We start from the raw sequence: 56,898 nt of genomic DNA, 5'->3' as shown, positions 1-56,898 counted from the left end.
TGCACGAGCACGACCGGCGCGGCCTACGCCGTGACCGCCGCCGAGGGATCCTCCACCATCACCGTCGCGGGCGGCGACCTGGCGGCCGGCGCCGCCTCCTGCACGGTCACCGTCGCCGTGCTGTCGAACAGCGGCGGCACCTACACCAACGGCCCGTCGAACGTGACGACGGTGCTGAACGCCCCCGACGCGACGACGCTGACCGTCGAGCCGCCGACCACCGTCACCATCCGCAAGAACGTGGTCAGCCGCGCGCAGGCCGCCGACCAGTTCCGCCTCGCCCTCGTCTCGGGCGCCTCCGAGGTCGCGAGCGCCACGACGAGCGGCTCGGCGCTGGGGCTGCAGACGCAGCAGGTCGGCCCCGTCAACGTCACCCGCGGCGCGACCTACACGGTGGGCGAGACGGTGGTGACCTCGGCCCAGCTGCGCACGTACACCTCGAGCTACGAGTGCGCGCGCGGAACGACCGTGATCGCTCGCGGCACCTCGGTCTCCGGCTCGCTCACCATACCCGACGAGGCCGGCGTCAGCATCGTCTGCACCTTCACGAACACCGCGCAGGCGACCGCGAGCCTGTACTGCGACGGCAGCTACCTCTACAGCGTGCGGTCCGACGGAGCGCTGACCCAGACCAACGCCCTCAGCTCGTCCACCTCCCAGACCGCCGCCGTCATCGCCGCGGGCCCGGCGGGCACCGCCAACGCGAACTCCCTGGCCATCGACGTCGAGGGTCAGACGGCGTACGCCATCACGAGGAGCACGGCTACCAACGCGAACACCGCGACCGGCGTCATCACGTACTCCGTGTCGCCGTCGGGAACGCTGACGGCGACCCGCACCGCCTTCGCCACGCCGCAGACCCTGAGCACCACGGCCTCGATCACCATGGGGGCGTTCGACCCCGTCGGCCGCGCGTTCGTCGTCGGCACCACGAGCGTGGTCAACAACGTCGGCCGCATCAACCTGTGGCGCTTCAACGGAGCGACCGCGAACCCGCTCTTCACCCTGCTCGGCTACGTCAGCACCGGGGCCAACTCCGCCGGCAACGGCGACATGGCCTTCGACGCCAAGGGCAACCTGCACATCCTCCGCAGCGAGGGCACCCAGGCGCAGTTCTTCAGCGTGGCCGGCCCGGCGCTCTCCGCGTCCACCGGCGGCGAGATCACCGCCACGGCGACGACCCAGCGCACGGTCGCCGGCATCGGCGCGGGCCCGCTGAACGGCCTGGCGTTCTCGCCGCGGGGCACCGCGTACGTCGGCACCGGCACGAACGCCTACCAGTTCGACCCGCTGACCTGGACCGCCGTTCCGAACACCCCCACCATCGTGCTCGGAACCGACGCCGTACCGAGCACCGACCTCGCCACCTGCGCCTCGCCGTCGACCTTCTCGGTGAGCAAGAGTGTGCTCAGCCGGGTCACGGGCCAGGCGCACGACTTCCGCCTGGCGGTGGCGACCGGGGGATCGGAGGTCGCGTTCGCCAACACCGGCACGACCGGCACCTCGGCCTCCATCGGCCCGATCACGGCACCGGTGAACACCGTGATGACGATCTCCGAGCTGCTGCAGACGACTGCGGTGACCACGGCGGCGGTGCCGGCGACCTACACCGTCATCTACGAGTGCTGGGCCGACGGCGTGCGCATCGCGTCGGCGCGGATGGACGCGACCCGCACGGCATCGGTGACCATCCCGAACCAGGTCAGCGTCGGCGTCGCCTGCACGATCTACAACACGGCCCAGCCGGTCGCGGAGATCAAGGTCAGGAAGAGCACCGTCGACGGGCTGGGCGCCAACCCGCGACCGGCCGCAGGATGGACGGTCGGCACCTCGATCGCCTCGGCCGGAAGCGGCACCGTCGTGCTGCCCGCCGACCCCGCCAGCACCGGCGCGGCCGCAGGACGGTCGGAGGTCACCACCGACGCCAACGGCCTGGCCTCGTTCTTCGTGCTCTACGGCTCGGCCACCGGCAGCGCCACCGTCTCGGTGCTCGAACGTCAGCAGACCGGCTTCCGGCTCGACTCCCTCGTCTGCGCGGTGACCCGCGGCACGGCGACGACCTCGACCACCGACACGAACTCCGCCACGGATGCCTCCGGCTACGCGGTGCGGACCGTCGCCGGCACCATCGCCCCCGGCAACACGGTCGACTGCACCTTCACGAACCGCCCGATCGCGACCCTCACCCTGGTGAAGCGGGTCTCCTTCGGCAGCACCGCCCCGTCGGCGTGGCTGCTCGACGCGGCGCGCAGCGTGCCGGCGGCCCTGGCGGGGCCCCGGGGCGCGGGCGGCAGCGGCACGATCAACGCGGTGCCCGTCTCGGCCGACACCCCGTACCGGCTCTCCGAGAGCGGCGGCCCGGCCACCTACGTGCAGGTGGGCGACTGGTCCTGCGTGACCGCGACGGGGGCCACGGTGCCCGTCACCGCCGCCGGGGACATCACGCTCTCGCGCGGGTCGACGGTGACCTGCACGGTGACCAACGCCACCGCATCCCTCACCCTGCTGAAGAACGTGCAGAACCCGTCGACCGGCTTCGTGCCCTCGACCTGGAACCTGACGGCCACCCCGGCGACGCTGACGGGCCTGACCGCCAGAACCGTCGCGGGCGCCGACTTCCAGTCGGCGGGGAACCCGGCCAGCACCTTCGACGTGCGGCCCGGCCACTCCTACACGCTGACGGAGGCGCTGGCCCAGTCGGGCACGCGGCTCGCCTACCGGCAGCTGCGGCTGGAGCTCCGGCAGCCGAACGGCAGCTGGACCCCGGTGACCTCGGCGACGATCACCGCGCCCGCGGCGGGCCAGGCGGCGGTCTACCGCTTCGTCAACGCCCCCGTCGCGCCCACGACTCTGCCCCTCACGGGCGGACAGAGCACCGACGCCTACCTGTTCTCCGGGTTCGCCGTGCTCGCCCTCGCACTCGCCCTGGCCGTCTGGCACGGGCGTCGTCGGAGACGAAGGAGCACCGCCTGAGACGCCGCCCCTCCGCCCCCGAGGCTCCACCCCGAATCCACCCCTCATCTGCACCACCCGACCTCTTCATCGAACGGAGAAATCTCATGTCCTCATCCGCACTCAGGCGGGCGACCGCCGCGATCGGCGCCGTCGTCCTGGCCGCCGGCGTGGCAATCGTGGCCGTCGCCCCGGCGCAGGCCGTCATCCTGCCCGGCAACATCGACTCGACACAGCAGCGCACGCTGACCGTGCACAAGTACGCGCTCGGCCCGAACAACGGCCAGATCGCCGGCACCGGCCAGCAGCTGCCCTCCTCGACGAACCTCGGCACCCCGCTGCCCGGCGCGGTCTTCACGGCCACGCAGGTCGCCGGTGTCGACCTCACCACGCCTGAGGGCTGGACCATCGCGTCGAACCTCACCCCGCAGTCGGCGTCGACCCGACTCGCCACCCTGTCCTTCACCTCGACTCCGTCGGCGGCGAACGGCACGGCGAACTTCACGGTCGACCCGGCCCTGTACCCGACGGGGATGCCCATCGGCCTGTACTACGTGCAGGAGACCGTGCTGCCGGCCGACGCCACCAACCCGACCGCGCCGTTCCTCGTGTCGCTGCCGCTGCCCACCGGCCCCGTCGGTGCTCCGGCGAACCAGTGGATCTACGACGTGCACGTGTACCCGAAGAACGCGGTGACCGAACTCACGAAGACCCGCGTCCCGGCGCCGGCGAACTCCGTCGAGGCGCGCAACCCCGACCTCATCCGGTGGGCGATCGCGTCGAGCATCCCGACCCTGGCAGCCGGTGACTCGATCGCGGGCTTCTCGCTCGCCGACCAGATCCCGGCCGACCTGCAGTTCGTGACCACACCCCCGACCGGCGTCTCGCCGACCACGGTCACCGTCACGAGCGCGGCGGGCATCGCGCAGAACTTCGCCAGCCCCGCCGACTACAACATCGTCACCGCGGCCGGCACCTCGACGCTCACCTTCACCGCGTCCGGTCTCACCCGGCTGACCGCGCTGCAGGGCGGCCTCGTGTCGTTCAACGTGCTCACCCGGGCCGTGTCGATCCCGGCCAACGGCCTGATCGTCAACAGCGCGACCGCCACCATCAACGGCGCCACCGAGACCGTCACGGGCACCACCCCGATCGGTCAGCTCACGGTGTTCGCCTACGAGAGCAACAACGGCAGCCCACGCGTGCCGCTGGCTGGTGCCGTCTACCAGGTCTACCTGAACCAGAACGACGCCAACCTGCAGCAGAACCCGATCTCGATCGGTGGCATCACCAACTGGACGACGGGTGCCAACGGCCTGGTCGAGATCCCGATCGTGACGCCCGGCAACTACTACGTGCGCGAGATCACGCCGCCGACAGGGTTCAACCTGCCGACGTCGAACCCCGTGCAGACCGTCGTGGTCGCCGGCCCGACCTCGACCACCGCTCCGGTGCAGAACTACGTCGAGTTCAACCACACCCAGGTGTCGGTGGCGAACTTCCTGCTGCCGCTCACGGGTGGTGACGCCGGGCTGTGGTTCGGCGTCGGTGGCGGCGCGCTGCTCGTGCTCGCCCTGGGCGCGGCGATCGTCGTGGCACGTCGTCGGTCCGCCGTGGCGGCCGAGCCGGCCGTGACCCACACGGTTGCGTAGGCTGAAGCGATGACGGCGCAGGTGGGGTCCCCTTCGGGGGCCCCACCTTCGTCGTCTCCGGGCCCGGTGACGAGGCGCGACCTCCGCCGCGCCCGGCGCTGGCGGCTGCCGAAGGTGCCGCTCGCGATCGCGATCGTCAGCGTGATCGGGGCCGGCCTGCTGCTGTTCCCCACGGTCGTCTCCTGGTTCAGCCAGTACGAGCAGTCCCAGCGCATCACCGAGTTGACCGACGACGTGGCCGACCTGAGCGCCGACGCGCTGGCGGCGCGACTGCAGGAGGCCCGTCGGTACAACTCCGAGCTGGTCGACGGCGGAGCCAGCATCGCCGCCAACGAGCGTCTGCCGCTCGCGGAGCAGCCCGAGCAGGAGGGCGACTACGCGGCCGTGCTGCGGGCGGACGAGGACGGCCTGATGGCCCGGCTCAAGATCCCCGCCATCGCGGTCGACCTGCCGATCTACCACGGCACGAGCGCCGACGTGCTCGACCACGGCGTCGGCCACCTCGAGGGCACCGCGGTGCCGGTCGGCGGGGTGAGCACCCATTCGGTGCTCACCGCCCACCGCGGGCTCGCCACCTCCGAGCTCTTCACCCACCTCGACCGTGTCGAGCTCGACGACACCTTCACCATCGAGGTGCTCGGCGAGGTGCTCACCTACCGGGTGGTCGACACCCGGGTGGTGGAACCGTCCGAGACCCAGAGCCTCCTGCCGGTCGACGGCCGTGACCTCGTCACCCTCGTCACCTGCACCCCGCTCGGTGTGAACAGCCACCGCATCCTCGTCACCGGCGAACGCGTCATCCCCACGCCGCAGGTCGATCTCGACTCCGCCGGCGAGCGGCCCGAGATCCCCACCTTCCCGTGGTGGACCGTGATCGCGGCCGGCGTGCTGGCGGCGGCGACCGCCTACGTCTGGTGGTCGGGGCGGCCCGCCCGTGTCCCGGCGCCCAAGCCCCGCGCCGACGTCAGCTGAGCAGGAGGTCGCCGGTCGCGACCGCGTCGAAGCGGAAGCCGGCGCCCCTCGTCGAGCCGAAGGCGGTCGCGACGAGTCGATCGCCGGCGAGCGTCCAGGTGAACGACGGATGCTCGCTGGTCGACCCGTCGGTGCAGCCCGCCGCCGAGACGAGCACCGCCGACTCGATCGTCGCCGCGCCTCCCGGGGCCGGGGCCTTCGACACGAGCAGCAGGTAGGTGGCCGCGGGGGAGCCGTCGGCCGCGTGCCGCCTCGCGGTGACCACGACGAGGCCGCCGTAGGCGGTGGTGCCTCGGGCGGTGCTCTGGCAGGAGAAGGTCGCCGTCGTGGCGCCCGAGCTGAAGTCGGCGGTGGTGCTCGCGGCTGCGGTGGCGCCCAGCGCACCCAGCACGGTGAACGACGTCAGCCCCGTTCCGGTGATCGACGGCAGTCGGTCGCTCTCGCCCGGCCTGATCGACGCGCCCGACGCGATCGTGGGCAGCACCGAGACGGAGTCGTCGACGAAGTAGCGGTGGTGGTCGTCGTCGCTCCCGAGGTCGACGGTGCCGAAGTAGGTGGGCGGATCCGCCAGGAAGAACACCGTGTCGGGCCCGAGGCCCACGGCCTGAGCGGGCCCGGTGACCGAGACGGCGTGCCGGGTGTGGAACGTGATCTGGTTCGACGCCACGACGAGCTTCAAGGTCTCGCCGGCCCGGTTCCCGGTGACGGCGATCCCGTCGGCGGGCGTGACCTGCCCGGGCCAGGCGATGTTGTTGCCGGTGACGTTCGCGGTGCGCGCATCCTCGAGCCGGATGGCGTCGGCCCCCGCTTCGAAGCAGTTGTTGTCGTGCACGTGCACCCAGTTCGACTCGCCGATGAAGACGTTGTGCAGCTTGTCCCGGATGCGCGACGGACCGGAGGCCTTGCTCTCCTCGTGGCCGGGGAAGAAGAAGACGTTGCCGGTGACCGTCACGCCGTCGATGGAGTCGCAGTGCACGTGGGTGACGTAGGCGTGGTTCACGATGTTGTCGGAGAACACGCTGTCGCTGTTGACGCCCCATTTCGACTTCTGGTGGCGGCTCGCCTTCCAGGCGTAGTCCACCTCGCTGAAGTGGTTGCCGGAGATGACGATCATCGAGTTGGCGTGGTTCGGCAGGGCCGGTGCCGCGGGCTGCGAGATCGCCACCTCGGCGCCGTGGAACGCGCATCCGCTGATCGTGAGGTCACGGCAGCCCTCGAGCTGCAGGAACACCGAGTCCTTCGGGATCGACAGCCCGTCGCTCGAGGCCAGGCTGCGGGTGAAGCGGATGCCCCGCACACTCGACGCGTAGCTGGTCGAGTCGTGGCCCGAACCGTAGATCCACTTCGCGCCGTCGCCGAAGGTGATGATGCCGCCGCCGCGGGCGCTGACGTTCGGGGGCATGTGCAGGGCGCCGTCGAAGGCGAGGGGCAGGTCGGAGAAGTCGACGGTTCCGCCGCCCTGCTCGGCGACCGCCGCGACCGCGTCGGCGAAGGCGGTGGCGTTCTGGGCGCCGGTCCTGTCGGGGCCGGCGCCGTGCTCAAGCACGGAGGTGACGGGGCCGGAGGGGGCCGCCTGAGCTTGGGTCGATGCGGCGGCCGCTTTCGCCTGGGTCGACGCAGTGGCCGCCTGCGCCGGGGCCGAAGAGGGCGACCAGACGAGGCCGGCGGCGACGACCGGGGTGGCGAGCAGACCGGCCCGCAGCAGATCGCGCCGGTTGAGAGCGGGAGCCGACCCGGGCGCGGTCGGCGGTGAGGGGTGGGTGCGCATGAGGCCCTCCGTTGTGTCGGGTCGAGAGTAGGCCCCTCCCAGCGGGTGATCGCTGCGGATCGGGGCGGTGTACAGCGAACGTCGATCCCGCGTCCAGATTTCCGGGGTGCCCGCCGTCGTCCGGGGGAGGGTGTACCGTCGAAGGATCGGCACGGGAGCCGGCGTGCGAGCACACGGGTCCCGCACAGACCGGGGACGAAGGTGGCGACGCAGATGGTGAAGGTCGGGCTGTTCGACGCCGATGCCGACGCACTCGCCGCCAAGATCGAGCGGGTGGCCGAGGTCGACGGCCTCGAGGTCACGGTATCGGCCAGCTCCTTCGGGAAGCTGCTGACCTCGCCGAGCTTCCCGCCCGACGTGGTGGTCGTCGAGCAGCGCCCGGGCGAGCGCGTGAGCGTCAACTACAAGATCCGGGTGTGCCGGCTGGCGGATGCCCGGGTGATCGTCGTGTCCGACCCCGACGGCGAACGTGACGACGGGGGCCGGTTCGAGCCCGATGTCGGAGCGATGATGACCCCCGTGGGCAGTTTCGAGGAGGCTCTGGCGCGCATCCGGAACTGACATCGGCAGACGCTGCCGACCGGGCCCGCGCTTTAGACTGACGACGGGCCGTCGATGCCGTCGCGGCCCGCACTCGAGCGAGGAGCAGCGCATGACCATCCCCTTCCGCTTCGGCTACAAGGCCTCGGCCGAGCAGTTCGGCCCCGCCGAGCTGCTGGAGTACGGGGTGCTCGCCGAGCAGGCCGGCTTCGACTCGATCTTCGTCTCCGACCACTTCCAGCCCTGGAACCACGAGGGTGGCCACGCTCCCGCCGCGATGCCGTGGCTCGGGGCGCTCGGGGCGCGCACCGAGAAGATCATCATGGGCACGAGCGTGCTGACGCCCTCCTTCCGCTACCACCCGGGTGTCGTCGCGCAGGCCTTCGGCACGTTGGGGGCGCTGTTCCCGGGGCGCGTGATCCTGGGGGTCGGCAGCGGCGAGGCGCTGAACGAGGTCGTGCTCGGGCTGCCCTGGCCCGAGATGAAGGAGCGTTTCGCGCGCCTCAAGGAGGCGATCACGATCATCGAGACCCTCTGGACCGAGGACCGGGTGACCTACGAGGGGCAGTTCTTCCGCACGCAGGACGCGACGATCTACGACAAGCCGACCACCCCGGTGCCGATCTACATCGGCGCCTCGGGCCCGGCCGCGACCCGGTTGGCCGGCCGGATGGCGGACGGCTTCATCACCACCTCGGGCAAGAAGCGCGAGCTCTACACCGACACGCTGCTGCCGGCGCTCGCCGAGGGCATCGAGAAGGGCGGCCGCACCGCCGACGACGTCGACACCCTGATGGAGATGAAGGTCTCGTTCGACCACGACCGCGAGCGCGCCCTGCAGGACACCCGCTACTGGGCGCCGCTCGCCCTGACCCCCGAGGAGAAGATGGGGGTGGAGGACCCGATCGAGATGCAGCGGCTCGCCGACGCCCTGCCGATCGAGCGCGCCGCCTCGCGCTGGATCGTCTCGACCGACCCCGACGAGCACGTCGCGCGGATCAACGAGTACATCGACCTCGGGTTCAAGCACCTCGTGTTCCACGGGCCGGGTGCCGACCAGCGGCGCTTCATCGAACTCTACGGCGCGGAGGTGCTCCCGCGCCTGCGCGCGCAGCACGGGGGCTGATCGCGCGCGCTGCGCCCCGCCGGGTCGCGCAAAAGCTGCTGTGATCGCCCGGGAGCGCGCTTTCGCGCGACCCGGATCGCTACGAGATCTTCGAGTGGTCCGTGAGGCGGTGCCAGGTGCGGTTGTGGTACACCAGCGGCTCGGCCGTGGCCGCGTCGGCCGCGGGGTCGTCGGCGGGCGGGGCGTAGGTCTCGAGGGCCTGCACGGCGACGACGGTCGAGCCCCCGGCCTCCATGGTGTTGACCACGCGGCCGCGGATCCAGGCGTGCGCCGCCGGGAAGTACGGCTCGCCCGTCGGCAGGCGCCGCCAGATCGAGGTGTCGGCGAAGCGGTCGATGCCGCTGGTGGCGCCGAGCTTCGCGATGTCGAGCTGGGCGGCGCCGAGCAGGTGCACCACGACGGTCTCGCTGCGGCGGATCGTGGGCGTCGACGACGACAGCTCGGAGATCGAGAAGACGAGCAGCGGCGGTTCGACGCTCACCGAGAAGACCGAGGTGGCGGTGAGGGCCACCGGGCCGTCGCCGGCGTCGGCGGTGATGACGGCGACACCCGCGGGGTGGTTGCGAAAGGCCGCCTTGAACTCGTCGGGGGTGACGGTGGGGGCACTCGGATGCGCGACCAGACGGTGATCGCGCGGGGTGTCCTGACCGGGCGCGGCGGCGGTGAGGCGGCCGGCGTGGTCGGTGTCGGCGCGGTCGTCGGAGGGGGTCGGCTGGGTGTTCGTCACCCGTCCAGCCTAAGTCGGGGTGCGGGAGAGCGGTGCCGGGGCGTAACAATCCGCTATCTCGACGATCCGCAGTCTCGCGGGCCGTCGAACGGGGTTCAGGGCTGGTGGCCGTCGTCGAGGTCGGCGGTCGCGATGAAGCGCGTCCAGATCCATACCGCGAGGCACACCGCCGCGAAGCCCGCGGCGAGCACGGGAAGCAGCACGGTCGTTCCCGGATCGGCCGCCGCCTGTTCCGCGAACCACGGCGTCCACAGCATCGCGAGCACCGCGAACGCCGGCACCGTGAGCGCGACCCAGGTCGCGGGCGACCAGTCGAGGACCCGCCGCCCGAGCGACCGCCCCAGCGGCACCAGCAGCACCGCCGCCGAGCCGAACGACGCCAGCGCCACCACGTGCATGAACTCCGCCGCGGCGGCGAGCACCGGGTCGCCCGGCAGCACGGCGGGCGCGTCGAGCTCGGCCCCGGGCTGCAGGATGCCCGACACGAGCCAGGCGGCTCCGCCCAGCACGAGCAGCGCCCCGAGCTGCGCGGCGGCCAGCGCCCCACGTTCGGCCCGACGGGCGCCGTCGGCGACGACGAGTCCCGCGACGAGGCCGAACACCAGCGCGGGCTGCAGGTCGAGCATCCGCGTGACGAGGGCGAGCAGGGCCGACACCAGCAGGTACGACGGATGCACGTGCACCCGGCTCGCGACACCGAACGCCGCCCGTGCCACCGCCGCCGGCAGCACCGTGGCCACCGCGCCGACGAGGGCGAGCGCGGCGGCCGCCGCGAGGAACAGCCGGAGGTAGGCGGGCTCGCCCGAGACCGGCGACGAGAGCGTCACGATCGCGGCGGACGTGAGCAGCACCAGCACGCCGCGCGCGGCCGGCGCGAGCGCGACCTGGGGCGGCACGTCGTACTCGGCGCCGGACCGGTTGCGTCCGAGCACGCGGCGGCGCGCCCGGGGGCGCAGGGGTTCGGGCGCGGCGTGCGCGGGTGCGGCGGTGGTGCCTGGACTATCAGGGCCCGGTGCGGCGTGCCTGGGAGTGGCGCCCGTGGGTGCGTCGGCGGTGATCCGACGCGTGGAGGCGGGCGCAGGTGCGGGGGCGGGGTGCGGAGGCGCACCGGGGGTGAGCGGACGGGTGGGGGCGTGCGCGGCGGAGGTGAGCGGACGGGAGGGGGCGGCGTGCGCGGGGGTGCGGTGGGGCGGTGCCGGCGGGTGGCGGAGCGCGGCGGCGGGAGCCGGCAGAGCGCGGAGGGTGCCCAGGGCCGCCGCGAGGAGTCGGGTGGGGAGAGCGATAAGGAGCAGCGCCAGCACCCCGGCCAGCAGCGCCACCCACCACAGCGTCGCCGTGCTCGGCCCGAGGGCGGGCTGCAGGGCGGAGGTGAAGCGGGTGGCGTCCGACCAGGTGCCGGGCGCGGGTGCGCTGGGTGCCTGTCCGGTGCCGGGCGCCGCGGGAGTGCCGGGCGCGGCCGGGGCGGCGTCGCCCGGGGTCGGCTCGGCGGGCGATCCCGGCGCGGCCGGGGTGCCGTCGGGCACCGAGGAGTTCGCCCCCGGTGCGCCGGCCGCGGGACCCGCGGGGGAGGTCGGCGCGCCCGCGGCGCCGCTCGGGGCCGGGACGGTGGCGGGCGCATCCTGGAACCGGATCGCCCGGGCGGCGGACTGCACGCTGACGTTGCCGGCGGCATCCTGCTGCAGCACCGCGATCCGGTGCTGCCCCGCGGCAACCGGCGATGCCGAGCACGACCAGCTCCCGTCGGGGCCGACGGCCGTCTCGCAGAGCACCTGCGCGCCCGCGAACACCGAGACGGTCGCATCGGGCTCGCCCCGACCCGCGAACACCTGACCGGACGGTGCCACGGTCGTGCCGTCCGCCGGCGATCCGAGGGTGGGCGCCGGCGGAACGGTGGTGTCGACCGTGACGGCGACGGGGTCGCTCGACGGAGAGGCGCCGCCGCTCCACGCGGTGGACTGGGCGGCGGTGATCGTGTGGTCGCCGTCGGTGATCCCGTCGAGCGGGCAGGCCCAGGCGCCCGAGCCGTCGGCGGTCGCAGTGCAGGCGACGGGCTCGGTCGACGCCGTGACGGATGCTCCCGGAAACGCCGTGCCGGCGACGACGCCGTTCGACAGCGCACCTCGCAGACCACCCGTCACGACGGGGGCGTTGAGCACGGCGACGTCGATCGAGGTCTCCGCCGAGTCGGCTCCGGCGACGAGCGCGACGGCGCGCAGCGTGGTCGACGGCGAGCTCTCGAGCGGCGCGGGGCAGCTCCAGACGCCGTCGGCGTCGGCCGTGGCGAAGCAGAGCGGCTCGGTCGAGCCTCCGGCGAGCAGCTGCACGGCCGCGCCGGGGGTCGCGGTGCCCTGCACGACGACCCCGCTCGCCACGAGCGCCCCGGCGACCGGGCTCAGGATGCGCGGCCGCTCGTTCTCGACCGGCGCCGGCGCGGGCGGCGGCGTCGATGACGCGGCCCCACCCGGATCGGGTGCGGCGCTCGGACTCGGCTCGGGCTCGGGGGCCGGCGACCGAGACGGAGACGGCACGCTCGTCGCACTCCGTTCGGCGACCTCAGCGGATGCCGCCTGGCCCGATCCCGCCGTCGCCGCCTGGCCCGATCCCGCCGTCGCCGCCAACACGGGCGCCGCCCGGCCCGATCCCGCTGCCGCCGACACGGGCGCCGCCGAGGCGGAACCGGCGCCCGACAGTCCGCCCAGCACCATCACCCCTGCGACGACGAGCCCAACGACCACGGTGAGCGCGCCACGCCCGAACCCGCGGACCGCGGCCCAGGCGCCCGTATCCTCGACGCCCAAATCCCCGGTGCCCATGCCCCAGGCGCCCGTATCCCCGGTGCCCTTGTCCCCGGCGCGCACGCCTCCCGCGCCGTCGCGGCGCGGCGACGGCGTTCGTTCCCACCCGCTTCGCGATCCCGACACCGCGTACCATTCAGCCAGACGCCCCCGCGCGGGCTGAACACCCTCGCCGCCTTTCGGATGGAATTCACACGACGCCATAGACGCGGCAGCGATCGTTCGGCCATACTGACGCAACTGGGTCATCTGACCCACTCACCGCATCCGGAACCGCCGACCGCGAGGAGCGCGCATGGCCCGCCTGCCCGTCGCCGAGCGCCGCCGCCGGCTGCTCGCCGCGGCCTTCACGGTGATCTCGCGGGCGGGGGTCGCCGGCGCCACCACCCGCGCCGTCGTCGACGAGGCCGGGATGAAGCTGGCGAGCTTCCACTACGCCTTCGCCTCCCGCGAGGAGCTGCTCGCCGAGCTCGTCGGCGACGTCATCGAGCGCACCGAGGTGGTGCTCGCGGTGCCGCCGGCCCCCGGCGAGACCCTCGAACAGCTGCTCGAGCGGGGGCTGCTGCGCTACCTCGACACCGTCCGCGAGGCCCCCGAGCGCGAGCGGGCGATGTTCGAGCTCACCCAGTACGCCATGCGCACGCCCGGGCTCGAGGGCCTCGCCGCCCGCCAGTACGAGGGCTACCGGGCGCTCGCCGCGGTGTCGCTCGCCGAGGCCGCCGAGAGAACCGGATGCGCGTGGCAGCGCCCCCTCGACGAGGTCGCCGCGCACCTGGTCGCCCTCACCGACGGCCTCGCCCTGGCCTGGCTCGCCGACGCCGACGACACCCGCGCCCACCGCACCGCCTCCTTCGCGGCCCGCGCCCTCTCGGCGGAGTCCCGCCCGGCGGAATCCCGCCCGGCGGAATCCCGCCCGGCATCCGCCCGCCCTGCGCCCACGCGCCCGGCACCGCCCGCCCACACGGCACCGCCCACCCGACCAGAACCGCCCACCCGCCCTGCACCGCCCACCCGACCAGGGGAGCCCGCATGACCACGGACCAGCCCGCCTCATCCCCGACCCCCACCGGTGCCGGTGTCCCGCCACCCCCCGCCCTCGCCGAGCCCACGCGCCGCGTCGGCGGCCGCTGGGTCGCCCTCTTCGGCGCCGCCTGGCTCGGCATCTGGATGGCCCAGCTCACCCCCGTGCAACTCCTCCTCCCGCTGCAGATCGACCAGCGACTCGCCGCACACGCAGCCGCGAGCGCGGGCGCCACCGCCGGCGCCACCCCCGCCTGGACCGACAGCGTCCTCGCCTTCGGCGTCATCTCCGCGATCGCCGGCGTCTTCGCCCTGATCGCCTTCCCCCTCACCGGCGCCCTCTCCGACCGCACGACCTCCCGCTTCGGGCGCCGCCGCCCCTGGATCGCCGCCGGCACCCTCCTCTTCGCCGCCTCCCTCCTCCTGCTCGGCCTGCAGACCGACCTGCTCGGCATCGGCGTCTTCTGGACGCTCGCCATCATCGGCTTCTGCGTCCTCTCCTCGGCCCTCACCGCCGCCATCAGCGACCAGGTGCCGGTCGACCAGCGCGGCCTCGTCTCGGCGTTCATCTCCGCGCCCCAGGCGGTCGGCCTCATCCTCGGCGTGCTGCTCGCGACCCTGCTCTTCACCGGCCAGCTGCTCGGCTACGCCGCCATGGCCGCGCTGCTGGTGCTGCTCGTGGCTCCGTTCTGCCTGCTGGTTCCGGATGCCCGGCTGCACCCCGGGCAACGACAGCCCCTCACGGTGCGCGCCCTGGTGGAGAGCATGTGGGTGAGTCCGCGCGAGCATCCGGACTTCGGCTTCACCCTGCTCAGCCGCATTCTCGTGAACATCGGCAACGCGCTCGGCACGACGCTGCTGCTGTACTTCTTGATGTTCGGCCTGCGCGACCCGAACGCCGAGGACGACCTGCTCGTGCTGATCGTGATCTACACGATCTTCGTGGTGCTCGCGTCGGTGGTGGCGGGCGCGCTGAGTGACCGGCTGCGGCGGCGGCGCGTGTTCGTGCTGGCCGCGGCCGTGCTGCAGGCGCTGGCCGCGCTGCTGCTCGCCTTCGTGCCCGAGCTCACGGCGACGATGCTCGGGGCGGCCCTGCTCGGTCTCGGCTACGGTTGCTTCCTCTCGGTCGACCAGGCGCTCGCCACGCAGGTGCTGCCCGACCCGGCGTCCCGCGGCAAGGATCTCGGCATCATGAACATCGCCACCGCCGTTCCCCAGGCCATCGCTCCGCTCGCGGGGGCGGCGATCGTGACGCTGCTCGGCGGCTTCCCGATGCTCTTCCTCGTCTCGGCGCTGTTCGGCTTCGCCGGCGCCCTCGCGGTCAGCCGCGTGCGGAGCGTGCGATGACCGGGCGCTGCGGCACCCGGCCGGCGCGGCTCCGATCGGGGCCCGGCCGGAGCATGCGATGACCCCCGACCTCCCTCCCGTCAGGAGCCCCCGATGACGCTCGACCTCAGCTCCCACCCCGCCGACGGGCAGCCCTGGCGCGACGTGCAGCGCTACTGGCGCGGCCTCACCGCCGCCACCGCCGACCGGCAGCCGCCCGTCGCCGTGATCGGCCTCGCCGCCCTGCGCCACAACGCCCAGTCGATGCTCCAGCGGGCGGGCGGCACGCCCATCCGGGTGGCGAGCAAGTCCATCCGTGTGCGGGCGGTCCAGGATGCGGTGCTCGCCCTGCCCGGATACGCGGGCATCCTCGCCTACACGCTCCCCGAGGCGCTCTGGCTGGCCGCGCGCCGCCCCGACGAGGTGCCCGACATCGTGGTGGGCTACCCGACCGCCGACCCCGACGCGATCCGGGCCCTCGCGGCCGACGAACGTGCGGCCGCCGGCATCACCCTGATGGTCGACTCGACCGCCCACCTCGACCTGATCGACGCGGCGATCGCCCCGGATGCGCGGCCGAGCATCCGCGTGGCCATCGAGCTCGACGCCGCCTTCACCGCCCCGGGGCTCGGCCGCCTCGGCGTGTGGCGCTCGCCGATCGCCACCGCCGACGAGGCGCGGGCGCTGGCCGAGGAGATCGCGCGCCGGCCCGGCTTCGCGCTGGTGGGGATGATGGCGTACGAGTCGCAGATCGCGGGCGTCGGCAACCGGCCCCGCGGCGGGCTGCCGGGGCGGCTCGTCACGGGCCGGGTGATCGACTGGATGCAGCGGCACTCGGCCACCGAGCTCGCCGAGCGGCGCGGGGCCGCAGTGGCGGCGGTGCGGGCGGTGGCACCGCTCGAGTTCGTCAACGGCGGCGGCACCGGATCGCTCGAGTCGACGAGCGCCGACCCCTCGGTGACGGAGATCGCAGCCGGGTCCGGCCTGTTCGGCGGCCACCTGTTCGACACCTACTCGCACTTCACCCCCGCCCCGGCCGCCGCCTTCGCGCTGCCGGTGGTGCGGAAGCCGCGGCGGGACATGGCGACCCTGCTCGGCGGCGGCTGGGTGGCCTCGGGGCCGCCCGCGCCCGACCGGCTGCCCGAGGTCGTCTGGCCCCGCGGCACCCGGATGCAGGCCCGCGAGATGGCGGGAGAAGTGCAGACGCCGCTCTCGGGACGCACGGCGGCGGCGCTGGCCGTGGGCGACCGGGTGTGGCTGCGGCACACGAAGTCGGGGGAGCTCGCCGAGCACGTGAACGGGTTCGTCGTGATCGACGACGGCGAGATGGTCGACGAGGTGCCGAGCTACCGGGGCGAGGGGCAGGCGTTCCTGTGACGCGGGGGAGTGCCGATCTGACCGGGCGCGGCGTGAACCGGGCGTCGATGTCGGCGGCAGCAGGGAGGATGGGGTCATGACGGCGGCGAACGGAACCTGGCGCAACTGGGCGCGCACCGAGGCGGTGAAGCCGCAGCGCGTGGAGCGCCCGGCGAGCATCGGTGCGGTGCAGCGCGCCGTGCGGGCGGCGGCCCGCGGTGGTCAGCGCATCAAGGCGGTCGGTGCGGGCCACAGCTTCACGGGCATCGCCGTGGCGACGGGCGTGCTGCTCGAGCTCGACGCGCTGAGCGGCCTGGTCTCGGTCGACCGCGAGCGCTCCCGGGTCACCCTGCTCGCCGGCACCCGCCTGCACCAGCTGCCCGCCCTGCTCGGCCCGCACGAGCTCGCGCTGGCGAACATGGGCGACATCGACCGCCAGTCGATCAGCGGCGCCATCTCCACCGGCACCCACGGCACCGGCGCCCGTTTCGGCGGGCTCGCCACCCAGGTCGTGGGCCTCACCCTGGTCACCGCCGACGGCGAGCTGCTGCGCATCGACGAGCACGAGAACGCCGAGCTGCTGCCGGCCGCCGCCCTCTCGCTCGGTGCGCTCGGCATCATCGTCGAGGTGACGCTGCAGTGCGTACCGGCCTTCGTGCTGCACGCGGTCGAGCGGCCGCTCCCGCTCGACGAGGTGCTCGACGGGCTGCACGGGCCCGAGGGGGTCGTCGAGACGAGCGACCACTTCGAGTTCTACTGGTTCCCGCACACCCGCTCGGCCGTCACCAAGACGAACACGCGCCTGGCCGCCTCGGCCCCCACCCGCCCGCTGTCGCGGATGAGCTCGTTCGTCGACGACACGCTGCTCGCCAACGGCGTCTACGCCGTCACCTGCGCCGCAGGCCGGGTGGCGCCCGCGATCATCCCGACGGTGAACGGCCTGGCCGAGCGGCTCTGGTCGAACCGGGAGTTCTCCGACCTGTCGCACCGGGTGTTCGCGACGAGTCGCACCGTGCGGTTCCGCGAGATGGAGTACGCGGTGCCGGCCGCCGACGTGCCCGAGGTGCTCCGCGCGGTCGACGCCCTGATCGAGGAGCGCGGCTGGCGCATCTCCTTCCCGATCGAGGTGCGGTTCGCGCCGGCCGACGGGCTGTGGCTGTCCACCGCGTCGGGGCGCGACAGCGGGTACATCGCGGTGCACCGCTACCATCGCGAAGACCACCGCGAGTACTTCGAAGCCGTCGAGGAGATCATGACCGCCCACGCCGGCCGCCCGCACTGGGGCAAGCTGCACACCCGAGGCGCCGCCGAGCTGGCGGCGCTCTATCCGCAGCACGGCGCGTTCGTGGCGCTGCGCGACCGGCTCGACCCCGACCGGGTCTTCACGAACGCCTACCTCGACCGCGTGCTGGGGGAGACGGCGGCGACGGCCCCCGGCTCGGGCGGCGCGCTCGGCGCGCAGACCGGTGCGCCCGGCGGCTCGGCGGCGACGGCACCCACGGCCGGCGCGCTCGACGGCTCGGCCGGCGCGTTCGACGGCTCGGCCGGCGCATGAGCGCCGCCCTGCGGCTCACCCCCGAGGAGCGCCGCGAGTTCGCCCGCGACCTCGGCGCCCGCCTGCCCGACGGTTTCGTGCTCGGCACGGCCACCAGCGCCTTCCAGATCGAGGGCGCCACCCACGAGGGCGGCCGAGGCCAGTCGGTGTGGGACGCCTTCACCAGCCAGCCGGGTCGCATCGTCGACGGCTCGACCGCCGACCGCGCATCCGATTTCTATCACCGGGTCGACGAAGACGCTCAGCTGCTTCGCGACCTCGGCGCCGACTCGTACCGCTTCTCGTTCGCCTGGCCGCGGCTGCAACCCGAGGGCAAGGGCCCTCTGCGGCGCGAGGGTGTCGACTTCTACGAACGGATGCTCGACCGACTCGACGAGGCCGGCATCGACACGCTCGCGACGATCTTCCACTGGGACACCCCGAACGCCCTGCCCGGCGGCTGGATGGCGCGCGACACCGCGCTGCGCTTCGGCGACCTCGCGTTCGCGCTGGGGGAGCGGTTCGGCGAACGGATCGGCCGCTGGGCCACCGTCAACGAGCCGGCCACGGTCACGCTGAACGGCTACGGCCTCGGCGTTCATGCCCCCGGCGAGACCCGGCTGTTCAACGCCCTGCCCGCGGCGCACCACCAGCTGCTCGGTCACGGACTCGCCGTGCAGGCGCTGCGGGCCGCCGACGTGCGCGGCGGCATCGGCATCGTCAACGTGCACTCGCCGGTGGTGGCGGCCAGCGATTCCGACGCCGACACCGCCTTCGCCGAGCTGTTCGACGTGCTGCACAACCGAATCTTCGCCGATCCGGTGCTGCTCGGCCGGTACCCCGCGTTCCCCGAGGGCTTCGAGCCGCTGTTCTCGGCCCTCGGCGACGCCGACCCGGCCGACCTCGCGCTGATCGGCCAGCCGCTCGACTTCTACGGCCTGAACTACTACGCACCCACCCGCATCGCCGCGGGCTCGGGCGGCACGGCCACTCCCGACGGGGCCTCCACCGCCATGGCCTCGCTGCCCTTCCATCTCGCGCCCTGGCCCGAGTACCGCAGCACCGGCTTCGGCTGGCCGATCGCACCCGAGTTCCTCGCGGTCGCCCTCGACGAGCTGGCCGAGCGCTACGGCGACGCGCTGCCGCCGGTGTTCATCACCGAGAACGGGGCGTCGTTCCCGGATGCGCGGGAGCTCGACGAGGCCGACGGAACGCCGCACGTGCGGGACGGGGCGCGCATCGACTACCTCGCCGGCCACCTCGAGGCGGCCCTCTCGGCGGTCTCCAGAGGCGGCCCGGCCCGCTCGATCGACCTGCGCGGCTACTACGTCTGGTCGCTGCTGGACAACTTCGAGTGGGCCGCCGGGTACACGCAGCGGTTCGGGCTGGTGCACGTCGACTTCGAGGACTTCACGCGCACCCCGAAGGACTCCTACCACTGGTTCCGGCTGCTGGCCGAGTCCCGCTGACCGGCTAGCTGGGAGAGCACCGCTTTCCCCCTGAGAGTGCGCTTTCCGGCCGATATACTGCTGGCATGGAATGGCTGATCCCGCTCATCGTCGTCGTCGCCCTGGTCGTCATCGCCGGCATCTACCTCTGGGCCACCTACAACTCGCTCGTCACGCTGAACGTGCGTGTCGATGAGGCGTGGAGCGACATCACGGTGCAGCTGAAGCGTCGCGCCGACCTCCTGCCCAACCTGATCGAGTCGGTGAAGGGCTACGCCGCGCACGAGAAGGCGGTGTTCGAGAACGTCACGCGTGCTCGCGCCGAGACGCTCTCGGCGCAGGGCCCGGCCGAGGCGTCGCAGGCCGAGAACCACATGCAGAACGCGCTGAAGAGCATCTTCGCGGTGGCGGAGGCCTACCCGCAGCTCCAGGCCAGCCAGAACTTCCTGCAGCTGCAGGCCGAGATCGTCGACACCGAAGACAAGGTGCAGGCGTCGCGCCGCTTCTACAACGGCGGGGTGCGCGAGCTGAACACGAAGATCAAGAAGTTCCCCAACACGATCTTCGCCCGACGTCTCGGCTTCTCGGAGCGCGAGTTCTTCGAGGTCTCCGACGTCGCGGCCATCGCCGAGCCGCCGCGCGTGCAGTTCTGACCAGCCCCCGATAGGGCTCCATGTATTCAGCGATAGCGAAGAACAAGCGCAACACCGTCGTCATCATCGCCCTGTTCCTGCTGATCATCGGCGGGCTGGGGTGGCTGGCGTCGTACATCTACGGCAACCTGTCGATCGTGATCATCACGCTCGTCGTGGCGATCGGCTACGCGCTCATCCAGTACTTCGCGGCGTCGGGTCAGGCGCTGGCGATGAGCGGGGCGCGGCAGATCGAGAAGCGGGACAACCCGCGGCTCTGGCGCATCGTCGAGAACCTGTCGATCACCACGGGCACGCCGATGCCGAAGGTCTACGTCATCGACGACCCGGCGCCCAACGCGTTCGCGACGGGGCGTGACCCCGAGCACGCGATCGTCGCGGCGACCACCGGGCTCCTCGACATCATGGACGACGCGGAGCTCGAGGGCGTCATGGCCCACGAGCTCGGGCACGTGCGCAACTACGACATCCGCGTCTCGATGATCGTGTTCGGGCTGGTCGTCGCCGTGGGGTTCATCGCCGACATGTTCCTGCGTATGGCGTTCTTCGGGCGCAACAACAACAACGGCAACCCGATCGTCATGGTGTTCGGTCTCGTGGCCATCCTGATCGCGCCGCTCGTCGCGACCGTGGTGCAGCTCGCCGTCTCGCGGCAGCGCGAGTACCTCGCTGACGCCACCGGCGCCCTCACCACCCGCCACCCGGATGCCCTGGCCAGCGCCCTGCAGAAGCTCGCCGCCTACGGCCGCCCGGTGCAGCGCCAGTCGTCGTCGATGTCGCACATGTGGATCGCCGATCCGAACAAGCCGGGCGTCATCGACAAGCTCTTCTCGACGCACCCGCCCATCCCCGACCGCGTCGACCGCCTCCACAAAATGGGCGGCGCCTTCTAGCCCGCCAACCTCCCTTCGAACATCGGCCGGGGTCAGTCGACGACCGAGATGCGGACGGTGAAGGCGGCGCCGTGCACTCGGTAGGGGGTGGGCGTTCGGGGGTCGACCGTCCACGGGATGACGCTCACCGAGGCGTCTGCGGAGCTGGTGCCGTCGGAGGTGAATGTGAGCACCCGGCCGTCACTCCGGATCGTGCCGCCCGGCACCACTGCGGTCAGGGGATCGGCCGTTCCACCCGCCACGGTGAGGAACGGCGGGGCCAGGGCCGTCAGGCCGCCGACCATGCCGCAGGAGGGCCTGATCGTCAGGGGCTGATCCCGCTGTTCAGATCGGTCGAAGACGACCGTGACGTCGGGGCAGGCTGCCGGAACGTCTCTCACCGTGACCGGGATCGTCACAGGAGCGCTCGGCACGCCGGTCACCTCGTCCCAGGCCGTGAACGTCAGCTCGGCGACATCGGCGCCGACCAGGTCGGGGTCGGCCCAGTCGACGTCGATCGAGCCGTCGGCTCGCGCGGTCGCCGTCGTGCCGAGGACGGCCCCCTCGACCGTCACCCGGAAGGGGTTGCGGGGGTCGGCCGTGCAGAAGACGCTGGGGTCGAGGGTGAACGGTCGGTTCCGCACCAGCTGCAGGCTCCCGTCCTGCACGACGGGCCGGAAGCCGGCGCGATCCGGGCCGGCCGGACGATCGGCACCCGAGCACGCGGGTTGCGCCGTGATGATCACGGTGACGAGGAACACGTGCTCCACACCGGACGCGTCGGTGGCGCCCACGACGACGTGGTCGTCGCGGCCACCGGCCGCGAGCGGCGCCCGATAGTTCATCGCACCGCCGAATCCGGTGAAGCCGACGTGGCCATCGGCGAAGGTGGCGGTCGACGCTGGGGTCGGCCAGGGCTCCGCATGGTCCCACACCGACCGGTCGAACTGGAATATCGACCCCGCGGTCGGGTCGTCGTCGCTCGCATCGAGCAGCCGCGACTGCACGGCGTGCGGCAGCCGGGAGATCTCGATGCGCGTGAGCACACGCGGAGCGGTGACCGCTCCCGAGCATCCACCGGTCGCGTCGACCAGGGTGGCCTGACCGGCCGTGACGGTGACCCGAGCCGGGGCGCAGTGCAGATCGGGTGCCCTCAACGCCCTGATGCGATCGATCAGCGTTCCGTGGGCGGTCCCCTGCAAGGTGATGCGCACCCACGGCCCACCCGCCACCAGAGTGGCTGCCGGGCTCACGGTGCTCTGCGCGATCTGACCGCAGACCCCCTTGTTGCTGCCGTACCCGCGCACGCCCCCGGTCGCCCCGGCTCCGAGCGCGGTCGACTCCGAGGAGACCTCGATGTAGTCCAGCGGCGAGGGAGGAGACGGACCCCCGACCGGTCCGGACTCGAGCAAATCGAACAGGACCCCGACCGCCTCCTCCAGCATGCTCCGGATGTTCGGCGGGATGTTGCCCTTGTACTGCTGATCGAGATGCACCGCCTGCTTCTGGACCATGTCCCACACACCCATCCGGATCTCGGGAGAGGAGTTGCGCATGATGACATGGAACCCCCGGAGCGCCGACCGGTCTCCCATGGTGGAGCGGAACAGGAACTTGACCGCCTGCACGATCAGTCGCCCGCGCGCTCCCACCTCGGTGTAGGTGGGGTCGTAGGCGCCCGGCCAGTACATCGCCCGCGCCGCCTCTTCCGGTGCCATCCCCTCGAGCGGATTGACCTCGGTCGCGCCGCCCATGCTCGGCCCGAGGTTGACGTCGATCGAGACGATGCGGCCGGGTGAGGTGCTGTCGATCTTCAGGTCGCCGCGCTCGAGCAGCGATTCGAGGGTGGTCAGCAGGTTCTCGCCCGAGCCGGTCTGCCCGCCACCGGCGCGACCGGGATCGGAGGCGTTGTTCGAGCCGCGGACGCAGGGCGGTGCTGCTCCGGCCGGCGATGAGGGAGGCGGAGGCGGAGCCAGCGGGCCCGGAGGTGCGGGAGGCGCGGGAGCTGGCGGAGCGTCTCCGCCTCCGCCGGGGTGATCGCCCGCGCCTCCACCCGTCCAGGGGTCTTCGATGACGTCGCACACGACGCTGCTGACGGGGCGGATGCCCGTCTCGATGAAGGTCCCGTTGTCGTCGTAGTGCGCCCCATTGCTCTGCCAGCGCGTCTCGAGGCGGCACTCGCCCGGCAGAGCGGAGGCTGCGGGTGATGACGCGAGCGGCGCGAGCAGCCCAGCGACGACGATCAAGGCGAGCACTGCACCGCGAAGAACTGACACATGCTCAGGTATAATCCAACTGAGACGGAAGGGGAAGGCAGGGCCGCCGGAGCGCTACGTCAAGGCGGACGCGAGGGCGGGGGAGAGGGTGCCGCGGGGGGCGACCGCGAGGGCGGGGAGGTTCTGCCAGGCGGCCGCCGCGCGCAGGAGGTCGGCGATGCGGGGCACGTCGGAGGCCTCGAGGTTCGGCTCGGCCCAGGCCGCCTGCACGCGCAGCACGCCGGTCTGGCGGTCGCTCTTGAGGTCGAGGCGCGCCGGGATGCGGTCGTCGATGAGCACCGGCAGCACGTAGTAGCCGTAGGTGCGCTGCGGCTGCGGCGTGTAGATCTCGATGCGGTAGTGGAAGTCGAACATGCGCAGCGCCCGCTCCCGCCGCCACACCACGGGGTCGAACGGCGAGAGCAGCGCTGCGGTCGTCAGCCGGCGCGGCAGTCGAGCGTCGCGGTGCAGCCAGGCCGGCTGGGTCCAGCCCCGCACCGAGACGGGCAGCAGCTCGCCCGTGTCGACGAGGCGGGAGACGGCGGAACGCGCATCCGCCTGCTTCAAGCGGAAGTAGTCGGCGAGGTCGCCGAGCGTGCCGACCCCGAGGGCCCGGGCCGACTGCGAGACCAGCGCCGCGATGGCGTCACCCCGCGAGACCGACGCCGCAGCGTCGAGCACCGCCGCCGGCAGCACCTGCGACGGAAGCCCGTACACCCGCTCGAAGCGCTGCCGCCCGGCCGACACCACGTCGCCCTGCCGGAACAGCGTCTCGAGCCCGCGCTTGACGTCGGACCAGCCCCACCACGGCCCCTGCCGCCGATTCGACTCGTGCTCGATCTCGCTCGCCCGCAGCGGCCCGCGCGCCGCCAGCTCGTCGCGCAGCCAGTCGAGCGTCGCCCCGTTCGACGCGGCCCACGAGTCGGGCCGGGCCGCGTAGTAGTCGCGGTACTCGTCTTTGCGCCACTGCAGCAGCGGCAGCGTCGACACCGGCAGGAACGACGCCTCATGTGCCCAGTACTCGGAGACCCCCGACCCGTAGGTGACCCGGTCGAGCACCGCCTTGTCGTAGCCGCCGAGCCGCGCGAACACGGGCTGGTAGTGACTGCGCTCGTAGACGTTCACCGAGTCGATCTGCAGCAGGGCGAGACGCTGCAGCAACAGGTTGAACTGCCGGGTGCCGGGCACGCCGACGGATGCTCCGCCGAACCCCTGGGCGGCCAGAGCGACTCGGCGAGCGAGCGCGGGGGACAGTTCATCGACCACACGTGAACCCTACCCAGCGCCGCCGACACCGGGCATCCTCGCCGACACCGAGCGTTCACGGGCGGTTCACGACGGAGACGGCGCGGGGTCGTCCAACGCTCCTACTGTCCAGAGGTCACCAAGACGACCCGATGAAGGAGAACCCTTGCTCACCAAGCGCTTCGCGATCGCCGGCACGGCCATCGCCGCCGCTCTCGCCCTCGGCCTCACCGGCTGCTCCGCCGACGCCTCCGCCAGCTCGACGGGCGCCGCCGGCGACGTCGACGCCGCCACCGCCACGAACCTCGACGCCTTCGGCGGCCTCGAGGGCCTCGAGGCCGCGGCCAAGGCGGAGGGCGCCCTGAACGTCATCGCCCTGCCCCGCGACTGGGCGAACTACGGCGCCGTGCTCGACGCCTTCGCCGAGAAGTACCCCGAGATCACCATCAACGAGGCCACGCCCGACGCGTCCAGCGCCGAGGAGATCCAGGCGGCGAAGAACCTCGCCGGGCAGGACACCGCGCCCGACGTGTTCGACGTCGGCGCCGCGGTCGCGCTGGCGAACACCGACCAGTTCGCGCCGTACCAGGTCGCCACCTGGAGCGACATCCCCGAGGCTCTGAAGGAGCAGTCGGGTCTCTGGGTCGGCGACTACGGCGGATACATGGCCATCGGCTACGACCCCGACGCCGTTCCCGAGCCGAAGAGCCTCGACGACCTGCTCGGCGCCGACTACAAGGGCAAGGTCGCCATCAACGGCGACCCGACCCAGGCCGGGGCCGCGTTCGCCGCGGTCGGCCTCGCGGCCGTGCAGAACGGCGGCTCGGTCGACGACTTCCAGCCCGGTGTCGACTTCTTCGGCGAGCTGCAGAAGGCGGGCAACTTCGTCAAGATCGACCCGACCCCCGCCACCATCGCGAGCGGCGAGACCCCCGTCGTCTTCGACTGGGACTACCTCAACGTCGGCTACGGCAAGGACCTCGAGGGCCAGCGCAACTGGAAGGTCACCATCCTCCCGGGCACTGGCTACGCGGGCTACTACAACCAGGCCGTGAACGTCGAGGCGCCGCACCCGGCCGCCGCGCGCCTGTGGCAGGAGTTCCTCTACAGCGACGACGCCCAGAACCTCTGGCTCGCCGGCGGCGCCCGCCCCGTGCGCGCCGAGGCCATGGCCGAGGCCGGCACGATCGACGAGACCCTCTTCAAGGCTCTTCCGACCGTTCCGGGCGAGACCGTCGTGCCCGACGCCGACCAGGCCGCCGCCGCCGCGACGCTGCTCGGTGAGAAGTGGGCGTCGGCCGTCCAGTGACGACCATCGCCGGAGGCCGGGTGCGTTCCCTCGCGAGGGGGAGCGTGCTCGGCCTCGTGCCCTTCACCGCCTACATCCTGCTGTTCCTCGCCCTGCCGACGGTGATCGCCGTCGGCACCGGCTTCTTCGACGGCGACGGCGCGTTCACGCTGGACAACATCACCGCCCTCGGCGATCCGGTGCTGCTGGCCACCTTCGGCAACTCGCTCTGGCTGTCGGCCCTGACGGCGGTGATCGGCGCCCTCGTCGGTGCGCTGTTCTGCTACGCGCTCATCGGTGCGAAGCCCACGGGCATCCTGCGCTCGGTGGTCGACGCCGCGAGCGGTGTGCTCGCCCAGTTCGGAGGCGTGATGCTGGCGTTCGCCTTCGTGGCGACCATCGGCATCCAGGGCATGATCACCGTGCTGCTGCGCGACCGGCTCGGCGTCGACATCTTCGCGAACGGCGTCTGGCTCTACGACGTGCCGGGCCTCGTGCTGCCCTACATCTACTTCCAGGTGCCCCTGATGATCATCACCTTCTCGCCGGCGCTCGAGAGCCTGAAGCCCCAGTGGGCCGAGGCCACCGCGATGCTCGGCGGCGGCATCGGCAGCTACTGGCGCCACATCGGCCTGCCCGTGCTGCTGCCGTCCTTCCTCGGCAGCCTGCTGCTGCTGTTCGCGAACGCCTTCTCGTCGTTCGCGACGGCGGCCGCCCTCACGAGTCAGGGCTCGCAGATCGTGCCGCTGCAGATCCGCAGCGCCCTGACCAGCGAGACCGTGCTCGGGCACGAGAATCTCGCCGGGTCTCTGGCGCTCGGGATGATCGTGGTGATGGTCGTCGTAATGACCCTCTACTCGCTGCTGATGCGGCGCACGGCCCGGTGGGTGCGATGAGCGCCCGCGAGGTGAGTGCGCGCGGCGTAGGCCCGCGCACCGTGCGCGCCCGTGACCGCTCCGGCGTGCATCCGGGACCCTCGACCGCCACGCGCTGGGTCATCGTCGCCGTCATCGGCCTGCTCTTCCTCGTGCCGATCGCCTCGATGCTCGAGTTCACCCTGCGCGGCGGCCTCGGCGGCGGCTACACGCTCGACCGCTGGGCCGCGGTGTTCGGCGGAGGCCTGACGGGGGAGTACAAGCCCATCGTCACCGGTCTCACGAACTCGCTCGTGCTCGCCCTCGTCACCGTCCTGGTGATGCTCGTGCTGCTGGTGCCGACGATGGTGCTGGTCCGCATCAGCTTCCCGAAGCTGCAGCGCGTGCTCGAGTTCGTCTGCCTGCTGCCGATCACCATCCCGGCCATCGTGCTGGTGGTGGGGCTCGCGCCCGTGTACTCGGTGGTCGCGCGGATGTTCGGCAGCGGTGTCTGGACCCTGGCCTTCGCCTACGGCGTCATCGTGCTGCCCTATGCCTACCGCTCCATCCAGGCGAACCTGCAGGCCGTCGACGTCGTGACCCTCAGCGAGGCGGCGCGATCGCTCGGAGCGGGCTGGCCGACGATCCTGTTCCGGATCGTGGTGCCGAACATCCGCCGGGGACTGCTCGCCGCCGCCTTCATCGCCGTGGCCGTCGTGCTCGGCGAGTACACGATCGCCGCCCTGCTGAACCGGGTGAACCTGCAGACCGCGCTCGTCGTGGTGTCGAAGGCCGACCCGTACATCGCGGTGATCATCGCGCTGCTGGCGCTCGTGTTCGCCTTCGTGCTTCTCGTCGCCATCGGGCGCATCGGCGGCGGGCCGGGTTCCCGGCGGCGCCGAACCGCTCCTCCCGCCGCTCCGGCGGTCCCCACCACCCCGCTCGCCCCGGCCGCCGACGCCGACGAGCCCGCCCAGGAAGCAGCCGTCCGATGACCCTCTCGCCCCCGCGCCGTGTCGCCCCCGCCGCACCCTCCTCCACCACCGCCGCCGAACCCCGCACCGCGGGCTCGAGCGTCGAGCTGCGCGGCATCGTCAAGGAGTTAACCGGTGGCGCCCGCGCCCTCGACGGCATCGATCTCGTGATCGAGCCCGGCGAACTGGTCGCCCTGCTCGGCCCCTCCGGCTGCGGCAAGACCACGGCCCTGCGGGTGCTCGCCGGGCTCGAGAGCGCCACCGCCGGCACCGTGCTGATCGACGGCTCCGACGTCTCCGGGCTCCCCGCGCGCTCCCGCGACATCGGCATGGTGTTCCAGTCGTACTCGCTCTTCCCGCACCTGACGGCGCTCGCCAACGTCGAGTTCGGTCTCCGGATGCGCCGGGTACCCGCCGACGAGCGCCGCCTCCGAGCGGGCGACGCCCTCGAGATGGTCGGCCTCGGCGGCTTCGGCGGGCGCTACGCCCACGAGCTCTCGGGCGGCCAGCAGCAGCGCGTCGCCCTCGCCCGCGCGCTCGTCACCGAGCCGCGCGTGCTGCTGCTCGACGAGCCGCTCTCGGCGCTCGACGCCCGGGTGCGGGTGCAGCTGCGCGACGAGATCCGCCGCATCCAGCAGGAGTTCGGTATCACCACCGTGTTCGTCACCCACGACCAGGAGGAGGCGCTCGCCGCCGCCGACCGGGTCGCGGTGATGCGCTCGGGCCGCATCGAGCAGATCGGCGCCCCCGACGAGATCTACTCCCGGGCGGCGACCCCGTTCGTGGCCGAGTTCGTGGGGTCGAGCAACCGGATGCGCGGCCGCGTGTCCGGCGGCACGGTGCAGCTCGGGGCAGTGCGGCTGCCGCTGATCGACCCCACGCAGCCCGACGGGGAGGTCGAGGCGTTCGTGCGGCCCGAGGACATCCGGCTCGCGCGGGCGGGGGGCGGAGCATCCGGAGCCCCGTCGGCCGCGGGCCGGGTGCCCGCCGAGGTCGTCTCGACGAGCTTCCTCGGCTCGTACCGGCGCACCACGGTCGCGCTCGAAGACGGCACCGTGCTCACCGTGCAGCACCCCGCGAACCTCGTGCCGGTCGCCGATGAGCGGGTCGAGCTGGAGTTCGAGGGCGCGCCCGTGGCGGTGTCGCGGCGGGAGTAGGCCCTCGCCCGTCGGGCTGCATGCGGGCGAACGCATACGACCGCTCGTAGACTGACCCCCATGGCCGAGAAGGACGCGGGCAGGACCAGGTGGGACGCACGGGACTCCGTGCCCGTCGGCATGCAGATCGCCGGCGCCTGGTCGTGGCGCATCCTCGTGGTGCTGGGTGTGCTCGCGGTGGTCGTGTTCCTGATCATCCAGCTGCGGCTGCTCGTCATCCCGGTGATGCTCGCGGTGGTGCTCTCGGCGCTGCTGGTGCCGTTCAAGAACTTCCTCGTGCGGCACCGCTGGCCCACCTGGCTCGCCATCGTCACGGCCGAGGTCGGCACCCTCGTGGTGATCGCGGCCCTCATCTTCCTCGTCGCCACCCAGGTCTCCTCGGGCTTCGCGGATCTGCGCTCGCAGTCCATGAACTCCTACAACGACCTCAAGGCGTGGCTCGCCTCGTCGCCGCTGCAGGTCTCCGAGAGCGACTTCAACGGCTACGTCACGCAGGTGTGGGATGCGGTGCAGCAGGACAGCGGCATGCTCATCTCGGGGGCGGCCGCCGTGGGATCGAGCATCGGGCACGTGCTCACGGGTGTGCTGCTGACACTGTTCGCGACGCTGTTCATCCTGATCGACGGGGAGCGCATCTGGCGCTGGGTCGTGCGGCTGTTCCCGCGCAAGGCGCGCGCCGCCACCGACGGCGCCGGGCGGGCGGGCTGGCAGACGCTGCAGAACTTCGTGAAGGTGCAGATCCTCGTCGCGTCGATCGACGCGCTCGGTATCGGCATCGGTGCCGCCATCCTGCAGGTGCCGCTCGCGATCCCGATCGCGGTGCTGGTGTTCCTCGGATCGTTCATCCCCATCATCGGTGCGGTTCTCACCGGGGCCGTCGCCGTGTTCATCGCGCTGGTCTACAACGGGTGGGTGATCGCGCTGATCATGCTCGGGGTGGTGCTGCTCGTGCAGCAGCTCGAGGGGCACGTGCTGCAGCCGTTCATCATGGGCACGGCCGTGCGCGTGCATCCGCTCGCTGTGGTGCTCTCGGTGGCCGGCGGGTCGATGGTCGCCGGGATCGCGGGGGCGTTCTTCGCGGTGCCGGTGGTCGCGACGCTGAACGTGATGGTCAACTACGTCGTCGGGGGCGCGTGGCGCGTTCCGGTACCCACCCCGGTCTCCCTTGCACCCCCGGAACCTCACGCCTCCCCGGAAGCTCTCGACCTCTCCGAACCGAAGGACCCACCCGCCCATGACTGATTCCACCACGCGGCTCGCCTACCCGTCGCTGGCCGAGATCGAGGAGGCGCGCATCCGCGTCTCGCAGGTCGCGCAGGTCACGCCGATGGAGAGCTCGCGCTTCCTCGCCGAGGTGATCGGGTCGCCCGTGTACCTGAAGTGCGAGAACCTGCAGCGCACGGGGTCGTACAAGATCCGCGGTGCCTACAACCGCATCTCGGCGCTCAGCGACGACGAGAAGGCGCGCGGCGTCGTGGCGGCCTCGGCCGGCAACCACGCCCAGGGTGTCGCCTTCGCCGCCCGGGAGCTCGGCATCGCGGCCACCATCTTCATGCCGATCGGCGTGCCGCTGCCCAAGCTGCAGGCCACCCGCGCATACGGCGCCGAGGTGATCCTGCGCGGCCACTCGGTCGAGGAGGCCCTGCGCGCCGCCGCGGAGTACTCGCAGGCGACCGGGGCGGTCATCATCCCGCCGTTCGACCACATCGACGTCGTGATGGGCCAGGCGACCCTGGGGCTCGAGATCCTCGACCAGGTGCCCGACGTCGACACCCTCGTGGTGCCGATCGGCGGCGGCGGGCTGATCGCCGGCATCGCGGCCGCGGTCAAGCAGCGCGCCGCCGCGCTCGGCCGCAGCATCCGGGTGATCGGGGTGCAGGCCGAGAACGCCGCCGCCTACCCGCCCTCACTCGCCGCGGGGGAGGCCGTCTCGATCGTGCCGACGCCGACCATCGCCGACGGCATCCTGGTCGCGCGCCCGGGACTGCTGAACTTCACGATCATCCGCGAACTCGTCGACGAGGTGGTCACCGTCTCGGAGGCCGACACCGCGCGCGCCCTGCTGCTGCTGCTCGAACGCGCCAAGCAGGTCGTCGAGCCGGCCGGCGCCGTCGGCGTCGCGGCGATCCTGGCGGGCAAGGTGAAGGACGCCGGAACCACCGTGACCGTGCTCTCGGGCGGCAACATCGACCCGCTGCTGATGCAGCGCGTGATCAGCCACGGCCTGGCCGCGAGCGACCGCTACCTCAAGCTCCGCATCATGCTGCCCGACCGCCCCGGCCAGCTCGCGCGCACGGCGGAACTGGTCGCCGAGGCGAACGCGAACGTCGTCGAGGTGCTGCACACGCGGCACGGCAAGGGGCTGCAGATCAGCCAGGTCGAGCTCGAGCTGCACATCGAGACCCGTGGGCCGGAGCACCGCGCGCAGGTCGTCGCGAAGCTGCGCGACGCGGGCTTCGAGGTGCGCGTCGAGGAGTAGGCCGGGCTAGGCGCGTGTCAGCGTTCTGGCGTGCGGGTCAGCCGTCGAAGGTCTCGACGTCGGTGATCTCGACGGTGATGTCGCGGCCGTTGGGGGCCGTGTAGGTGGTCTTCTCGCCGATCTTCAGGCCGATGATCGCCACGCCGAGCGGGCTCTGCTCGCTGTAGACGTCGAGGTCGGCGTTGCCCGCGATCTCGCGGCTGCCGAGCAGGAAGCGCTCCTCGCCGCCCGCGACCAGAGCGGTGACGACGACGCCCGGCTCGACCTCGCCGTGGCTCTCGCGCTTCTCGCCGACCTGGGCGGTGCGCAGCAGCTGCGTGAGCTGACGGATGCGCGCCTCCATCTTGCCCTGCTCGTCCTTCGCGGCGTGGTAGCCGCCGTTCTCCTTGAGGTCGCCCTCCTCGCGCGCCTGCTCGATGCGCTTGGCGATCTCGAGCCGACCCGGGCCGCTGAGCTCCTCGAGCTCGTTCGTGAGACGGTCGAACGCCTCCTGCGTGAGCCAGGTGACCTGCGTGTCGTCAGCCATGGAGTGCCTCCCTCGAACATGCGGACGCCCAGGCCACCCGGCCCGGACGATCAGCACAGACTATGTGAGCCAGCAGCTCGAAATCAAACCCGTCGAGGCCAATTCGCTGGTGCGCACGATCTCGGTGAACGACCGCGTCGGGCTGTCCGACGCGGGCAGCTCGACGATCTTCCAGCCCACCACCGCGAAGCCGTCGTTGAGCGCCTGCACGACGCAGCCCGCGGTGCTGCCGGTGGGCACCGTCACGTCGAACTCCACCCGCACACTGTGGTCGTCGAGCACCTCGTGCGCCGTGTCCTGGGTGGCGATCGTGGCGTTGGTGCCGTCGAGCCCGGCCCAGACCACCCACACCACGAGCACCAGCGCGACGGCGCCACCGGCGATCCAGGCGAGCAGCCGGCCGCCCGCGCGCCGGGCCTTCGTGCGGCCGTAGCGCTCGGCCAGGGCAGGTGAGTCGGCGACGACGGCCTCGCTCGCGGGCGACCCGGGCGGGGCGGCGACGGATGCTCCGTCCTCCCGCTCCTCGTCACTGGCGGCTCGCCTGCCCACGTGCCCTCCCTGGGTCCCACTGTCGGAGGGACCGATTAGTCTGGTTCTGGCCTCGTTCCAGGCTAACCGCAATCGACGAGGAGTTGAGACCACTGACGCTTCGCCTCATGGCCGTGCACGCGCATCCCGACGACGAGTCGAGCAAGGGCGCCGCCACCTACGCCTACTACCTCGACCGTGGCGTCGAGGTGATGGTGGTCAGCTGCACCGGCGGCGAACGGGGCTCGGTGTTGAACGAGGGCCTCGAGCCGCGCCTCTGGGCCGAGCGCGACATGGCAGGTCTCCGGCGCGTCGAGATGGCCGCCGCTCAGGAGGCGGTGGGCTTCCAGCACCGCTGGCTCGGCTACGCCGACTCCGGCTGGGTCGAGCCCGGCTCGGGCGAGTCGCTGCCGGTCAACTCCTTCGGCACGCTACCGGTCGAGATCGAGGCGGCGCCGCTGGTCAAGGCGGTGCGCGAGTTCCGCCCGCACGTGCTCATCACCTACGACGAGCAGGGCGGCTACCCGCACCCCGACCACATCCGCTGCCACGAGGTCTCGCTGCAGGCCTGGCGGCTCGCGGGCGACCCCTCCGCCTACCCCGAGGCCGGCCCGGCGTGGCAGATCTCGAAGCTCTACTACGACCGCATCATGAACCCCGAGAAGTTCGAGGCGGTGGCGACGGCGCTCGAGGCCGAGGAGCCCGAGCATCCCTTCCTCGCCCAGGTCGCCGAGATGCGCGAGCGCATGAAAGACCGGCCGAGCTACACCGTCGTGCAGATCCCGGCGGGCGACTTCTTCGACGTGCGCGACCGGGCCCTGCGGGCCCACGCGAGCCAGGTCGCGCCCGACCACCCGTTCTTCTTCTGGCCGAACGACATCCAGCGCCGTGCGTGGCCCTATGAAGACTTCCAGCTGATCGAGTCCCGCGTCGACGGCCCCGACGTCGAGACCGACCTCTTCGACGGGATCGAGGACTCCGAGTGATCGCCGTGACCCTGGCCTCCGCCGTACCCTTCGTCACGCCTGTGTCGGCGTTCGTCGCCGACGAGCGCATCCCCGACCCCGACAGCGTCACGCCCGGAATCATCGGCTTCATCGTGACCTTCGGCATCGCCCTCGTCACGCTGCTGCTCGTGATCGACATGGTGCGGCGGGTGCGCCGCGTGAATCTCCGCGCCCAGGTGCGTGAGGAGCTCGAGGCCGAGATCGCGGCGCGCGACGCGGCGGCCGGCGGCACCGACGTGGACGACTCCGACGTGGCCCCGCGTGCGGGCGCGGCCGAGCATCCGCTCACCGGCGACGAGCCGCCCGCCCGCTGAAGCCCGGCGCCGCCGCTCGCCCGCTGACGCCCGCCGCCCGGGTCGCGCAAACGCACTGGTGCCCCGAGCGGAAGGCGTTTTTGCGCGACCCCGGCCGCGTGAGCGGGCGCGAGCGGGCGCGAGCGCCGGCCGCCCGCTGTCGTCGGGCGCCGCCGGGGTCGCGCAAACGCACCCGTGCCGCGAGCGGAGGGCGCTTTTGCGCGACCCGGAGCGCAGGCGCAGGCGCGGGCGGGGCCCGCGTCAGCCGTTGAAGGGCGGGTCGATCGCGAGCAGCAGGATGGCCGTCCAGTGGCAGAGGAACGCCACCACCGTCAGCGTGTGGAACACCTCGTGGAACCCGAAGTGCCCCGGGACGAAGTTCGGCCGCTTCAGCGCGTACGCCAGCGCCCCTACCGTGTACGCCAGCCCCCCGGCCGCGACCAGCACCATCGTCGCCGGGTTCACCGCGAAGATGTCGCCGAGGTACGCCACCGCCGCCCACCCCAGTGCCAGGTAGAGGATGACGTACAGCCACCGCGGCGCCCCGATCCAGAACACCCGGAACCCGATGCCGAGCAGCGCGCCCGACCACACGATGACGAGCAGCAGCGTGCCCTGCGCCGGCGGCAGCGCGAGCACCGCGATGGGCGTGTAGGTGCCCGCGATCAGCAGGAAGATGTTCGCGTGGTCGATGCGCTTGAACAGCAGCTTCGTCTTCGGCTTCCAGTCGATGCGGTGGTAGAGGGCCGAGTTGCCGAACAGCAGCATCGAGGTGAGCGTGAACACGACGCTCGCCCACTTGGCCGGCGCCCCCTCCGCGAGGCTGATCAGCACGATGCCCGCGATGACGGTGACGGGGAACGTGCCCGCGTGGATCCACCCCCGCCAGCTCGGTTTCTTCTCGGCCGCTGGGTGCTCGAGCTCGTCGTCGAGCAGCGGGATGTTGGGCAGGTCGGGCCCGCCGTCGACCGGGTCGGTGGAGCGGGGCAGCCGGGCGTCGGGTGTGGCCATGACGATCACAGTACGCCAGTGTGCCGACACCGCCGCCGGGAGCGCCGACAGGCACTCCGACGACGAAGCGGGTAACGTATCGATGTGCCGAATGGACAGAAGCGGGTCGCGAAGGGGCTCCTCTACCGTCTCTACCAGCGGCGCATCCGCAAACGCCTCGACAGCGGCGCCGTGCTGCCGAAGCACGTCGCCATGATCCTCGACGGCAACCGTCGCTGGGCCAAGCAGCGGATGCTCGAGACCGCCGCCCACGGACACCGCGCCGGCGCGGCCAAGATCCGCGAGTTCCTCGTCTGGTGCGACGACCTGGGCATCGAGGTGGTCACGCTCTACCTGCTCTCGACGGACAACCTGAGCAACCGGTCCGGCGCCGAACTCACCGAGCTGATCGAGATCATCGCCGATCTCGCCGACGACATCTCGCGCTACCGCGACTGGCGGGTCAAGCACGTCGGCACGAACGAGGGCCTGCCCGAGCCGCTGATCGCGGCGCTCGACGGAGCCGAGGCCCGCACCGCCAGCCGCACGGGCCTGCACGTCAACCTCGCGGTCGGCTACGGCGGCCGCTCCGAGATCGCCGACGCCATCCGCAGCATCATCCAGAAGCACCGCGGCCTCGGCCACGGCCTCGACGAGCTCGAGGCGGCCATCGACCAGGACATCATCGCCGAGCACCTCTACACGGGCGGCCAGCCCGATCCCGACCTGGTCATCCGCACCTCGGGGGAGCAGCGCCTCAGCGACTTCATGCTCTGGCAGTCGGCGCACAGCGAGTTCTACTTCATGGAGGCCCTCGGCCCCGACGTGCGCGAAGTCGACTTCCTGCGCGCACTGCGCGACTACTCGCGCCGCCAGCGCCGCTTCGGCAGCTGAATTACAGCCGTGTAACACATCGTTAATCTGTTGTGATGCGTGTCGTAACCCACGCACCCGCCATCGGACGTAGGTTCATCACATCAGGCATGGCGCCTGATCGAAACGGCCACATAAGTACGTTTCGACGATCTCCACCGTGGCCGAATCGCCTACTGATCCGAGCGCCGAGCGCTCGGGGTTGGAGTGGATGTGGCCGAGCCCATGACTCACAAGACCAGCGGGACCAGCACCGGAGAGGACGCACGACCCAGCACCACCGCACCGAGTTCGACCAAGACCGCCGAGGTGACCTACGTTCTGGACACCTCGGTTCTTCTGTCTGATCCGAAGGCGATCTTCCGGTTCGCCGAGCACGCCGTCGTTTTGCCGGTGATCGTCATCACCGAGCTGGAGTCCAAGCGCAACGACCCGGAGATCGGCTACTTCGCCCGCCAGGCGCTGCGCAACCTCGACGAGCTGCGGGTCAAGCACGAGCGGCTGGACTTCCCGATCTCGGTGGGCACGGAGGGCGGGAGCCTCCGGGTCGAGCTGAACCACTCCAACACCTCGGTGCTGCCGTCGGGGCTGCAGCTGGGCGACAACGACACGCGCATCCTCGCGGTGGCGCAGAACCTGTCCAACGACGGGCTGAACGTCACGGTCGTCTCGAAAGACCTGCCGCTGCGCGTCAAGGCCGCCTCCATCGGTCTGGCCGCCGAGGAGTACCGGGCCGAGCTGGCCGTCGACTCCGGCTGGACCGGGCTCGACGACATCACCCTCTCGGCCGACGCCATGTCGACGCTCTACGACGACGAGCGGCTCACGACGCCGCTGGTGCGGGACATGCCGATCAACACCGGCCTGGTCATCCACTCGGATCGCGGCTCGGCCCTCGGCCGGGTCACGGGCCGGGACTCGTTCCAGCTCGTGCGCGGCGACCGCGACGTCTTCGGGCTGCACGGCCGTTCGGCCGAGCAGCGCGTGGCGATCGACCTGCTGCTCGACCCCGAGGTCGGCATCGTGTCGCTGGGAGGTCGAGCCGGGACGGGGAAGTCGGCGCTCGCCCTCTGCGCCGGCCTCGAGGCGGTGCTCGAGAAGCAACAGCACAAGAAGATCATGGTGTTCCGTCCGCTCTACGCGGTCGGCGGCCAGGAGCTCGGCTTCCTGCCGGGTGACGCGGCAGAGAAGATGAACCCCTGGGCGCAGGCTGTCTTCGACACCCTCGGATCGCTCGTCTCGCAGAACGTGCTCGACGAGGTGATCGACCGGGGCATGCTCGAGGTGCTGCCGCTGACGCACATCCGCGGACGCTCGCTGCACGACGCCTTCGTGATCGTCGACGAGGCGCAGTCGCTCGAGCGCAACGTGCTGCTGACGGTGCTCTCGCGTATCGGCCAGAACTCGCGGGTGGTGCTCACGCACGACGTCGCGCAGCGCGACAACCTGCGCGTGGGCCGGCACGACGGCGTCGCCAGCGTGATCGAGACGTTGAAGGGCCACTCGCTCTTCGGGCACATCACGCTGACCCGGTCGGAGCGCTCGGCCATCGCGGCGCTCGTCACCGAGATGCTGGAGTCGAACGAGCTGGCGTAGCGCGACTCCTCCTGCACGGCCGCCCCGGGGGCGGCGGTTCTGCACAGCCTGCGGAGCCGCCGCCCTCGGCGTCTGCGCGCCGCTTACGGTAGCGGCATGGCGGTCGCCCTTCTCCTAACCCTCGTGCCACTCGGGCACCTGGCCGCCGTGAGTGTGCCGCTGGCGGTAACGGATGCCCGGACCGGGCGTCTGCCGAACGGGTACCTGCTGCCGGGGCTGGCGCTGCTGGCCTGGGCGCTCGTGGCGGTGGGGCTGCACGATCCGCCTCTCGCGTTCGAAGCCGCCGCTGCCGCCCTCGCGGCCGGCGCGGTCGCGGCGGCGCTCTGGGCGCTGGGAGTGCTGGGCATGGGCGACGTGAAGCTGCTGGTGCTACTCGGTGGTGTGCTGGCGCTGCTCGAACCACTCGACGGTGGAGCGGTGGTACAGGTGGCGTTCTGCGCCGGAGCGCTGGTGCTCGCGGGTCTAGTCGTAGCGCTCGGCGGCGGTCGGGATGGTCGAGACGGTAAAGAGGGCCTAGACGGCCGGGAGGGCCGAACCCCACTAGGTCCGGCCCTCCTGGGCGCGTTCTGGCTCGGACTGATGCCGTCGCTCGGGTCGCTGCCGTGGCTCGCGTTGCCGCCTTAGCTCGGCTGTTCGTGCTCGCGAGTGAGTCTCAAGAGCCGGGGCCGGGGCGGCGGCGGGGGCTACTTCGCGGCGGGGGGCGCCGTCATCGAGAGCACGTCGAGGGCCGTGTCGAGCTGCTCGAGGGTGACCTCGCCGCGCTCGACGAAACCGAGGTCGATGACGGCCTCGCGCACGGTGATGCCCTTCGCCACCGAGTGCTTGGCGATCTTCGCGGCCGCCTCGTAGCCGATCACGCGATTCAGGGGCGTGACGATCGAGGGCGACGACTCGGCCAGGGCGCGGGCGCGCTCGAGGTTCGCCTCGAGGCCGGCGACGGTCTTGTCGGCCAGCAGCACGGCCGAGTTCGACAGCAGCCGGATCGACTCCAGCAGCGCCGTGCCCATCACCGGGATGGCGACGTTCAGCTCGAACGCCCCCGAGGCGCCCGACCAGGCGATCGAGGCGTCGTTGCCGATGACCCGCGAGCAGACCATGAGCACGGCCTCGGGGATGACGGGGTTCACCTTGCCGGGCATGATCGAGGAGCCGGGCTGCAGGTCGGGGATGTGCAGCTCGCCGATGCCGGTGTTCGGGCCCGAGCCCATCCAGCGCAGGTCGTTGCAGATCTTCGTGAGCGACACGGCGAGCACACGGAGCGCGCCCGAGGCCTCGACGAGCGAGTCGCGGGCGCCCTGCGCCTCGAAGTGGTCGCGGGCCTCGGTGATCGGCAGGCCGGTCTCCTCGGCGAGCAGCGAGATGACGAGCTGCGGGAAGCCGGCGGGGGTGTTGATGCCGGTGCCGACGGCCGTGCCGCCGAGCGGCACCTCTGCCACGCGGGGGAGGGCGCTCTGCACCCGCTCGATGCCGAGGCGGATCTGCGAGGCGTAGCCGCCGAACTCCTGGCCGAGGGTGACGGGCGTCGCGTCCATCAGGTGGGTGCGGCCCGACTTCACCGCGGTCTTCCAGAGCTCCGCCTTCTCCTCGAGCGCCTCGGCGAGGTGCTCGAGCGAGGGGATGAGGTCGTGGATGAGCGCGCCGGTGACGGCGACGTGCACCGAGGTCGGGAAGACGTCGTTCGAGGACTGCGAAGCGTTGACGTGGTCGTTCGGGTGCACCTTCGAGCCGAGCGCGGTGCTGGCGAGCGAGGCGAGCACCTCGTTCATGTTCATGTTCGAGGAGGTGCCCGAGCCGGTCTGGTAGACGTCGATGGGGAAGTCGCCGTCGAACTCCCCGGTGACCACGCGGTCGGCCGCGCCGGCGATGGCGTCGGAGATCGACTGGTCGAGCACCCCGAGGCGGGCGTTGGCGACGGCCGCCGCCTTCTTGATGCGGGCGAGCGCGGCGATCTGGGCCGGCTCGAGCACGCTGCCCGAGACGGGGAAGTTCTCGACCGCACGCTGCGTCTGCGCGCCGTAGAGGGCTGACGCGGGAACCCGCACCTCGCCCATGGTGTCGTGCTCGATGCGGTACTCGGTCGAGGTGCCGGAGGTCGAGTCGGTCGTTCCGGAGGCGGTGTCCACCACTGTGTGGTCGTCCTTTCATCGTGACCGTGACGTGCGAGGCGCCGCGATCGGTGGGTGCTGAGGTGAGTCGGTGTGCGCCGGGAGGGCGCGGGTCAGATCTGGCCGATCACGGTGTCGGCCACGGCGCGGCCCTCGGCGAGGCGGTAGTTCGCGCCGACGACGGCCAGGCGGCCCTCCGCGACGGCCTGGGTGATGATCTCGGAGGACTCCAGGAGCTGGCGGACGGTGTCGCGGAGGTGGGCCTTGCCGACCAGCCCCGCATCCGGAGCCGAGAGCAGCGAGCCGTCGTCGGCCCGCTCGGCGGGCACCTCGGCGATGGCCGGCACGATCTGCGAGACCAGCGACTGGATGTGCGGCGGCAGGGGAGCGGCGTCGGGCAGCTGCGAGTCGATCGCGGCGCGCACGGCACCGCACTCGTCGTGCCCGAGCACGACCACGAGCGACACCCCGAGCACTTCGACCGCGTACTCCAGGCTGCCGAGCACCGACTCGGAGATGACCTGACCGGCGTTGCGCACGACGAAGAGGTCGCCGAGACCGAGGTCGAAGATGATCTCGGCGGCGAGGCGCGAGTCGCTGCAGCCGAACAGCGCGGCGCGCGGCGTCTGCAGGTGGGCCAGCTCGGCGCGGGTCTCGACGTCTTGCCTCGGGTGCTTCGGGGCTCCGGAGACGAAACGCTGGTTTCCGCGCGACATGGTGGCCCAGACCCGCGCCGGGGTCGTGGCCTCCTGCACGGACTCGTCGCCGCTCGTGGCGGTCGTCGGGGTGGTGGTGTCGTCGGTCATCGTTGTGCCTCCGCGGGCTGTTCCTTCACGTTGGCCGCGAGGGCCGCCGCGACCTGCTGGATCTCGTCGGGCTCGGCGGTGCCGAACACGACGTAGGTGGTGGCGCCCGACTCGGCGGTCAGGGCGTACTCGGCGTTGCCGACCGAGTCGGACGAGCCGGCGCGGTCGCGGTTGTCGTAGATGGTCCAGTCGACGCCGTCGAGCGCGACCGTGCCGGAGGCGAGGCCCCGGGCGACCTGGTCGGCGAGCCAGGTGGGATTGGCGTCGACCGCCTGGGTCAGCCCGACGTACTGCTTGCTGGGCGTGATGAGCCCGACGTACCAGGAGAGCACGCCGTCTGCGGTGCCCGAGCGCACCTCGGCGGCGTTCGACTGCCACCCCCCGGGCAGCTCGGGCGCGGCCAGCGGCACGGGCATCGAGCTCTGGGCGTTCGCGGCGACCTCCTGGTAGTCGACGCACTGCAGCAGCGACTCCTCGGGCCGGGGCACGAGCAGGATGATCGCGGCGACCAGCCCCACCGACACGAGCAGCGCATAGAGGAGATTGCGCAGCGTCTTGCGGTCGCGGTAGAGCCGGGACTGCTCGGCCTTGCGGGCGGCGGTCTCGTCGGGGGTCTCGGGTCGGCCCAGCTCGGCGACGACGCGCGGCTCGGTGCTCTTGGCCACGGCTACTCCACCGCCGCGCCGCTGCGTGCGGCGTCGAGGCGTTCGCGGGCACCGATCAGCCACTGCTCGCAGCGGGCCGCGAGGGCCTCCCCGCGCTCCCAGAGGGCGAGCGACTGCTCGAGGGTGGCGGAACCCTGCTCGAGCTCGCCGACCACGCGGATCAGCTCGTCGCGAGCCTCCTCATAACTGAGGGACTGCACGTCGGGGGAGGGCGAGGTTGCCATGGCTCAATCCTATCGATCGGAGAGGGGAGGATCGGCGGTCGTGGACGCCCCCGAGGAGACGGCGTCGATCGCGCCGTCGGCGACCGTGACGGTGACGAGCGAGCCCTGCGGAGCATCCGTCGCCGCCCGCACGATGTGGCCGGCGTTCGGGCCCGACACCGACTGCACGATGGCGTAACCGCGGTCGAGGGTGCGCTGCGGCGAGAGCGCGCGCACGTGCGCCACCAGCTCGCGCACCCGGTTGCCCTCGCGCTCGAGCACGCGACTGACGAGCTCCTCGCCGCGGGCGACGAAGCGGGTGAGGTCTTCCGAGCGGGAGTCGATCAGGTACCCCGGGTTCGACAGCGCCGGGCGCGAGCGGATCTGGGTGAGCCGGTCGACCTCGATCGAGACCGCCGAGGCGACACGGCTGCGGATGCGCGTGCGCACCTGGTCGACCCGCATCAGCTCCTCGGTGACGTCGGGCACGACCCGCTTCGCGGCATCGGTGGGGGTGGAGGCGCGGAGGTCGGCGACGAGGTCGAGCAGCGGCGCATCCGCCTCGTGGCCGATGGCGCTGACGATGGGGGTCGTCGCCGCGGCGGCCGCGCGCACGACGGCCTCGTCGCTGAAACCGAGCAGGTTCTGGAAATCGCCGCCGCCGCGGGCGACGATGATGACCTCGACCGCCGGGTCGGCGTCGAGCAGCTCGATGGCCGCGACCACCTCGCGGGCCGTGCGGTCGCCCTGCACCGCCGCGTGCACCACGCGGAACCGCACGGAGGGCCAGCGCAGCTGGGCGTTCCGCAGCACGTCTTTCTCGGCGTCGCTGTCTTTCCCGGTGACGAGCCCGACGGTTCCCGGCAGGAAGGGAAGGGGGCGCTTGCGCTCGCGGGCGAACAGGCCCTCGCTCGCGAGCTGGGCGCGCAGGCGTTCGAGCCGCTCGAGCAGGTCGCCGAGGCCGACGTGCCGCATCTCGAAGACCTGCATCGAGAGGGTGCCGCCGCGCATCCAGTAGCTGGGCTTGATGAGCGCGATGACGCGGTCGCCCTGCTTCAGGTCGGCCGGGAGCTTGGCCTTGACGGAGGACCAGATGGTGAAGCCGACGGTGGCGTCGCCCGTGAGGTCTTTCAGCTTGCCGTAGACGTTGCCGCCCGACACGCCCCACTGCGTGATCTCGCCCTCGACCCACGCCGTGCCGAGGCGCTCGATGTAGCCGCGGATCTTCTGCGCCAGCTCCCCCACGGGCCAGGGGTTCTCGAGCGTCGGAGGCCCCGACGAGAACGAGGGGGCGGGAGCGTCGGACACGTCTGGTTCTCTCTCTCAGGCCTTCACCCGGTTGGGCTCACGTAGAATCGAACGGTGAGCAACGCGACGACCATCAGCCTGCCGATGCCGAGGATTCCCGGCACTCGCAACAGGCTAAAGGATAACCCGGTGACCGGTCACAAGCGTGTGCTGCTGGCAGCCCCTCGTGGCTACTGTGCAGGAGTGGACAGGGCGGTCGTGGCCGTCGAGAAGGCGCTCGAGAACTACGGTGCCCCCGTCTACGTGCGCAAGCAGATCGTGCACAACGTGCACGTCGTGTCGACGCTCGAGAAGCGCGGCGCCATCTTCGTCGAGGAGATCGACGAGGTTCCCGAGGGCGCCCATGTGGTCTTCTCGGCCCACGGCGTCTCGCCGGCGGTCGTGCAGGGTGCCGCCGACCGCGGCCTCCAGGCCATCGACGCCACCTGCCCGCTGGTCACCAAGGTGCACCGCGAGGCCGTGCGCTTCGCCCGCGACGACTTCGAGATCCTGCTGATCGGCCACGAGGGCCACGAAGAGGTCGAGGGCACGGCGGGCGAGGCCCCCGAGCACATCACCCTGGTCGGTAGCCCGGATGCGGTGGCCGACATCGAGGTCAAGGATCCGGACAAGGTGGTGTGGCTCTCGCAGACGACCCTCTCGGTCGACGAGACCATGGAGACGGTGCGCCGCCTGCGCGAGAAGTTCCCCAACCTGCAGGACCCGCCGTCGGACGACATCTGCTACGCCACCCAGAACCGCCAGGTCGCGATCAAGAAGGTCGCGCAGGGCGCCGACCTCGTGATCGTGGTCGGCTCGGCGAACTCGTCGAACTCGGTGCGCCTGGTCGAGGTCGCGCTCGAGTACGGGGCGAAGGCCGCCTACCGCGTCGACTACGCGCACGAGGTGAAGCAGGAGTGGCTCGACGGCGTCGAGACGGTCGGCGTCACCTCCGGCGCCTCGGTTCCCGAGGTGCTCGTGCAGGAACTGCTCGACGACCTGGCCGCCGCCGGCTACGGCGACATCGAGACGGTGCAGACGGCGGAGGAGGACCTCGTGTTCTCCCTGCCGAAGGAGCTGCGGCGGGACACTGCGGGCAACCGCGACGCCCGCGCGCTCGGCGGCCGCCACAGCGCCTAGGCGCCGCGCGCGCTACGGCGTCGGGGTGATCGACGTGACGGCCGGCGGGGTCGTCAGCGAGTCGAGCAGCTCCGGCGCCTGTGAGAACGCGATCCCCACGCAGACGCAGGTGATCACGAACGACACCACGGCCGCCGTGAGCGGCACCCAGAACGCGAGCTTCTGCCGCTTGATGCGCCGGATCGACAGCCACACCGTGCCCGCGATGAGCAGCACGTGCAGCACCGCCCCCGTGACGCCCGTGATGCGGGTGACCTCGTTGGCGGGGTAGCCGCCCAGGCCGAAGGTCGCGCCCGCAGTCGTCATGTAGCTGTTCAGGTCGAGCAGGGTGGCGACACTCGATCCGACCGAGAGGGTGCCGAGCACCAGCAGCACGATCGTGATGTTGACGTCGACGGCGAGGCCGCGCTTCGGGGCGGGTTCGGTACCCGGCGCGGGATCGCCTTCGGGGGCGCCCGTCGTGGAGCGGGCGGAACGGGCATCCGGAGCCGGCCAGCGCGGGTCGACGGACGGCCCGCCCGACGGACGAGCGACCGGAGCCGGAACGGGAGCGGCCTCGGGGACGGGGTCGGGGGTCGCCTCTTTCGGCGGCTGCCAGACCCAGCCCTCGGGGGCCAGTTCTCCGTACTTGGGCTTCGGTCGCTCGTCGGTCACGCGGTTCCCTACTTGCCGGAGTGGCCGGCGGAGCCGAGCTGCTGGGTGGCCTCGACCACACGCGCGGCCATGGCCGTCTCGGCGGTCTTGCCCCAGGCGCGGGGGTCGTAGACCTTCTTGTTGCCGACCTCGCCGTCGACCTTCAGCACGCCGTCGTAGTTCTTGAACATCGTGTCGGCGATGGAGCGGGTGAAGGCGTACTGGGTGTCGGTGTCGATGTTCATCTTCACGACGCCGTTCTGCACCGCCTCGTGGATCTCCTCGTCGGTCGAGCCCGATCCGCCGTGGAAGACGAGGTCGAGCGGCTTCGGGCCGTGACCGTACTCGGCGGTCAGGCCGTCCTGGATCTCCTTCAGGAGCTCGGGCTTGAGCTTCACGTTGCCCGGCTTGTACACGCCGTGCACGTTGCCGAAGGTGAGGGCGGCCATGTAGCGGCCGTTCTCGCCGAGGCCGAGGGCTTCGACGGTCGCGATCGCGTCGTCGAGGGTGGTGTAGAGGTGCTCGTTGATGTCGTGGCTGACACCGTCCTCCTCGCCGCCGACGACGCCGATCTCGACCTCGAGGATGGCGTTGATGGCCTTGGTGCGCTTCAGCATGTCCTCCGCGATGCGCAGGTTCTCACCAAGCGGCACGGCCGAGCCGTCCCACATGTGGGACTGGAAGATGGGGTTGCGGCCGGCCTTGACCTCCTCCTCCGAGGCGGCGATGAGCGGCAGCACGAAGTCGGCCAGGGCGGGCTCGGGGCAGTGGTCGGTGTGCAGCGCCACCGTGATCGGGTAGTTCTTCGCGACCTCGTGGGCGAACGCGGCGAACGCGAGGGCACCCGTGGCGCGGGCCTTGACGGTCTGGCCGGCGAAGTAGTCGGCACCGCCGGTGGTGACCTGGATGATGCCGTCCGACCCGGCCTCGCTCAGGCCCTGCAGCACGGCGTTCAGCGTCTGCGACGACGAGACGTTGACGGCGGGGTAGGCGAATGCGCCGGCCTTAGCCTTGTCGAGCATCTCGGCGTACTGGTCGGGGGTTGCAATGGGCATGTCATCTCCTTTGGTGGGCAGAGCGGTCGGCGAGCGAAGCCGTGCGCTCCAGCCGGTGCCGTGTCACGGACGAGTCTAGCCAGGCGGCTCCCGGATAGGCTGGCATCAGACCCTCGGAAGGAACGTCGATGAACGACAGTGCACCTCTCTATGAGAACCCCGACCGCAACCTGGCGATGGAGCTGGTGAGGGCCACCGAGGCCGCCGCCATCCGGGCCCAGCCCTTCATCGGCAAGGGCGACAAGAACGCCGCCGACGGTGCAGCCGTGGATGCGATGCGCAAGTTCCTCGGAACCGTCGACTTCGCCGGGGTGATCGTGATCGGCGAGGGCGAGAAGGATGAGGCGCCGATGCTCTTCAACGGCGAGCACGTCGGCACCGGCCGCGGTCCCGCCTGCGACATCGCGGTCGACCCGATCGACGGCACCTCGCTCACCGCCGCGGGCCGCCAGAACGCCATCTCCATGCTGGCCGCGTCCGACCGCGGCGCCATGCTCGACGCCTCGAGCGTGTTCTACATGAACAAGATCGTGACGGATGCGGACGGCATCGGCGTCATCGACATCGACCGGCCGATCGGCGACAACATCCGCGCGCTGGCCGCCGCGAAAGACAAGGACGTGGGCGACATCCGCGTGGCCGTGCTCGACCGGCCTCGGCACGCGCAGCTGATCGAGGACATCCGGGCCACCGGGGCCGGCACGCGGCTGATGCTCGACGGCGACGTCGCCGGTGGCATCAACGCCGCCCGCTACGGCACGCGGATCGACATGTGCGTCGGGATCGGCGGCAGCCCGGAGGGGGTCGCGACGGCGTGCGCGATCAAGGCGCTCGGCGGGTTCATCCAGACGCGGCTCGCACCGAAGGACGACGAGGAGCGGCAGAAGGGGATCGACGCGGGGCTCGATCTCGACAAGGTCTACGGCGCCGACGATCTGGTGCGGAGTGACAACACGTTCTTCGTGGCGACCGGTGTGACCGACGGCGGGCTCGTCGCCGGTGTCAAGCGGCTCGGGCCGATCATCCGCACCGAGTCGATCGTGCTCCGGTCGCACTCGGGCACGATCCGCCGTATCGAGGCCGACCACCTGATGGAGAAGTGGCTGTAACCCCCGCCGGGTCCGGCGATCCGCGCCGGCGATCGTCGAAGGCGGTCGGCGCGCGCCTCGAACGACCCGGCGCCGCGCTGGCGTTGGTCTTCGTGGTGCTGCTGCTCGCCGTGATCGGCGTGCCGGCGCTCGGCAACGCCCTGGTCGTCGACCCCCGCGTGACCGTGCTGCCCGAGGGCGGCAAATCCTTCAGCCCGACCCGGGACGGCGCCGGAGTGACGTACCGGGTGCCGGGCGGCTGGTTCTTCCGCGAATCGGAGTTCAGCGGGGAACGGCAGCTGTTCCACTCGCCGGAGGAGACGGCGCTGCTCGACGTGCGGTTCGTGGACGCGGGTCGGACGGCGGCCGAGACCCTGCTGCGCGAGGCCGGTTCGGAGCTCGACGGGGTCGTTCTGCATGACGTCACCTCGGAGCGATCGGACGGGGCCGACTCGGCGACCGTGGTGCGCGCCGATGTCCAGGGCGCGGCCTTCGGTGTCGTCCAGTTCGACGGTTCCCCCGTCGCGCTCGTGGTGCGCGGTTCTGGGACGGCGGCGCAGTCGTCTGCGGCGCAGTCGCCCGCGGCGCTGGTCGACAGCCTGCTCGCCGGCGCGGAGCCGGCCCGATGACCGCGCCGACCGCGGTGCGGTCCTGGAGGACGCCTCCCGGGACGCGCTGGTGGACCCCGGTCGTTCGACTGCGGCAGCCGATGAGCTGGCTGCTCGTGCCGCTCATCGTGGTCGGGGTGATCGCGACGGCCGTGGCGAACGGGCCCGCGCTCGCCTACAGTCCGGTGGTCACGGCAGCCGCGATCGCCTCGCAGCTCCTCCTGGCCGCCGTGCTGCTGACGGTGCTGCGACTCGTCGATCCACTCGGTCGGCCGTGGATGCTCGTCGCGGCCGGTGTGGTCTGGGGCGGCGGCATCTGCATCGCCCTCTCGGCGACGCTGAATCCGCAGGTCGATCTGCTCGCGGCCAAGCTCGGCGTCGACCCGGCCATCACGCTCAGCGCGCCGCTGATCGAGGAGCTTCTCAAGATGCTCGGCGTGCTGGCCCTCATCGGGGTCGGTCGTCGCTGGCTGCGGCACCCGATCGACGGGTTCGTGCTGGGCGCGTCGGTCGGCATCGGGCTGCTGGCGGTCGAGAACGTGACCTATGGCATCCAGGCCGCCATCGACGCCGAGGCGGCGGGGGTCTCCACCGTCGAGGCGGTCGGGCAGACGCTCGTGGTGCGGAGCCTGCTCTCGATCGGCTCGCACGGCCTCTACGCGGCCATCATCGGCTACGGGCTCGCCGCCCTGATCCTGGCCGTCGGCCAGGGACGAGTGGGTCGCGGCGTCGTCGTGTTCGCCGCCTGCTTCCTCGGGATCGGGGCCGCGCACCTGCTCTGGGACGTGGACTGGGGACTGGCCCAGGGCCCGCACCTGATCCCGCCCGCGCTGATCGCCGCGGCGCTGATCGCCGTGTCGGCGGTGCTCCTCCGCCGTGCTGCCCGCGAGCTGCGCTCGGGGGGCTGAGGCTCGGTCAGCGCCCCTCTGTTCCCGTCACGTCGCCGAAGTCGAGGGTGACCACCGACGACGAGGGGCCGGGGTGCGCCGACTCGTGGTCGAGGTAGGCCGCGTCTCGCTCTGACTCGGTGTCGGGGGAGGCCGCCTCGAGCTCGGCCAGGAGTTCGTGGCTGGAGAGCTCGCGGGGGGATTCCTCGATGGGGGCGAGCTCGGGGAAGAGGCTCTCGCTGGAGAGGGCGCCGAGCTTGCGGGCCGTCGGGAAGACCTGGCGCTCGAACGAGCCGATGAAGGCGTTGTAGTCCTTCACCGTGCGGTCGATGGTGCGGCCGAGCTTGTCGATGTGCTTCGCCGTCGTGCCGAGGCGCGTGTAGAGCTGCTGGCTGAGGTCGAACAGCTGTCGTGCCTCTTGGGTCAGAACGTCTTGCTGCCAGCTGAAGGCCACCGTCTTGAGCACCGACCAGAGCGTGACCGGTGACGCGAGCGCCACGCGCTTGCCGAACGCGAACTCCATGATCGACGGGTCGGCCTCGAGCGCGCTCGACACCAGCGACTCGCTCGGGATGAACGCGATGACCAGCTCGGGGGAGGCCTCGAGCCCGTTCCAATAGCCCTTCGTGCCGAGCGCGGTGATGTGGCTGCGCAGCGCGGCGACGTGCTTCTTCATCAGCTGCGTGCGGCGGTCGCCCTCGGCGCCGGTGGCCGAGGCGGGGATGGCCGAGGCCTCGAGGTAGGCGTCGAAGGGCACTTTGGCGTCGACGGCGATGTTCTTGCCGCCGGGCAGATGCACCACCATGTCGGGGCGGCCCGCGCCCGAGTCGCTCAGGATGCTCGTCTGCACGTCGAAGTCGACGCGCTCGATGAGCCCCGCCGCCTCGACGACGCTGCGCAGCTGCGTCTCGCCCCAGACACCGCGCGTGCTGTTCGAGCGGAGCGCCGACGCCAGCGACTCCGCGGTCGAGCGCAGGCGCTCCTCGGACTCGGTGGCGGACTTGAGCTGCTGCGAGAGCTCGCCGTACTGCTGCTGGCGCTGGGCCTCGAGCTCGACGACCTTCGCCTGAACCGCCTTCAAGCTCTCCTGCACCGGGCTGAGCGCGACGAGCACCTTGCTGTCTTCGTCGATGCGGGTCGCCTCGGCCTCTTTCAGCTCGGTGAGGCGACGCTGGAAGTCGGTGAGCCGCTCTTCGAGGCCGGCGACCTGCGCGCGGTACTGCGCATCCTGCTGAGCCAGGCGCTCGCGCGCCTGCTCCTTGGCGAACTCGAGCTGGGCCTCGTACTGGGCCGCGGCGGCGGCGGTCTGCTCGCGGTGGGCCCGGGCGGCGGCCTCGCTCTGCTCGCGGTGGGCGAGCGAGCCGATGTCGACCTGCTCGCGGAGCGCGGACGCCGTGGCGTCGACGGCCGCGAGCCGGCTCTGCAGGGCGGCGCGTTCGTCGACGAGCTGCTCGACGCGGCCGCGCACCTCGGTGAGGTCGGCGGTGCGTTCGGCCAGCGCGGCGTCGAGGGCCGGATCGGCCGCGGACCGTGCATCCGCCCCCCGACTGCGTGCGAGCAGCCACCCGCCGGCCACGCCGAGGGCGAGGCCCAGCAGGAGACCGATGACCAGGGGGAGGAGTGCGTCCATGCCCCCAGTGTGTCAGCGGCCACCGACAACGGCGGACCGCCACGTCGACACGCCCGCCGAACCGCGCCCCGAAGCCCTAGGCTGGCGTGATTCAGCACCATCGATGAAGCACTCCAGTCCCAGCGAAGAAGTCAGGAATCATGTCAGACGATGTCTCCACCGGGCAGCTGCCCGTCGTGAACCACTGGGTCGGCGGGGCCGAACTGGTCTCGACCAGCGGCCGCACGGCCCCCGTGTTCGACCCGGCGCTCGGGCGCCAGTCCAAGAGCGTCGCGCTCGCCAACACCGCCGAGATCGACGCCGCCGTCGCCGCGGCGAAGGCCGCCTTCCCGGCCTGGCGCGACACGAGCGTCACGAAGCGCCAGCAGGTCATGTTCGCGTTCCGCGAGCTGCTGAACGCGCGCAAGGGCGAGCTGGCCGAGATCCTCACCGCCGAGCACGGCAAGGTGCTCTCCGATGCCGCCGGCGAGATCACCCGCGGCCTCGAGGTCGTCGAGCTGGCCACCGCTTTCCCGCACCTGCTGAAGGGCGAGTACTCCGAGAACGTCTCGACCGGCGTCGACGTCTACTCGACCAAGCAGCCGCTCGGCGTGGTGGGCATCATCAGCCCGTTCAACTTCCCGGCCATGGTGCCGATGTGGTTCTTCCCGATCGCGATCGCCGCGGGCAACACGGTCGTGCTGAAGCCCTCCGAGAAAGACCCGAGCGCCGCCAACTGGCTCGCCGCCCTGTTCAAGGAGGCGGGCCTGCCCGACGGCGTCTTCAACGTGCTGCACGGCGACAAGGAGGCCGTCGACGGCCTGCTGAACCACCGCGACGTGAAGAGCATCTCGTTCGTGGGCTCCACGCCCATCGCCCACTACATCTACGAGACCGCCGCGAAGAACGGCAAGCGCGTGCAGGCCCTCGGCGGGGCGAAGAACCACATGCTGGTGCTGCCCGACGCCGATCTCGACCTGGCCGCCGACGCCGCCATCAACGCCGGCTTCGGCTCGGCGGGCGAGCGCTGCATGGCCATCTCGGTGCTGGTCGCGGTCGACACGATCGCCGACGAGCTGGTCGCCAAGATCGAGCAGCGGATGAGCGGACTGAAGATCGGCGACGGCCGCCGCAACTGCGACATGGGCCCGCTCGTCACCGAGGTGCACCGCGACAAGGTCGCCTCCTACATCGAGATCGCCGAGACCGACGGCGCGAAGGTCGTCGTCGACGGCCGCGGCATCGAGGTCGACGGCGAGGCCGACGGCTTCTGGCTCGGCCCGACCCTGATCGACGAAGTGCCCACCACCTCGAAGGTCTACCTCGACGAGATCTTCGGCCCGGTGCTGTCGGTCGTGCGCGTGCACTCCTACGAGGAGGGCGTCGACCTGATCAACAACGGCGCCTACGGCAACGGCACCGCCATCTTCACCAACGACGGCGGGGCGGCCCGCCGCTTCCAGAACGAGGTCGAGGTCGGGATGATCGGCATCAACGTGCCCATCCCGGTGCCGGTCGCGTACCACTCCTTCGGCGGCGTCAAGGACTCGATCTTCGGCGACTCCAAGGCCTACGGCCTTGCGGGCTTCCGCTTCTTCACCCAGGAGAAGGCGATCACGTCCCGCTGGCTCGACCCGTCCCACGGCGGCATCAACCTGGGCTTCCCCCAGAACTAGCGACGTGCTCCGGATGCGCGGGGCGGGTGGTCCCGCGACCCGCCGCCGCGCATCCGGAAGCTAAGCTTGACCCTCGTGGCTCTCACTATCGCGATCGTCGGACTGCCCAATGTCGGCAAGTCCACCCTGTTCAACGCCCTCACCAAGAACCAGGTCCTGGCGGCGAACTACCCGTTCGCCACCATCGAGCCGAACGTCGGGGTCGTGAACCTGCCCGACCCGCGCCTGAACACGCTGGCCGAGATCTTCGGCAGTGAGCGCATCCTGCCGGCGCCGGTGTCGTTCGTCGACATCGCCGGCATCGTGAAGGGCGCGAGCGAGGGCGAGGGGCTCGGCAACAAGTTCCTCGCGAACATCCGCGAGGCCGACGCCATCGCGCAGGTCATCCGCGGCTTCGTCGATGACGACGTCGTGCACGTCGACGGCAAGGTCGACGCCGCGAGCGACATGGAGACCATCAACACCGAGCTCGTGCTCGCCGATCTGCAGACCCTCGAGAAGGCCGAAGCGCGCTACGAGAAGGAGGTCAAGGGCAAGAAGCTCGAGCCCGCCGTGCTCGCCGCCGCGAAGGAGGCCCGCGCCTGGCTCGACACCGGCAAGCCGCTCTCGGCGTCGTCGATCGACCTCGCGCCGATCAGGGAGCTCGGCCTCCTGACGGCCAAGCCCTTCATCTACGTCTTCAACGTCGACGAGGCCATCCTGAACGACCCCGCCCGCAAGGGTGCGCTCGCCGACCTCGTGGCTCCGGCGCAGGCGATCTTCCTCGACGCGAAGCTCGAGTCGGAGCTGATCGACCTCGACCCGGCCGACGCCGCCGAGCTGCTCGAGTCGACCGGCCAGGAGGAGAGCGGCCTCGACCAGCTCGCCCGAATCGGCTTCGACACACTGGGACTGCAGACCTACCTCACCGCCGGCCCCAAGGAGTCGCGCGCCTGGACGATCGGCAAGGGCTGGACGGCGCCGCAGGCGGCGGGTGTCATCCACACCGACTTCCAGAAGGGCTTCATCAAGGCGGAGGTCATCTCGTTCGACGACCTCGTCGAGACCGGCTCCATCGCCGAGGCCCGCTCGCGTGGCAAGGCCCGCATCGAGGGCAAGGACTACGTGATGCAGGACGGCGACGTCGTGGAGTTCCGCTTCAACAACTAGGCGGGTCGGGTCACCAGCCGAACGAGCCGGGCGTGCCCTTGAAGGGGCCGACGACCCAGCTGGTGATCCAGCCGCCGTAGAAGTTCCCGGGCTGGGGGGTGACGACCTCGCCGTCGACCGTGCACTCGTCCATCTGGTGCGCGTAGATCGCGACGCGGTCGTCGAGCAGCTCGAACCCGGGTGACGGATGCGGGTAGTTCCACGCGCAGGCAGGCCGCACCTCGCCGCCGCCGCGCACGTCGAGATACCGGGCGGTGCCCTTGAATTCGCAGAACGAGGAGCCGTCGGCGTCGGCCAGCGCACCCGGTGCGAAGTCGGTGATCGGGAGGTAGTAGACCGGAGGGTGGCTGGTCTCGAGCACCCGCACGACGTCGCGGGTCTCGACGATGAGCTGCCCGCCCAGGCGGATCGTGACCGGCGCGTCGACGCGCTCGATGCGCGGCGGCCTCGGGTAGTCCCAGACGGACTCCTGGCCGGGTGCGGGCGTCTGGGGGAGGGGTCTGGGCATGGGATGAACTCTAGATCAGCAGACTCGGTGCTTCACTGGAGCATGGTCGCTTCGCCGATGTTCCCGCTCGGGTCCGTGCTGTTCCCGTCCGCCGCCATCCCGCTCAGGGTGTTCGAGCCGCGCTACCTCACGATGGTCGCGAGGCTGCTCGACGAGGACGAACCGGGGTTCGAGTTCGGCATCGTCCTGATCGAGCGCGGATCGGAGGCCGGGGGCGGCGACGAGCGCGCCTCGATCGGCACGATGGCGCGTCTCGTGAGCGTCGCCGCGGGTGCTGACGCGCTTCTCATCGTCGGCCTGGGCACCCGGCGCTTCACGGTCGAGCGCTGGATCGACGAGGACCCGTACCCTCGGGCCGAGCTGACGATGCTGCCGGAGCTGGAGTGGTCGGAGGCGCTCGCGCCGCTGCGGGCTGAAGCGGAAGCGGTGGTCCGGCGCGCGATCTCGCGCGTCGCGGAGGAGGCCGACATCGAGCTGTCGGAGGATCCCGGCGCAGCCGTCTGGCAACTGGCGGCGATCGCCCCGCTGGGGGAGTACGACCGGTACACCCTGTTGAGGTCGACGTCGATGGGTGGGCTCCTGCGTCAGCTGATCGACCTGGTCCTCGACGCCGAGGTGCTCTGGTCCGCCGAGTGAGGCCCCCTTCGGGGGCGAGCGCGGTGCGGGGGCAGTGGATAGCGTGAGCCGCGTGCATGACGATCTGGGAATCGAGACGGTCCGAGCCGGGGACGAGGCGTTCGAGAGCGCCGTCGTCGACGGGGTGTTCAACGCGATGGTCGCCGAGGGGCGGCCGTCGTCGGTGGTGCGGCCGCGCAGCGAGGACGAGGTGGTGCAGGCCGTGCGGGACGCGGTCGGGGCAGGGCAGAAGATCGCCGTGCGCTCCGGCGGGCACAGCTGGGTCGCCTCCTCGGTGCGCGACGGCGGCGTGCTGATCGATCTGGGGGAGCTCGACGGGATCGCGGTGGACTCCGAGCGGATGGTCGCGACGATCGGCCCCGGCGTGCGGGGCAAGGTGCTGTCGGCGGCGCTCGAGTCCCAGGGGCTGGCGTTCCCCGTGGGGCACTGCGGCGACCCCGGGGTGGGCGGGTTCCTGCTCGGAGGCGGGCTCGGCGTGAACTGGGGGGCGTGGCTGCCGTCGTGCTTCTCGATCCGGAGCCTCCGGGTGGTCACCGCCGAGGGTGGGCTGCTGACGGCCTCCGCTGACGAGAACAGCGAGCTGTTCTGGCTGGCCCGCGGGTCGGGTCCGGGCTTCCCGGGTGTCGTCACGTCGTTCGAGGTGGCGCTGCGTCCGGAACCGGCGGCGGTGCGGGTGAGCACGTGGCAGTATCCGCTCGACGAGCTCGCCGCCGTGACGCGCTGGGTCACCGAGGCCTCGACGCGGCTCAGCCCGAACGTCGAGGTGTCGCTCGTGACACAGGGGGAGGGGCGGCCGGGAGGGACGGCCGAGCATCCGCTGGTCGTCGGGGTGGCCGCCACCGTCGTGCTCGACCACGACGCCACGGGGTCGACGCAGGATGCGCTCGCAGCGTTCGGGGATGGCGCCCCCGGCCTGGTGCCGATCGACCGCCGCGCGGGCGACGCACGCCTCAGCGAACTGCACGTGCCCGTCGACGCGACGTACCCCGAGGGCGCCCGGTACCTCGCCGACACGTTCTGGACCCACCTCACGCTCGACGAGGCCCTCGCACCCCTCGAGGCGCTGATGGCGACGGCGCCGTCGGGCAAGAGCTACGTGCTGAGCGGCATGCCGGCGAACGGCGGTGGCGCCGGGCTCCTGCCTGTGGGCGAGGCGGCCTACGGGTTGCACGACACCACCGTCCTCATCGTCTACGTGATCTGGGACGACCCGGCCGACGACGCCGCGAACCGCGCCTGGCTCGACGAGGTCGCCGCAGCGCTCCTGCCGACAGCCACGGGCCACGTGCTGAGCGAGGCCGACCTCCGCGAGCACCCCGAGCGCGTCGCGCGCTCCTTCCGCGAGGAGGACTGGCCGCGCATCCAGCAGCTGATCGCCCGGTTCGACCCCGGCGGGGTCTTCCACGGCTTCCCCTCGGCGTAGCCCACCCGGCGCCCGCCCGACCCGCTACTCTCGGAGGCGCGAGGGCGGCGGAGGGCGGCCCGAACCGGGGGAGCGCGCCATGCAGACGCACGTCAGTCAGCACAACCACATGATCACGGTCGTCAAGGACGGCCGGCTGAACCCCGACGTGCGGCTCTGGACGGGCATCGCCGCGATCAGCGTCGCGCTGCTCACGGCGAGCGAGTTCCTCGTGCAGGTGCTGCTGGTGGGCGCGCGACCGGCACTCGACGACAAGGCGGCGCTGGTCGAGTTCATGACGCGCACGGCGAATCAGACGCTGTTCACGATCCTGATCGACACCTTCCTGATGGCGGCGCTGCTCGTCTTCCTGTCCGGCTTCCGCCAGCTCATCACGCACACCCGGCCCGATCTGCAGTGGGTGGCGAACATCGCCTACGGCGCCGGGGTGCTGTTCATCGCCGTGACGCTCGTGGGCGACGGGCTCGAGGGGGCGACCGCGCTCGACACCACCGACCTGACGCCCGACGCCTCGTCGCTGCGGGCGTTGACCGTCGGCCACACCCTGATGTTCGGGTCGATCGGATGCACGTTGAACGCCCTGGTGGCGGCGGCCGCCGGCTACGTGACCCTCGCCTCGGGTGCCCTGCCGAAGTGGACGGGGCACATCGCCTACGCCGTGGCCGTGCTCAACGTGCTGACCGTGCCCATGATGTTCGGCGGCACGAGCCCCGACAGCTTCTTCGCCGCCGGGGGAGCGGCCACGGCGATGCTCGCGACGTTCCCGTGGCTGGTCTGGGTGGCCTGCGTGGGGATCGTGGCCATCCGCGACCGGCGGCGGCTCGAGCACCTCTCGCCAGAGCTGCGCGCCGCGCTCGACTAGTCCGAACGACGGCACCACGGCCGGGCCCGGCGCGGCGCTGCGACCGAGCTATCGCAGCGGGGTCGCCGACTCCGAGCGCGCCTTCAGCTCGTCGTCGGTCCAGCGCTCACCGGTGCCGTCGGTGGCCGAGTCGTCGACCGACTCGAGCCCGGTCGACTCGTCGTCGCTCGCCGACCCCTTCTTCTTCTTGGCCACGACCGGCCGCGGCCCGCGACCGGCGCGGTAGACCGAGGTCTCCACACCGGGGTGCCGGCGGCTCTGCACGACGAACAGGATGATGCCGAGCAGCACCGCGGCGAACGACGCCCACACGTTGGCCGGCACGCCGAGGAAGCCGTCGCTCGACGGGTCGATGCGGATGGACTCGAGCCAGGCGCGGCCGAGGCCGTACCAGACGAGGTAGAGGGCGAACAGCTTGCCCCAGCGCAGCCGGAACCGGCGCTCGAGGGCGAGCAGCACCACGACGCCCACGAGGTTCCAGATGATCTCGTACGCGAACAGGGGGTGGAACAGGGTGCCGTCGGGCAGCCCGACGGGGAACGCGCCGTTCGTCGACTCGATCTCGAGGCCCCACGGAAGCGTGGTGGGCAGGCCGAACAGCTCGTGGTTGAACCAGTTGCCCAGACGGCCGATGGCCTGCGCCACGAGCATCGCCGGCGCCAGCGCGTCGGCGAACGACCAGAGGCGGATGCCCGCGAAGCGGCAGCCGATGGCCGCACCGATCGCGCCGCCGATGAGGGAGCCGTACAGCGCGTTGCCGCCGTCCCAGATCTGCACCACCCGCACGAGGTCGGCGCCCGGGTAGAAGTAGTCGCTCCCGTGCGTGAGCACGTGGTAGATGCGGGCGCCGACGATGCCGAGCGGAACCGCCCAGAGCACGATGTCGATCACGACGCCGGACTCGCCGCCGCGCTTGGTGAGCCGGTGGTTCACCATGAGCATGGCCGCGACGATCCCCGCGAGGATGAAGAGCGCGTAGATGTGGATCGTCAGGGGCCCGACCGGGAACTGCGAGAACTCCAGGGGCGGGCTGGGGATGCTGGCTGGGCTGAGAGAAGGCACGCTGAATTCTAGAGCTTCCGACCTGAAGAAACAGAACCCTGTAGCCCTCGGGCCGGGTTAGCGGCTAAGCTGGTCTCAGTTGTTGTGTTACCCATGAATCTTGAATAGGGTCATCTGCCGCTTTTCTCGCGGCGGGAGGCTTGCTTTTCTGAGGAGCGGAACAAAGTGCACCGCGACGGTAGGTTCCGACAGGCGGAACCGCGTACCTCGAAAAGAGAGAAATAATGGCTCAAGGCACCGTGAAATGGTTCAACTCCGAAAAGGGCTTCGGCTTCATCTCCCCCGATGACGGTGGAGAAGACGTCTTCGCCCACCACTCGGGCATCAACGGCTCCGGCTACAAGAACCTCGAAGAGAACCAGCGCGTCGAGTTCGACGTGACGCAGGGCCGCAAGGGCCTGCAGGCCGAGAACATCACCCCCCTGGGTTGATCTCGCCGAAACCGTGAAGAACCCGCGCCCCTGAGGGCGCGGGTTCTTTTTTCGTCCCCTGCCGGGCGTTACGCAGGTTCGACGCCTACGGTGAGAGCATCTCCAGGGCATCTGCTCGAACACCGCGGTTGTGAAGCCGAACCCGAATTCAGTGACGAGGCCTTGTGACCATCACGAGCAATCCGACCCCGCGCGCCACGACTCCCCGCAAAGCCGGTGCAGCGCATCCCACCGCCGCCTATTCCGAACTGCTCACGGC

The 56,898-nt window shown here is 71.5% G+C and carries 52 protein-coding genes (2 of these 52 running past the window's edge); 34 read left to right on the top strand and 18 right to left on the bottom strand.

The window, feature by feature from the left end; genetic code table 11:
- The 3 genes from NVV95_RS12255 to NVV95_RS12245 form a co-directional block, all read left to right on the top strand.
- Nucleotides 1-2,973, top strand: the 3' portion of a protein-coding gene (locus tag NVV95_RS12255; RefSeq protein ID WP_259486814.1) for a DUF7933 domain-containing protein. The gene continues 1,530 nt to the left of window position 1, outside the view; 2,973 of the gene's 4,503 nt are visible here — the last part of the coding sequence; the start codon falls outside the window, past its left edge; the stop codon is at nucleotides 2,971-2,973.
- 86 nt (nucleotides 2,974-3,059) lie between these two features.
- Nucleotides 3,060-4,604 carry a SpaH/EbpB family LPXTG-anchored major pilin gene (locus tag NVV95_RS12250; RefSeq protein ID WP_259486813.1) on the top strand — a complete coding sequence of 515 codons (1,545 nt, stop codon included), beginning with the start codon at nucleotides 3,060-3,062 and terminating at the stop codon, nucleotides 4,602-4,604.
- A gap of 66 nt (nucleotides 4,605-4,670) precedes the next feature.
- Complete coding sequence (locus NVV95_RS12245) at nucleotides 4,671-5,576, top strand: class C sortase (protein WP_259486812.1); 906 nt, start codon at nucleotides 4,671-4,673, stop codon at nucleotides 5,574-5,576.
- Here NVV95_RS12245 and NVV95_RS12240 read toward each other — a convergent pair.
- Nucleotides 5,569-7,344: a right-handed parallel beta-helix repeat-containing protein gene (locus tag NVV95_RS12240; protein WP_259486811.1), complete on the bottom strand. Its 1,776-nt coding sequence runs from the start codon at nucleotides 7,342-7,344 to the stop codon at nucleotides 5,569-5,571. The genes NVV95_RS12245 and NVV95_RS12240 overlap by 8 nt on opposite strands.
- 201 nt (nucleotides 7,345-7,545) lie before the next feature.
- Between NVV95_RS12240 and NVV95_RS12235 the strand changes: the two genes are divergently transcribed.
- Nucleotides 7,546-7,905: a hypothetical protein gene (locus NVV95_RS12235; RefSeq protein ID WP_259486810.1), complete on the top strand. Its 360-nt coding sequence runs from the start codon at nucleotides 7,546-7,548 to the stop codon at nucleotides 7,903-7,905.
- A gap of 91 nt (nucleotides 7,906-7,996) precedes the next feature.
- The gene (fgd, locus tag NVV95_RS12230; RefSeq protein ID WP_259486809.1) at nucleotides 7,997-9,010 is read left to right on the top strand and encodes a glucose-6-phosphate dehydrogenase (coenzyme-F420); all 1,014 of its coding nucleotides are present in this window, start codon (nucleotides 7,997-7,999) and stop codon (nucleotides 9,008-9,010) included.
- A gap of 79 nt (nucleotides 9,011-9,089) precedes the next feature.
- Here the strand turns inward: fgd and NVV95_RS12225 are convergent, their stop codons facing one another.
- A complete protein-coding gene (locus NVV95_RS12225) occupies nucleotides 9,090-9,632 on the bottom strand; it encodes a flavin reductase family protein (protein WP_259486953.1) in 543 nt (180 codons plus the stop codon).
- 200 nt (nucleotides 9,633-9,832) lie between these two features.
- Nucleotides 9,833-12,550: an Ig-like domain-containing protein gene (locus tag NVV95_RS18420; protein ID WP_269909050.1), complete on the bottom strand. Its 2,718-nt coding sequence runs from the start codon at nucleotides 12,548-12,550 to the stop codon at nucleotides 9,833-9,835.
- Nucleotides 12,551-12,827: 277 nt separating this feature from the next.
- Between NVV95_RS18420 and NVV95_RS12210 the strand changes: the two genes are divergently transcribed.
- The 7 genes from NVV95_RS12210 to NVV95_RS12180 all read left to right on the top strand — a co-directional run bounded on the left by NVV95_RS12210 (nucleotide 12,828) and on the right by NVV95_RS12180 (nucleotide 20,762).
- Nucleotides 12,828-13,565, top strand: a complete 738-nt coding sequence (locus NVV95_RS12210; protein ID WP_259486808.1) for a TetR/AcrR family transcriptional regulator — start codon at nucleotides 12,828-12,830, stop codon at nucleotides 13,563-13,565.
- Nucleotides 13,562-14,899, top strand: a complete 1,338-nt coding sequence (locus tag NVV95_RS12205; protein ID WP_259486807.1) for an MFS transporter — start codon at nucleotides 13,562-13,564, stop codon at nucleotides 14,897-14,899. The genes NVV95_RS12210 and NVV95_RS12205 overlap by 4 nt, the downstream gene beginning before the upstream one ends.
- A gap of 93 nt (nucleotides 14,900-14,992) precedes the next feature.
- Nucleotides 14,993-16,255: an alanine racemase gene (locus NVV95_RS12200; RefSeq protein WP_259486806.1), complete on the top strand. Its 1,263-nt coding sequence runs from the start codon at nucleotides 14,993-14,995 to the stop codon at nucleotides 16,253-16,255.
- A gap of 76 nt (nucleotides 16,256-16,331) precedes the next feature.
- Nucleotides 16,332-17,789, top strand: coding sequence for a D-arabinono-1,4-lactone oxidase (locus NVV95_RS12195; protein WP_259486805.1), 1,458 nt, complete (start codon nucleotides 16,332-16,334; stop codon nucleotides 17,787-17,789).
- A complete protein-coding gene (locus NVV95_RS12190) occupies nucleotides 17,786-19,237 on the top strand; it encodes a glycoside hydrolase family 1 protein (protein WP_259486804.1) in 1,452 nt (483 codons plus the stop codon). The genes NVV95_RS12195 and NVV95_RS12190 overlap by 4 nt, the downstream gene beginning before the upstream one ends.
- Nucleotides 19,238-19,302: 65 nt before the next feature.
- Nucleotides 19,303-19,869: a LemA family protein gene (locus NVV95_RS12185; protein ID WP_173181474.1), complete on the top strand. Its 567-nt coding sequence runs from the start codon at nucleotides 19,303-19,305 to the stop codon at nucleotides 19,867-19,869.
- A 20-nt stretch (nucleotides 19,870-19,889) separates the two neighbouring features.
- Nucleotides 19,890-20,762 carry a M48 family metalloprotease gene (locus NVV95_RS12180; RefSeq protein WP_259486803.1) on the top strand — a complete coding sequence of 291 codons (873 nt, stop codon included), beginning with the start codon at nucleotides 19,890-19,892 and terminating at the stop codon, nucleotides 20,760-20,762.
- Nucleotides 20,763-20,794: 32 nt separating this feature from the next.
- Here NVV95_RS12180 and NVV95_RS12175 read toward each other — a convergent pair whose 3' ends face one another.
- Nucleotides 20,795-23,017: a hypothetical protein gene (locus NVV95_RS12175; protein WP_259486802.1), complete on the bottom strand. Its 2,223-nt coding sequence runs from the start codon at nucleotides 23,015-23,017 to the stop codon at nucleotides 20,795-20,797.
- 54 nt (nucleotides 23,018-23,071) lie between these two features.
- Nucleotides 23,072-24,262, bottom strand: coding sequence for a winged helix-turn-helix domain-containing protein (locus tag NVV95_RS12170; protein ID WP_259486801.1), 1,191 nt, complete (start codon nucleotides 24,260-24,262; stop codon nucleotides 23,072-23,074).
- A 145-nt stretch (nucleotides 24,263-24,407) separates the two neighbouring features.
- Between NVV95_RS12170 and NVV95_RS12165 the strand changes: the two genes are divergently transcribed.
- Genes NVV95_RS12165 through ilvA form a run of 6 tightly spaced genes read left to right on the top strand, consistent with a single transcriptional unit; the run spans nucleotide 24,408 to nucleotide 30,993 of the window.
- On the top strand, nucleotides 24,408-25,550 hold the full coding sequence (locus NVV95_RS12165) for an ABC transporter substrate-binding protein (protein WP_259486800.1): 1,143 nt from the start codon (nucleotides 24,408-24,410) through the stop codon (nucleotides 25,548-25,550).
- Nucleotides 25,547-26,425 (top strand): ABC transporter permease, encoded by an 879-nt coding sequence (locus NVV95_RS12160; RefSeq protein ID WP_375163820.1) that lies wholly within the window; start codon nucleotides 25,547-25,549, stop codon nucleotides 26,423-26,425. Before NVV95_RS12165 ends, NVV95_RS12160 begins: the two co-directional genes overlap by 4 nt.
- A complete protein-coding gene (locus NVV95_RS12155; protein WP_259486799.1) occupies nucleotides 26,413-27,378 on the top strand; it encodes an ABC transporter permease subunit in 966 nt (321 codons plus the stop codon). The genes NVV95_RS12160 and NVV95_RS12155 overlap by 13 nt, the downstream gene beginning before the upstream one ends.
- Complete coding sequence (locus NVV95_RS12150; protein ID WP_259486798.1) at nucleotides 27,375-28,514, top strand: ABC transporter ATP-binding protein; 1,140 nt, start codon at nucleotides 27,375-27,377, stop codon at nucleotides 28,512-28,514. Before NVV95_RS12155 ends, NVV95_RS12150 begins: the two co-directional genes overlap by 4 nt.
- A gap of 60 nt (nucleotides 28,515-28,574) precedes the next feature.
- Complete coding sequence (locus NVV95_RS12145; protein WP_259486797.1) at nucleotides 28,575-29,756, top strand: AI-2E family transporter; 1,182 nt, start codon at nucleotides 28,575-28,577, stop codon at nucleotides 29,754-29,756.
- The gene (ilvA, locus tag NVV95_RS12140) at nucleotides 29,749-30,993 is read left to right on the top strand and encodes a threonine ammonia-lyase (protein WP_259486796.1); all 1,245 of its coding nucleotides are present in this window, start codon (nucleotides 29,749-29,751) and stop codon (nucleotides 30,991-30,993) included. The genes NVV95_RS12145 and ilvA overlap by 8 nt, the downstream gene beginning before the upstream one ends.
- A gap of 37 nt (nucleotides 30,994-31,030) precedes the next feature.
- Here ilvA and greA read toward each other — a convergent pair whose 3' ends face one another.
- Together greA and NVV95_RS12130 are read right to left on the bottom strand one after the other, a co-directional pair.
- Nucleotides 31,031-31,519, bottom strand: coding sequence for a transcription elongation factor GreA (greA, locus tag NVV95_RS12135; RefSeq protein ID WP_259486795.1), 489 nt, complete (start codon nucleotides 31,517-31,519; stop codon nucleotides 31,031-31,033).
- A gap of 60 nt (nucleotides 31,520-31,579) precedes the next feature.
- The gene (locus NVV95_RS12130) at nucleotides 31,580-32,068 is read right to left on the bottom strand and encodes a DUF4307 domain-containing protein (RefSeq protein ID WP_259486794.1); all 489 of its coding nucleotides are present in this window, start codon (nucleotides 32,066-32,068) and stop codon (nucleotides 31,580-31,582) included.
- 107 nt (nucleotides 32,069-32,175) lie between these two features.
- On the opposite strand from NVV95_RS12130, the gene mca reads away from it, so the two are divergent.
- Entirely contained in the window at nucleotides 32,176-33,033 is an 858-nt protein-coding gene (gene mca / locus NVV95_RS12125) for a mycothiol conjugate amidase Mca (protein WP_259486793.1), read from the top strand.
- Nucleotides 33,030-33,368, top strand: a complete 339-nt coding sequence (locus NVV95_RS12120) for a hypothetical protein (RefSeq protein WP_259486792.1) — start codon at nucleotides 33,030-33,032, stop codon at nucleotides 33,366-33,368. The genes mca and NVV95_RS12120 overlap by 4 nt, the downstream gene beginning before the upstream one ends.
- 240 nt (nucleotides 33,369-33,608) lie before the next feature.
- Here NVV95_RS12120 and trhA read toward each other — a convergent pair whose 3' ends face one another.
- Nucleotides 33,609-34,358, bottom strand: a complete 750-nt coding sequence (gene trhA / locus NVV95_RS12115; RefSeq protein WP_259486791.1) for a PAQR family membrane homeostasis protein TrhA — start codon at nucleotides 34,356-34,358, stop codon at nucleotides 33,609-33,611.
- Between the two features lie 84 nt (nucleotides 34,359-34,442).
- Between trhA and NVV95_RS12110 the strand changes: the two genes are divergently transcribed.
- The 3 genes from NVV95_RS12110 to NVV95_RS12100 all read left to right on the top strand — a co-directional run bounded on the left by NVV95_RS12110 (nucleotide 34,443) and on the right by NVV95_RS12100 (nucleotide 37,430).
- Nucleotides 34,443-35,231 (top strand): isoprenyl transferase, encoded by a 789-nt coding sequence (locus tag NVV95_RS12110; protein ID WP_259486790.1) that lies wholly within the window; start codon nucleotides 34,443-34,445, stop codon nucleotides 35,229-35,231.
- 204 nt (nucleotides 35,232-35,435) lie between these two features.
- Nucleotides 35,436-36,806, top strand: coding sequence for an RNA 5'-3' helicase PhoH2 (gene phoH2 / locus NVV95_RS12105; protein ID WP_259486789.1), 1,371 nt, complete (start codon nucleotides 35,436-35,438; stop codon nucleotides 36,804-36,806).
- Between the two features lie 96 nt (nucleotides 36,807-36,902).
- A complete protein-coding gene (locus tag NVV95_RS12100; RefSeq protein ID WP_259486788.1) occupies nucleotides 36,903-37,430 on the top strand; it encodes a prepilin peptidase in 528 nt (175 codons plus the stop codon).
- 59 nt (nucleotides 37,431-37,489) lie between these two features.
- Here NVV95_RS12100 and NVV95_RS12095 read toward each other — a convergent pair whose 3' ends face one another.
- The 5 genes from NVV95_RS12095 to xseA form a co-directional block, all read right to left on the bottom strand.
- Entirely contained in the window at nucleotides 37,490-38,932 is a 1,443-nt protein-coding gene (locus NVV95_RS12095) for a class II fumarate hydratase (RefSeq protein ID WP_259486787.1), read from the bottom strand.
- A gap of 92 nt (nucleotides 38,933-39,024) precedes the next feature.
- Nucleotides 39,025-39,717: a carbonic anhydrase gene (locus tag NVV95_RS12090; protein ID WP_375163819.1), complete on the bottom strand. Its 693-nt coding sequence runs from the start codon at nucleotides 39,715-39,717 to the stop codon at nucleotides 39,025-39,027.
- Complete coding sequence (locus NVV95_RS12085) at nucleotides 39,714-40,382, bottom strand: DUF4245 domain-containing protein (protein WP_259486786.1); 669 nt, start codon at nucleotides 40,380-40,382, stop codon at nucleotides 39,714-39,716. The genes NVV95_RS12090 and NVV95_RS12085 overlap by 4 nt, the downstream gene beginning before the upstream one ends.
- 2 nt (nucleotides 40,383-40,384) lie before the next feature.
- Nucleotides 40,385-40,606 carry an exodeoxyribonuclease VII small subunit gene (locus NVV95_RS12080; RefSeq protein WP_259486785.1) on the bottom strand — a complete coding sequence of 74 codons (222 nt, stop codon included), beginning with the start codon at nucleotides 40,604-40,606 and terminating at the stop codon, nucleotides 40,385-40,387.
- 9 nt (nucleotides 40,607-40,615) lie between these two features.
- Nucleotides 40,616-41,893 (bottom strand): exodeoxyribonuclease VII large subunit, encoded by a 1,278-nt coding sequence (gene xseA / locus NVV95_RS12075; protein WP_259486784.1) that lies wholly within the window; start codon nucleotides 41,891-41,893, stop codon nucleotides 40,616-40,618.
- Between the two features lie 84 nt (nucleotides 41,894-41,977).
- Here xseA and NVV95_RS12070 point away from each other — a divergent pair, with 84 nt between their 5' ends.
- Complete coding sequence (locus NVV95_RS12070; protein WP_173181741.1) at nucleotides 41,978-43,012, top strand: 4-hydroxy-3-methylbut-2-enyl diphosphate reductase; 1,035 nt, start codon at nucleotides 41,978-41,980, stop codon at nucleotides 43,010-43,012.
- A gap of 12 nt (nucleotides 43,013-43,024) precedes the next feature.
- On the opposite strand, the gene NVV95_RS12065 is transcribed toward NVV95_RS12070, so the two are convergent.
- On the bottom strand, nucleotides 43,025-43,666 hold the full coding sequence (locus NVV95_RS12065) for a DUF6264 family protein (RefSeq protein ID WP_259486783.1): 642 nt from the start codon (nucleotides 43,664-43,666) through the stop codon (nucleotides 43,025-43,027).
- Nucleotides 43,667-43,674: 8 nt separating this feature from the next.
- The gene (fbaA, locus tag NVV95_RS12060; protein ID WP_259486782.1) at nucleotides 43,675-44,700 is read right to left on the bottom strand and encodes a class II fructose-bisphosphate aldolase; all 1,026 of its coding nucleotides are present in this window, start codon (nucleotides 44,698-44,700) and stop codon (nucleotides 43,675-43,677) included.
- 128 nt (nucleotides 44,701-44,828) lie between these two features.
- On the opposite strand from fbaA, the gene glpX reads away from it, so the two are divergent.
- The 3 genes from glpX (at nucleotide 44,829) to NVV95_RS12045 (ending at nucleotide 47,304) form a co-directional block, all read left to right on the top strand.
- Nucleotides 44,829-45,809, top strand: coding sequence for a class II fructose-bisphosphatase (gene glpX / locus NVV95_RS12055; protein WP_259486781.1), 981 nt, complete (start codon nucleotides 44,829-44,831; stop codon nucleotides 45,807-45,809).
- Nucleotides 45,800-46,417, top strand: a complete 618-nt coding sequence (locus tag NVV95_RS12050; RefSeq protein WP_259486780.1) for a hypothetical protein — start codon at nucleotides 45,800-45,802, stop codon at nucleotides 46,415-46,417. The genes glpX and NVV95_RS12050 overlap by 10 nt, the downstream gene beginning before the upstream one ends.
- Before the next feature lie 80 nt (nucleotides 46,418-46,497).
- Nucleotides 46,498-47,304 (top strand): PrsW family glutamic-type intramembrane protease, encoded by an 807-nt coding sequence (locus NVV95_RS12045; RefSeq protein WP_259486779.1) that lies wholly within the window; start codon nucleotides 46,498-46,500, stop codon nucleotides 47,302-47,304.
- 7 nt (nucleotides 47,305-47,311) lie between these two features.
- Here NVV95_RS12045 and NVV95_RS12040 read toward each other — a convergent pair whose 3' ends face one another.
- A complete protein-coding gene (locus NVV95_RS12040) occupies nucleotides 47,312-48,913 on the bottom strand; it encodes a DNA recombination protein RmuC (RefSeq protein WP_259486778.1) in 1,602 nt (533 codons plus the stop codon).
- A gap of 140 nt (nucleotides 48,914-49,053) precedes the next feature.
- Between NVV95_RS12040 and NVV95_RS12035 the strand changes: the two genes are divergently transcribed.
- Entirely contained in the window at nucleotides 49,054-50,568 is a 1,515-nt protein-coding gene (locus NVV95_RS12035; RefSeq protein WP_259486777.1) for a CoA-acylating methylmalonate-semialdehyde dehydrogenase, read from the top strand.
- Between the two features lie 75 nt (nucleotides 50,569-50,643).
- Nucleotides 50,644-51,717, top strand: coding sequence for a redox-regulated ATPase YchF (ychF, locus tag NVV95_RS12030; protein ID WP_259486776.1), 1,074 nt, complete (start codon nucleotides 50,644-50,646; stop codon nucleotides 51,715-51,717).
- A gap of 10 nt (nucleotides 51,718-51,727) precedes the next feature.
- Here ychF and NVV95_RS12025 read toward each other — a convergent pair whose 3' ends face one another.
- On the bottom strand, nucleotides 51,728-52,225 hold the full coding sequence (locus tag NVV95_RS12025; RefSeq protein ID WP_259486775.1) for a DUF427 domain-containing protein: 498 nt from the start codon (nucleotides 52,223-52,225) through the stop codon (nucleotides 51,728-51,730).
- Nucleotides 52,226-52,267: 42 nt separating this feature from the next.
- Between NVV95_RS12025 and NVV95_RS12020 the strand changes: the two genes are divergently transcribed.
- From NVV95_RS12020 to NVV95_RS12010, 3 genes are all read left to right on the top strand, one after another.
- Nucleotides 52,268-52,861, top strand: coding sequence for an LON peptidase substrate-binding domain-containing protein (locus NVV95_RS12020; protein ID WP_259486774.1), 594 nt, complete (start codon nucleotides 52,268-52,270; stop codon nucleotides 52,859-52,861).
- A 52-nt stretch (nucleotides 52,862-52,913) separates the two neighbouring features.
- Nucleotides 52,914-54,284 (top strand): FAD-binding oxidoreductase, encoded by a 1,371-nt coding sequence (locus NVV95_RS12015; protein ID WP_259486773.1) that lies wholly within the window; start codon nucleotides 52,914-52,916, stop codon nucleotides 54,282-54,284.
- Nucleotides 54,285-54,363: 79 nt separating this feature from the next.
- The gene (locus NVV95_RS12010; RefSeq protein WP_259486772.1) at nucleotides 54,364-55,146 is read left to right on the top strand and encodes a hypothetical protein; all 783 of its coding nucleotides are present in this window, start codon (nucleotides 54,364-54,366) and stop codon (nucleotides 55,144-55,146) included.
- 48 nt (nucleotides 55,147-55,194) lie between these two features.
- Here the strand turns inward: NVV95_RS12010 and lgt are convergent, their stop codons facing one another.
- Nucleotides 55,195-56,208, bottom strand: coding sequence for a prolipoprotein diacylglyceryl transferase (lgt, locus tag NVV95_RS12005; protein WP_259486771.1), 1,014 nt, complete (start codon nucleotides 56,206-56,208; stop codon nucleotides 55,195-55,197).
- A 224-nt stretch (nucleotides 56,209-56,432) separates the two neighbouring features.
- Here lgt and NVV95_RS12000 point away from each other — a divergent pair, with 224 nt between their 5' ends.
- Nucleotides 56,433-56,639, top strand: a complete 207-nt coding sequence (locus NVV95_RS12000) for a cold-shock protein (RefSeq protein ID WP_173181437.1) — start codon at nucleotides 56,433-56,435, stop codon at nucleotides 56,637-56,639.
- Between the two features lie 170 nt (nucleotides 56,640-56,809).
- Nucleotides 56,810-56,898 carry the start of a fatty acid desaturase family protein gene (locus NVV95_RS11995; protein ID WP_259486950.1) on the top strand. 1,006 nt of this gene lie beyond the right edge of the window, so only the first 89 of its 1,095 coding nucleotides appear in the window; its start codon is at nucleotides 56,810-56,812; its stop codon lies off the right edge, out of view.

The sequence above is a fragment of the Herbiconiux gentiana genome (genome assembly GCF_024978135.1).
GTDB lineage: Bacteria > Actinomycetota > Actinomycetes > Actinomycetales > Microbacteriaceae > Herbiconiux > Herbiconiux gentiana.
The sequence above is the reverse complement of the archived record's forward strand: the minus strand, read 5'-3'. Positions and strand labels throughout refer to the sequence as shown.

Excerpts from the sequence above, each read along its gene's own strand:
- NVV95_RS12250 (WP_259486813.1), top strand. The coding sequence starts at position 3,060 with ATGTCCTCATCCGCACTCAGGCGGGCGACCGCCGCGATCGGCGCCGTC.
- NVV95_RS12240 (WP_259486811.1), bottom strand. The coding sequence starts at position 7,344 with ATGCGCACCCACCCCTCACCGCCGACCGCGCCCGGGTCGGCTCCCGCT.
- fgd (WP_259486809.1), top strand. The coding sequence starts at position 7,997 with ATGACCATCCCCTTCCGCTTCGGCTACAAGGCCTCGGCCGAGCAGTTC.
- NVV95_RS18420 (WP_269909050.1), bottom strand. The coding sequence starts at position 12,550 with ATGGGCACCGGGGATTTGGGCGTCGAGGATACGGGCGCCTGGGCCGCG.
- NVV95_RS12210 (WP_259486808.1), top strand. The coding sequence starts at position 12,828 with ATGGCCCGCCTGCCCGTCGCCGAGCGCCGCCGCCGGCTGCTCGCCGCG.
- NVV95_RS12205 (WP_259486807.1), top strand. The coding sequence starts at position 13,562 with ATGACCACGGACCAGCCCGCCTCATCCCCGACCCCCACCGGTGCCGGT.
- NVV95_RS12200 (WP_259486806.1), top strand. The coding sequence starts at position 14,993 with ATGACGCTCGACCTCAGCTCCCACCCCGCCGACGGGCAGCCCTGGCGC.
- NVV95_RS12195 (WP_259486805.1), top strand. The coding sequence starts at position 16,332 with ATGACGGCGGCGAACGGAACCTGGCGCAACTGGGCGCGCACCGAGGCG.
- NVV95_RS12190 (WP_259486804.1), top strand. The coding sequence starts at position 17,786 with ATGAGCGCCGCCCTGCGGCTCACCCCCGAGGAGCGCCGCGAGTTCGCC.
- NVV95_RS12185 (WP_173181474.1), top strand. The coding sequence starts at position 19,303 with ATGGAATGGCTGATCCCGCTCATCGTCGTCGTCGCCCTGGTCGTCATC.
- NVV95_RS12180 (WP_259486803.1), top strand. The coding sequence starts at position 19,890 with ATGTATTCAGCGATAGCGAAGAACAAGCGCAACACCGTCGTCATCATC.
- NVV95_RS12150 (WP_259486798.1), top strand. The coding sequence starts at position 27,375 with ATGACCCTCTCGCCCCCGCGCCGTGTCGCCCCCGCCGCACCCTCCTCC.
- NVV95_RS12145 (WP_259486797.1), top strand. The coding sequence starts at position 28,575 with ATGGCCGAGAAGGACGCGGGCAGGACCAGGTGGGACGCACGGGACTCC.
- ilvA (WP_259486796.1), top strand. The coding sequence starts at position 29,749 with ATGACTGATTCCACCACGCGGCTCGCCTACCCGTCGCTGGCCGAGATC.
- greA (WP_259486795.1), bottom strand. The coding sequence starts at position 31,519 with ATGGCTGACGACACGCAGGTCACCTGGCTCACGCAGGAGGCGTTCGAC.
- mca (WP_259486793.1), top strand. The coding sequence starts at position 32,176 with ATGGCCGTGCACGCGCATCCCGACGACGAGTCGAGCAAGGGCGCCGCC.
- trhA (WP_259486791.1), bottom strand. The coding sequence starts at position 34,358 with ATGGCCACACCCGACGCCCGGCTGCCCCGCTCCACCGACCCGGTCGAC.
- phoH2 (WP_259486789.1), top strand. The coding sequence starts at position 35,436 with ATGACTCACAAGACCAGCGGGACCAGCACCGGAGAGGACGCACGACCC.
- NVV95_RS12100 (WP_259486788.1), top strand. The coding sequence starts at position 36,903 with ATGGCGGTCGCCCTTCTCCTAACCCTCGTGCCACTCGGGCACCTGGCC.
- NVV95_RS12090 (WP_375163819.1), bottom strand. The coding sequence starts at position 39,717 with ATGACCGACGACACCACCACCCCGACGACCGCCACGAGCGGCGACGAG.
- NVV95_RS12080 (WP_259486785.1), bottom strand. The coding sequence starts at position 40,606 with ATGGCAACCTCGCCCTCCCCCGACGTGCAGTCCCTCAGTTATGAGGAG.
- NVV95_RS12070 (WP_173181741.1), top strand. The coding sequence starts at position 41,978 with ATGCCGAGGATTCCCGGCACTCGCAACAGGCTAAAGGATAACCCGGTG.
- fbaA (WP_259486782.1), bottom strand. The coding sequence starts at position 44,700 with ATGCCCATTGCAACCCCCGACCAGTACGCCGAGATGCTCGACAAGGCT.
- glpX (WP_259486781.1), top strand. The coding sequence starts at position 44,829 with ATGAACGACAGTGCACCTCTCTATGAGAACCCCGACCGCAACCTGGCG.
- NVV95_RS12045 (WP_259486779.1), top strand. The coding sequence starts at position 46,498 with ATGAGCTGGCTGCTCGTGCCGCTCATCGTGGTCGGGGTGATCGCGACG.
- NVV95_RS12040 (WP_259486778.1), bottom strand. The coding sequence starts at position 48,913 with ATGGACGCACTCCTCCCCCTGGTCATCGGTCTCCTGCTGGGCCTCGCC.
- NVV95_RS12035 (WP_259486777.1), top strand. The coding sequence starts at position 49,054 with ATGTCAGACGATGTCTCCACCGGGCAGCTGCCCGTCGTGAACCACTGG.
- NVV95_RS12025 (WP_259486775.1), bottom strand. The coding sequence starts at position 52,225 with ATGCCCAGACCCCTCCCCCAGACGCCCGCACCCGGCCAGGAGTCCGTC.
- NVV95_RS12020 (WP_259486774.1), top strand. The coding sequence starts at position 52,268 with ATGGTCGCTTCGCCGATGTTCCCGCTCGGGTCCGTGCTGTTCCCGTCC.
- NVV95_RS12010 (WP_259486772.1), top strand. The coding sequence starts at position 54,364 with ATGCAGACGCACGTCAGTCAGCACAACCACATGATCACGGTCGTCAAG.
- NVV95_RS12000 (WP_173181437.1), top strand. The coding sequence starts at position 56,433 with ATGGCTCAAGGCACCGTGAAATGGTTCAACTCCGAAAAGGGCTTCGGC.